At 69.2% G+C, this 53,464-nt stretch carries 63 protein-coding genes (2 of these 63 only partly in view); 34 read left to right on the top strand and 29 right to left on the bottom strand.

Annotated elements, in window-relative coordinates:
• Both ctaD and coxB read right to left on the bottom strand, forming a co-directional pair.
• Positions 1 to 493, bottom strand: the 5' portion of a protein-coding gene (gene ctaD, locus FHS98_RS07190) for a cytochrome c oxidase subunit I (protein WP_167102208.1). The gene continues 1,181 nt to the left of window position 1, outside the view; the window shows 493 of its 1,674 coding nt (coding positions 1-493); it begins with the start codon at positions 491 to 493; the stop codon falls past the left edge of the window.
• Between the two features lie 10 nt (positions 494 to 503).
• Positions 504 to 1,640: a cytochrome c oxidase subunit II gene (gene coxB, locus FHS98_RS07185; protein WP_167102205.1), complete on the bottom strand. Its 1,137-nt coding sequence runs from the start codon at positions 1,638 to 1,640 to the stop codon at positions 504 to 506.
• 216 nt (positions 1,641 to 1,856) lie between these two features.
• Between coxB and pyrE the strand changes: the two genes are divergently transcribed.
• The 6 genes from pyrE to FHS98_RS07155 are packed head-to-tail and all read left to right on the top strand — an operon-like array spanning position 1,857 to position 6,603.
• Positions 1,857 to 2,441 (top strand): orotate phosphoribosyltransferase, encoded by a 585-nt coding sequence (gene pyrE, locus FHS98_RS07180; protein WP_167102202.1) that lies wholly within the window; start codon positions 1,857 to 1,859, stop codon positions 2,439 to 2,441.
• Entirely contained in the window at positions 2,438 to 3,511 is a 1,074-nt protein-coding gene (locus FHS98_RS07175) for a serine hydrolase (protein WP_167102199.1), read from the top strand. Before pyrE ends, FHS98_RS07175 begins: the two co-directional genes overlap by 4 nt.
• Entirely contained in the window at positions 3,508 to 4,236 is a 729-nt protein-coding gene (locus FHS98_RS07170; RefSeq protein WP_167102196.1) for a pyridoxine 5'-phosphate synthase, read from the top strand. Before FHS98_RS07175 ends, FHS98_RS07170 begins: the two co-directional genes overlap by 4 nt.
• Positions 4,233 to 4,649, top strand: a complete 417-nt coding sequence (acpS, locus tag FHS98_RS07165) for a holo-ACP synthase (RefSeq protein ID WP_167102193.1) — start codon at positions 4,233 to 4,235, stop codon at positions 4,647 to 4,649. The genes FHS98_RS07170 and acpS overlap by 4 nt, the downstream gene beginning before the upstream one ends.
• Positions 4,646 to 5,536, top strand: a complete 891-nt coding sequence (gene lepB, locus FHS98_RS07160) for a signal peptidase I (RefSeq protein WP_167102190.1) — start codon at positions 4,646 to 4,648, stop codon at positions 5,534 to 5,536. The genes acpS and lepB overlap by 4 nt, the downstream gene beginning before the upstream one ends.
• On the top strand, positions 5,536 to 6,603 hold the full coding sequence (locus FHS98_RS07155; RefSeq protein WP_167102187.1) for an AI-2E family transporter: 1,068 nt from the start codon (positions 5,536 to 5,538) through the stop codon (positions 6,601 to 6,603). Before lepB ends, FHS98_RS07155 begins: the two co-directional genes overlap by 1 nt.
• 65 nt (positions 6,604 to 6,668) lie before the next feature.
• Here FHS98_RS07155 and FHS98_RS07150 read toward each other — a convergent pair whose 3' ends face one another.
• The 7 genes from FHS98_RS07150 to FHS98_RS07120 form a co-directional block, all read right to left on the bottom strand.
• Positions 6,669 to 7,241: an FKBP-type peptidyl-prolyl cis-trans isomerase gene (locus FHS98_RS07150; RefSeq protein ID WP_167102184.1), complete on the bottom strand. Its 573-nt coding sequence runs from the start codon at positions 7,239 to 7,241 to the stop codon at positions 6,669 to 6,671.
• Between the two features lie 112 nt (positions 7,242 to 7,353).
• A complete protein-coding gene (gene rpsU, locus FHS98_RS07145; protein WP_010126124.1) occupies positions 7,354 to 7,560 on the bottom strand; it encodes a 30S ribosomal protein S21 in 207 nt (68 codons plus the stop codon).
• A gap of 157 nt (positions 7,561 to 7,717) precedes the next feature.
• Positions 7,718 to 9,328, bottom strand: a complete 1,611-nt coding sequence (locus FHS98_RS07140; RefSeq protein ID WP_167102181.1) for a cisplatin damage response ATP-dependent DNA ligase — start codon at positions 9,326 to 9,328, stop codon at positions 7,718 to 7,720.
• Between the two features lie 100 nt (positions 9,329 to 9,428).
• Positions 9,429 to 9,611: a DUF1328 family protein gene (locus tag FHS98_RS07135; RefSeq protein ID WP_019834010.1), complete on the bottom strand. Its 183-nt coding sequence runs from the start codon at positions 9,609 to 9,611 to the stop codon at positions 9,429 to 9,431.
• 79 nt (positions 9,612 to 9,690) lie between these two features.
• Entirely contained in the window at positions 9,691 to 10,191 is a 501-nt protein-coding gene (locus tag FHS98_RS07130) for a Dps family protein (protein WP_167102179.1), read from the bottom strand.
• Between the two features lie 117 nt (positions 10,192 to 10,308).
• The gene (locus FHS98_RS07125; protein ID WP_167102178.1) at positions 10,309 to 10,875 is read right to left on the bottom strand and encodes a TMEM165/GDT1 family protein; all 567 of its coding nucleotides are present in this window, start codon (positions 10,873 to 10,875) and stop codon (positions 10,309 to 10,311) included.
• A gap of 26 nt (positions 10,876 to 10,901) precedes the next feature.
• Complete coding sequence (locus tag FHS98_RS07120) at positions 10,902 to 11,228, bottom strand: hypothetical protein (protein WP_167102177.1); 327 nt, start codon at positions 11,226 to 11,228, stop codon at positions 10,902 to 10,904.
• A 226-nt stretch (positions 11,229 to 11,454) separates the two neighbouring features.
• On the opposite strand from FHS98_RS07120, the gene rpmG reads away from it, so the two are divergent.
• Positions 11,455 to 11,622 carry a 50S ribosomal protein L33 gene (gene rpmG / locus FHS98_RS07115; protein WP_055978973.1) on the top strand — a complete coding sequence of 56 codons (168 nt, stop codon included), beginning with the start codon at positions 11,455 to 11,457 and terminating at the stop codon, positions 11,620 to 11,622.
• 93 nt (positions 11,623 to 11,715) lie between these two features.
• Here rpmG and FHS98_RS07110 read toward each other — a convergent pair whose 3' ends face one another.
• Positions 11,716 to 12,087, bottom strand: a complete 372-nt coding sequence (locus tag FHS98_RS07110; protein ID WP_167102175.1) for a response regulator — start codon at positions 12,085 to 12,087, stop codon at positions 11,716 to 11,718.
• A 39-nt stretch (positions 12,088 to 12,126) separates the two neighbouring features.
• On the opposite strand from FHS98_RS07110, the gene FHS98_RS07105 reads away from it, so the two are divergent.
• From FHS98_RS07105 to FHS98_RS07085, 5 genes are read left to right on the top strand one after another with little or no spacing between them, the layout of a single operon-like run.
• Positions 12,127 to 12,399 carry a DUF3572 family protein gene (locus FHS98_RS07105; protein ID WP_167102173.1) on the top strand — a complete coding sequence of 91 codons (273 nt, stop codon included), beginning with the start codon at positions 12,127 to 12,129 and terminating at the stop codon, positions 12,397 to 12,399.
• Complete coding sequence (locus tag FHS98_RS07100; protein WP_167102171.1) at positions 12,396 to 13,046, top strand: HAD family hydrolase; 651 nt, start codon at positions 12,396 to 12,398, stop codon at positions 13,044 to 13,046. The genes FHS98_RS07105 and FHS98_RS07100 overlap by 4 nt, the downstream gene beginning before the upstream one ends.
• Positions 13,047 to 13,053: 7 nt before the next feature.
• Positions 13,054 to 13,521, top strand: coding sequence for a RidA family protein (locus tag FHS98_RS07095; RefSeq protein WP_167102169.1), 468 nt, complete (start codon positions 13,054 to 13,056; stop codon positions 13,519 to 13,521).
• Positions 13,493 to 14,275, top strand: coding sequence for a glycerophosphodiester phosphodiesterase family protein (locus tag FHS98_RS07090; RefSeq protein ID WP_167102167.1), 783 nt, complete (start codon positions 13,493 to 13,495; stop codon positions 14,273 to 14,275). The genes FHS98_RS07095 and FHS98_RS07090 overlap by 29 nt, the downstream gene beginning before the upstream one ends.
• Positions 14,272 to 15,408, top strand: a complete 1,137-nt coding sequence (locus FHS98_RS07085) for a GNAT family N-acetyltransferase (protein ID WP_167102165.1) — start codon at positions 14,272 to 14,274, stop codon at positions 15,406 to 15,408. Before FHS98_RS07090 ends, FHS98_RS07085 begins: the two co-directional genes overlap by 4 nt.
• 9 nt (positions 15,409 to 15,417) lie before the next feature.
• On the opposite strand, the gene FHS98_RS07080 is transcribed toward FHS98_RS07085, so the two are convergent.
• Positions 15,418 to 15,714: a hypothetical protein gene (locus FHS98_RS07080; protein ID WP_167102163.1), complete on the bottom strand. Its 297-nt coding sequence runs from the start codon at positions 15,712 to 15,714 to the stop codon at positions 15,418 to 15,420.
• A gap of 69 nt (positions 15,715 to 15,783) precedes the next feature.
• A complete protein-coding gene (panC, locus tag FHS98_RS07075; protein ID WP_167102161.1) occupies positions 15,784 to 16,641 on the bottom strand; it encodes a pantoate--beta-alanine ligase in 858 nt (285 codons plus the stop codon).
• Positions 16,642 to 16,741: 100 nt separating this feature from the next.
• Here panC and FHS98_RS07070 point away from each other — a divergent pair, with 100 nt between their 5' ends.
• The 5 genes from FHS98_RS07070 to FHS98_RS07050 all read left to right on the top strand — a co-directional run bounded on the left by FHS98_RS07070 (position 16,742) and on the right by FHS98_RS07050 (position 21,340).
• The gene (locus FHS98_RS07070; RefSeq protein ID WP_167102159.1) at positions 16,742 to 17,548 is read left to right on the top strand and encodes a division plane positioning ATPase MipZ; all 807 of its coding nucleotides are present in this window, start codon (positions 16,742 to 16,744) and stop codon (positions 17,546 to 17,548) included.
• 16 nt (positions 17,549 to 17,564) lie between these two features.
• Positions 17,565 to 17,825 carry a J domain-containing protein gene (locus FHS98_RS07065; RefSeq protein ID WP_167102157.1) on the top strand — a complete coding sequence of 87 codons (261 nt, stop codon included), beginning with the start codon at positions 17,565 to 17,567 and terminating at the stop codon, positions 17,823 to 17,825.
• Between the two features lie 38 nt (positions 17,826 to 17,863).
• Entirely contained in the window at positions 17,864 to 19,246 is a 1,383-nt protein-coding gene (gene pgmG, locus FHS98_RS07060; protein ID WP_167102155.1) for a phosphoglucomutase/phosphomannomutase PgmG, read from the top strand.
• Positions 19,247 to 19,368: 122 nt separating this feature from the next.
• Positions 19,369 to 19,953, top strand: coding sequence for a TMEM175 family protein (locus tag FHS98_RS07055; protein WP_167102153.1), 585 nt, complete (start codon positions 19,369 to 19,371; stop codon positions 19,951 to 19,953).
• 19 nt (positions 19,954 to 19,972) lie between these two features.
• Complete coding sequence (locus tag FHS98_RS07050) at positions 19,973 to 21,340, top strand: hypothetical protein (RefSeq protein WP_167102151.1); 1,368 nt, start codon at positions 19,973 to 19,975, stop codon at positions 21,338 to 21,340.
• Here FHS98_RS07050 and FHS98_RS07045 read toward each other — a convergent pair.
• Complete coding sequence (locus FHS98_RS07045; protein WP_167102149.1) at positions 21,291 to 22,289, bottom strand: ligase-associated DNA damage response exonuclease; 999 nt, start codon at positions 22,287 to 22,289, stop codon at positions 21,291 to 21,293. The two genes, FHS98_RS07050 and FHS98_RS07045, sit on opposite strands and share 50 nt — an antisense overlap.
• A 152-nt stretch (positions 22,290 to 22,441) precedes the next feature.
• Entirely contained in the window at positions 22,442 to 22,621 is a 180-nt protein-coding gene (locus FHS98_RS07040; protein ID WP_167102146.1) for a hypothetical protein, read from the bottom strand.
• 93 nt (positions 22,622 to 22,714) lie between these two features.
• Here FHS98_RS07040 and FHS98_RS07035 point away from each other — a divergent pair, with 93 nt between their 5' ends.
• Both FHS98_RS07035 and FHS98_RS07030 read left to right on the top strand, forming a co-directional pair.
• The gene (locus FHS98_RS07035; protein WP_167102143.1) at positions 22,715 to 25,123 is read left to right on the top strand and encodes a ligase-associated DNA damage response DEXH box helicase; all 2,409 of its coding nucleotides are present in this window, start codon (positions 22,715 to 22,717) and stop codon (positions 25,121 to 25,123) included.
• Positions 25,124 to 25,229: 106 nt separating this feature from the next.
• On the top strand, positions 25,230 to 25,766 hold the full coding sequence (locus FHS98_RS07030; RefSeq protein ID WP_425057338.1) for a CHAP domain-containing protein: 537 nt from the start codon (positions 25,230 to 25,232) through the stop codon (positions 25,764 to 25,766).
• On the opposite strand, the gene FHS98_RS07025 is transcribed toward FHS98_RS07030, so the two are convergent.
• Entirely contained in the window at positions 25,763 to 26,287 is a 525-nt protein-coding gene (locus FHS98_RS07025) for a CcdC protein domain-containing protein (protein ID WP_167102140.1), read from the bottom strand. The genes FHS98_RS07030 and FHS98_RS07025 overlap by 4 nt on opposite strands.
• 101 nt (positions 26,288 to 26,388) lie before the next feature.
• Here FHS98_RS07025 and pdeM point away from each other — a divergent pair, with 101 nt between their 5' ends.
• Positions 26,389 to 27,063 (top strand): ligase-associated DNA damage response endonuclease PdeM, encoded by a 675-nt coding sequence (gene pdeM, locus FHS98_RS07020; protein WP_167102137.1) that lies wholly within the window; start codon positions 26,389 to 26,391, stop codon positions 27,061 to 27,063.
• A gap of 55 nt (positions 27,064 to 27,118) precedes the next feature.
• On the opposite strand, the gene msrA is transcribed toward pdeM, so the two are convergent.
• From msrA to pabB, 3 genes are all read right to left on the bottom strand, one after another.
• Complete coding sequence (gene msrA / locus FHS98_RS07015) at positions 27,119 to 27,787, bottom strand: peptide-methionine (S)-S-oxide reductase MsrA (RefSeq protein ID WP_167102134.1); 669 nt, start codon at positions 27,785 to 27,787, stop codon at positions 27,119 to 27,121.
• 63 nt (positions 27,788 to 27,850) lie between these two features.
• Entirely contained in the window at positions 27,851 to 29,053 is a 1,203-nt protein-coding gene (locus FHS98_RS07010; protein WP_167102130.1) for a pyridoxal phosphate-dependent aminotransferase, read from the bottom strand.
• A 60-nt stretch (positions 29,054 to 29,113) separates the two neighbouring features.
• Positions 29,114 to 30,883, bottom strand: a complete 1,770-nt coding sequence (gene pabB / locus FHS98_RS07005) for an aminodeoxychorismate synthase component I (RefSeq protein WP_208402099.1) — start codon at positions 30,881 to 30,883, stop codon at positions 29,114 to 29,116.
• A gap of 92 nt (positions 30,884 to 30,975) precedes the next feature.
• Between pabB and FHS98_RS07000 the strand changes: the two genes are divergently transcribed.
• Positions 30,976 to 31,650, top strand: a complete 675-nt coding sequence (locus tag FHS98_RS07000) for an MBL fold metallo-hydrolase (RefSeq protein ID WP_279588261.1) — start codon at positions 30,976 to 30,978, stop codon at positions 31,648 to 31,650.
• A 9-nt stretch (positions 31,651 to 31,659) separates the two neighbouring features.
• Here FHS98_RS07000 and FHS98_RS06995 read toward each other — a convergent pair whose 3' ends face one another.
• Positions 31,660 to 32,070 carry an MAPEG family protein gene (locus tag FHS98_RS06995; protein ID WP_167102126.1) on the bottom strand — a complete coding sequence of 137 codons (411 nt, stop codon included), beginning with the start codon at positions 32,068 to 32,070 and terminating at the stop codon, positions 31,660 to 31,662.
• Between the two features lie 197 nt (positions 32,071 to 32,267).
• On the opposite strand from FHS98_RS06995, the gene rpmF reads away from it, so the two are divergent.
• The 5 genes from rpmF to FHS98_RS06970 all read left to right on the top strand — a co-directional run bounded on the left by rpmF (position 32,268) and on the right by FHS98_RS06970 (position 35,302).
• On the top strand, positions 32,268 to 32,447 hold the full coding sequence (gene rpmF / locus FHS98_RS06990; RefSeq protein ID WP_167102123.1) for a 50S ribosomal protein L32: 180 nt from the start codon (positions 32,268 to 32,270) through the stop codon (positions 32,445 to 32,447).
• A 25-nt stretch (positions 32,448 to 32,472) separates the two neighbouring features.
• Positions 32,473 to 33,528, top strand: coding sequence for a phosphate acyltransferase PlsX (gene plsX / locus FHS98_RS06985; RefSeq protein WP_167102992.1), 1,056 nt, complete (start codon positions 32,473 to 32,475; stop codon positions 33,526 to 33,528).
• Complete coding sequence (locus tag FHS98_RS06980) at positions 33,525 to 34,535, top strand: beta-ketoacyl-ACP synthase III (RefSeq protein WP_167102120.1); 1,011 nt, start codon at positions 33,525 to 33,527, stop codon at positions 34,533 to 34,535. Before plsX ends, FHS98_RS06980 begins: the two co-directional genes overlap by 4 nt.
• 90 nt (positions 34,536 to 34,625) lie before the next feature.
• Positions 34,626 to 34,925 (top strand): integration host factor subunit alpha, encoded by a 300-nt coding sequence (locus tag FHS98_RS06975; protein WP_167102117.1) that lies wholly within the window; start codon positions 34,626 to 34,628, stop codon positions 34,923 to 34,925.
• Between the two features lie 8 nt (positions 34,926 to 34,933).
• The gene (locus tag FHS98_RS06970) at positions 34,934 to 35,302 is read left to right on the top strand and encodes a MerR family transcriptional regulator (protein ID WP_167102114.1); all 369 of its coding nucleotides are present in this window, start codon (positions 34,934 to 34,936) and stop codon (positions 35,300 to 35,302) included.
• Between the two features lie 6 nt (positions 35,303 to 35,308).
• On the opposite strand, the gene FHS98_RS06965 is transcribed toward FHS98_RS06970, so the two are convergent.
• Both FHS98_RS06965 and FHS98_RS06960 read right to left on the bottom strand, forming a co-directional pair.
• Positions 35,309 to 35,860: a SixA phosphatase family protein gene (locus tag FHS98_RS06965; protein WP_167102111.1), complete on the bottom strand. Its 552-nt coding sequence runs from the start codon at positions 35,858 to 35,860 to the stop codon at positions 35,309 to 35,311.
• The gene (locus FHS98_RS06960) at positions 35,857 to 38,598 is read right to left on the bottom strand and encodes an ATP-dependent DNA helicase (RefSeq protein WP_341786035.1); all 2,742 of its coding nucleotides are present in this window, start codon (positions 38,596 to 38,598) and stop codon (positions 35,857 to 35,859) included. Before FHS98_RS06960 ends, FHS98_RS06965 begins: the two co-directional genes overlap by 4 nt.
• 161 nt (positions 38,599 to 38,759) lie before the next feature.
• On the opposite strand from FHS98_RS06960, the gene FHS98_RS06955 reads away from it, so the two are divergent.
• Together FHS98_RS06955 and FHS98_RS06950 are read left to right on the top strand one after the other, a co-directional pair.
• A complete protein-coding gene (locus FHS98_RS06955) occupies positions 38,760 to 40,358 on the top strand; it encodes a lysine--tRNA ligase (RefSeq protein WP_167102108.1) in 1,599 nt (532 codons plus the stop codon).
• Positions 40,359 to 40,527: 169 nt separating this feature from the next.
• A complete protein-coding gene (locus FHS98_RS06950) occupies positions 40,528 to 41,199 on the top strand; it encodes a hypothetical protein (protein ID WP_167102105.1) in 672 nt (223 codons plus the stop codon).
• Here the strand turns inward: FHS98_RS06950 and FHS98_RS06945 are convergent.
• The 5 genes from FHS98_RS06945 to FHS98_RS06925 form a co-directional block, all read right to left on the bottom strand.
• The gene (locus tag FHS98_RS06945; RefSeq protein ID WP_167102102.1) at positions 41,196 to 41,936 is read right to left on the bottom strand and encodes an NYN domain-containing protein; all 741 of its coding nucleotides are present in this window, start codon (positions 41,934 to 41,936) and stop codon (positions 41,196 to 41,198) included. The genes FHS98_RS06950 and FHS98_RS06945 overlap by 4 nt on opposite strands.
• 5 nt (positions 41,937 to 41,941) lie before the next feature.
• Positions 41,942 to 43,741, bottom strand: a complete 1,800-nt coding sequence (locus FHS98_RS06940; protein ID WP_167102099.1) for a DUF885 domain-containing protein — start codon at positions 43,739 to 43,741, stop codon at positions 41,942 to 41,944.
• Between the two features lie 73 nt (positions 43,742 to 43,814).
• Positions 43,815 to 44,291: an RcnB family protein gene (locus FHS98_RS06935; RefSeq protein WP_167102096.1), complete on the bottom strand. Its 477-nt coding sequence runs from the start codon at positions 44,289 to 44,291 to the stop codon at positions 43,815 to 43,817.
• Positions 44,292 to 44,521: 230 nt separating this feature from the next.
• Positions 44,522 to 45,385, bottom strand: a complete 864-nt coding sequence (locus FHS98_RS18650; protein ID WP_208402095.1) for an RcnB family protein — start codon at positions 45,383 to 45,385, stop codon at positions 44,522 to 44,524.
• Positions 45,386 to 45,495: 110 nt separating this feature from the next.
• Positions 45,496 to 46,365: a LysR substrate-binding domain-containing protein gene (locus tag FHS98_RS06925; protein ID WP_167102094.1), complete on the bottom strand. Its 870-nt coding sequence runs from the start codon at positions 46,363 to 46,365 to the stop codon at positions 45,496 to 45,498.
• Positions 46,366 to 46,440: 75 nt separating this feature from the next.
• Here FHS98_RS06925 and FHS98_RS06920 point away from each other — a divergent pair, with 75 nt between their 5' ends.
• Complete coding sequence (locus FHS98_RS06920) at positions 46,441 to 47,508, top strand: YeiH family protein (protein WP_208402093.1); 1,068 nt, start codon at positions 46,441 to 46,443, stop codon at positions 47,506 to 47,508.
• Here FHS98_RS06920 and FHS98_RS06915 read toward each other — a convergent pair.
• From FHS98_RS06915 to FHS98_RS18965, 3 genes are all read right to left on the bottom strand, one after another.
• On the bottom strand, positions 47,505 to 48,047 hold the full coding sequence (locus FHS98_RS06915) for a 2Fe-2S iron-sulfur cluster-binding protein (RefSeq protein WP_167102091.1): 543 nt from the start codon (positions 48,045 to 48,047) through the stop codon (positions 47,505 to 47,507). The two genes, FHS98_RS06920 and FHS98_RS06915, sit on opposite strands and share 4 nt — an antisense overlap.
• Positions 48,044 to 48,802, bottom strand: coding sequence for an SPFH domain-containing protein (locus tag FHS98_RS06910; protein ID WP_167102980.1), 759 nt, complete (start codon positions 48,800 to 48,802; stop codon positions 48,044 to 48,046). Before FHS98_RS06910 ends, FHS98_RS06915 begins: the two co-directional genes overlap by 4 nt.
• Before the next feature lie 204 nt (positions 48,803 to 49,006).
• Complete coding sequence (locus FHS98_RS18965; protein WP_167102087.1) at positions 49,007 to 49,801, bottom strand: cold-shock protein; 795 nt, start codon at positions 49,799 to 49,801, stop codon at positions 49,007 to 49,009.
• A 242-nt stretch (positions 49,802 to 50,043) separates the two neighbouring features.
• Here FHS98_RS18965 and FHS98_RS06900 point away from each other — a divergent pair, with 242 nt between their 5' ends.
• The 5 genes from FHS98_RS06900 to lptB all read left to right on the top strand — a co-directional run.
• Positions 50,044 to 50,817, top strand: a complete 774-nt coding sequence (locus FHS98_RS06900) for a TerC family protein (protein WP_167102084.1) — start codon at positions 50,044 to 50,046, stop codon at positions 50,815 to 50,817.
• Between the two features lie 31 nt (positions 50,818 to 50,848).
• Positions 50,849 to 51,469 (top strand): ribonuclease D, encoded by a 621-nt coding sequence (locus tag FHS98_RS06895; protein ID WP_167102081.1) that lies wholly within the window; start codon positions 50,849 to 50,851, stop codon positions 51,467 to 51,469.
• A complete protein-coding gene (gene lptC, locus FHS98_RS06890) occupies positions 51,462 to 52,133 on the top strand; it encodes an LPS export ABC transporter periplasmic protein LptC (protein ID WP_167102078.1) in 672 nt (223 codons plus the stop codon). Before FHS98_RS06895 ends, lptC begins: the two co-directional genes overlap by 8 nt.
• Positions 52,130 to 52,759 (top strand): LptA/OstA family protein, encoded by a 630-nt coding sequence (locus tag FHS98_RS06885; RefSeq protein WP_167102075.1) that lies wholly within the window; start codon positions 52,130 to 52,132, stop codon positions 52,757 to 52,759. Before lptC ends, FHS98_RS06885 begins: the two co-directional genes overlap by 4 nt.
• A gap of 85 nt (positions 52,760 to 52,844) precedes the next feature.
• A protein-coding gene (lptB, locus tag FHS98_RS06880) for an LPS export ABC transporter ATP-binding protein (protein WP_167102071.1) crosses the window boundary here: on the top strand, positions 52,845 to 53,464 show its 5' portion. The gene runs 157 nt beyond the window's last position; 620 of the gene's 777 nt are visible here — the first part of the coding sequence; its start codon is at positions 52,845 to 52,847; the stop codon falls past the right edge of the window.

Here is a 53,464-nt window from a genome sequence, read left to right as displayed (position 1 = left end):
TGGCCGTGCCTCCGCTTACGAACAGCGAGCCCAGAAGCAGTGTGAAGGACGGCACGATCAGCCAGAAGCTGACATTGTTCATGCGCGGGAAGGCCATGTCCGGCGCGCCGATCATGATCGGCACGAACCAGTTGCCGAAGCCGCCGATCATCGCCGGCATCACCATGAAGAACACCATGATGAGGCCGTGCGCCGTCACCATCACGTTCCAGAAATGGAGCGCCGCGTCGTTGCCGGCGGGCTCGTGGAAGAAATGCGCCATGGCGGGCAGATACTGGATGCCCGGATGGGCCAGCTCGGCGCGCATCATGCCCGAGATCGCGCCGCCGATGATCCCCGCGGTGATCGCGAAGATCAGATAGAGCGTGCCGATATCCTTGTGGTTGGTCGACAGGAACCAGCGCGAGAAGAAGCCTGGCTTGTGATGGGCGTCATGATGCCCATGGCCTTCTTCGTGCTGGAAGAAATGGGCGTTGGCCGTCGTGTCGGTCATGATCCTCGCCTCAGTTCGTCGTGGCGACCGTCGTCGCGGGCTGGGCCGCGGCGGTCGCATTCTCGGTTGGGGTGGAGGGTGCGCCCGCCATCGGCGTCGGCGAGGCCGTCGCCGCCGGCGGGTTGCTGATCGGCGAGTTGGCCGTCGCATCCGGGCTCTTCGGCTGGCCCTTCAGCGTGCCGCCATTGGCCGCCACCCACTGGGCGAACTGCTGCTTGGTCACCACCTCGACCGCGATCGGCATATAGCCGTGCCGCGCGCCGCACAGTTCCGAGCACTGGCCGTAATAGAGGCCGGGGCGATCCACCTTGAACCAGGTTTCGTTGAGGCGGCCAGGCACCGCGTCCATCTTGATCCAGAAGGCCGGCACCGCGAAGGAGTGGATCACGTCGTCGGACGTGGTGATGACCTTCACCACGGCGCCCGCCGGCACCACCATGCGGGCGTCGACGCCAAGCTGGCGGGGTTCGCCGCGCTTCTTGTCCTCGTCGTCCTTGAGGATGTTGGAGACGACCTCGAAATCGCCGTTGTCGGGATATTGATAGGACCAGTACCACTGGTGCCCGATCACCTTCACCGTGATATCCGGCTTGGGCGTCGAATATTGCGCCGCGAGCAGCTTGATCGACGGCACCGCGATCACCAGCAGGATCAGCACCGGCATCACCGTCCAGATGATCTCGATCACGGTGTTGTGCGATGTCCGCGAAGGCACCGCGTTGGCGCGGCGATTGTAGCGCACCGCCACCCACAGCAGCAGGCCCAGCACCAGCAGGCAGATGACGCTGATGATCGGCATCAGCACGGTGTTGTGCATCCAGGCGGCGAACTTGCCGAGGTCGGTCACCTGGGTCTGGAGGGCGATCTGGTCGGTCGGCTGGCCGATGCCCGGCGTCGGGCCGTAGAATTCGGGGATCGGCGTCTTGCCGGGCTCCGCTGCCGGCTGAGTCGCCGTGGCGGCGGGAGCGGGTGCCGGTGCGTTGGCCGAAGAGAGGATCTGCGGCGCCTGTCCTGAGGCCGGCGCGGTCGCCGTTGCCGTGGGAGATGCTGTTGCCGCCGCTGGTGCCGGCGCTTGCGCCGATGCGGCGCCCGTCAGCGCCAAGACCCCCAGACCGACCGCGATGAGCTTTGACTTCACCCTCGTCATGTCACCCCTCTTCCCGCGATGGACTGCCGCGGACAGTAAGCCCTGCAACGACCATTCGAGACCGTTATAACAGCGGTTTTCCAACCCTCAAGCGCCGGTCCTGCCAAATAAATGCGAAACAAAGCGGGACTGCGAACCGCCACAGCACCATTGATGCGCAGGCTCCGCACGCCTATCAGGCCGCCATCCGGGGGCTGGTTGACGATAGAGGCGATTATGACGGACGACGAAGTGCTGGCGGAATTCCGCGCGGCCCATGCCCTGCTGGACGGGCATTTCATTCTGTCGTCGGGCCTTCGAAGCCCCACTTATCTCCAGTGCGCCCGCGTGCTGATGGACCCGAAGCGCGCCGCGCGCCTGTGCGCCGAGCTGGCCTCGCGGCTGACGCCCGCCGTCCATGCCGGCGTCTCGGCCGTCGTGTCGCCGGCGATGGGCGGCGTGATCGCGGGCTATGAGATGGCGCGCGCGATGGGCGTCGAGGCGATGTTCGTCGAACGCCCGACCGGCACCTTCGAGCTGCGCCGCGGCTTCGCGCTGGAGCCGGGCCAGAAGGTGCTGATGATGGAGGACGTCATCACCACCGGCCTCTCCTCGCGCGAGGCGATCAAGGCGATCGAGGCCGCCGGCGGCCGCGTGATCGCGGCGGCCTGCCTGGTCGATCGCTCGGGCGGCAAGGCCGACATCGGCGTGCCGCTGAGCGCGCTCGTCACCATGGAAGTGCCGACCTATTCCCCCGACTCGCTGCCGGCCGAACTGGCCGCCATCCCCGCGATCAAGCCCGGCAGCCGGGCCGCCGCGTGAAACCCGTCGCGAGCGTCCTGGCGCTCGCATTGCTGGCGGCGGCCCCCGCGCCGCGCCAACCGCTCGACCGGCTGATCGCGGAGGCCCATTTCAACGGCATCGCGATCGCCGGCGGTGCGGACAAGCCCGATACCGTGATCGCCACGGGGCTTGCCGCGAAGGGCATCCCCAACCGCGCCGATGCGATCTGGCGCTGGGCGTCGGTCACCAAGCAGATCACCGCCACCATCGCGATGCAGGAGGTCGAGGCCGGCCGACTCGATCTCGACCAGCCGGTGACGGCCACCTGGCCGGACTGGCCGCAGGTCTTCTCCGATCGCATCACGATCCGCGACCTGCTCCGCCACACCAGCGGGCTGGCCGATCCCAACCAGACCGGACCAACCCTGCCCGACGGGCTGCCGGCCTTTTATCGCCCGCCTGCCGGCCAGGGCGGCATGGCCTATGAAGCCACCCATTTCTGCGCCGAGCATCCCCGCGCCGAACCGGGCGTCTCCTATCGCTACAACAATTGCGACTTCATCGTGCTGGGCGCGCTGCTGGAGCGGACCACAGGGCGGAGTTTCGCCACGCTGGTGGAGGAGCGGATCGCCCGGCCGCTCGGCCTCGCCATCGGCCTGTTCGATCCCGAGCGCCCGCCGGTGCGCCACGTCCTCGGCCTCGCCGCACCGGGCAGGCCCGAAGATATCGGCAATCTCGGCAGCTATGGCGCGGCCGGTGCGCTCTATGGATCGCCGCTGGCGCTCTATGCCTTCGACCGGGCGCTGCTCGATCACAGGCTGCTCGGCGAGGCCGCGACCGCCGAGATGTGGAAGGGCGACCCCGGCCTCGGCGCCGCCGCCCTGGGGCAATGGCAATATGAAGCCCCGCTCGCCGGCTGCCCCGCCCCCGTCTCGGTGGTCGAGCGCCGGGGGCAGATCGGCGGCGTTCAGATTAGAAACTTTATCCTGCCCGAAACGAAGCGAGCCCTTGTCCTCTTCACGCGGCGGGGCGATTTCGATTTCGGCGAGGTTTGGCAGGCCAAGGGCTTCGCGTATGAAATGCTGTCGACGATAGGGTGCAGGGCATGACCGCAAGACTGAGGCTGGGCGTCAACATCGATCATGTCGCCACCATCCGCAACGCGCGGGGCGGCGGCCATCCCGATCCGCTGCGCGCCGCCCATATCGCGGCCGCCGCCGGCGCCGACGGCATCACCGCGCATCTGCGCGAGGATCGCCGCCACATCACCGACGACGATATCGCCCGCCTCCGCGCCGAGATCGCGCTGCCGCTCAACCTGGAGATGGCCGCGACCGGGGAGATGCTGGCGATCGCGCTCCGCCATCGCCCCCACGCCGCCTGCATCGTCCCCGAGCGGCGCGAGGAGCGCACCACCGAAGGCGGCCTCGACGCCGCCGGCCAGATCGAGACGCTCACCCCGATCGTGGCGAAGCTCCGCAACGCCGGCATCCGCGTCAGCCTGTTCATCGAGCCCACCCCCGCCCAGATCGAGGCGGCGGTGAGGCTCGGCGCGCCGGTGGTCGAGTTCCACACCGGCGCCTATGCCCATCTCGCCGAGGCCGATCGCGCGCCGGAACTCCGCCGCCTGACGGATGCCGTCGCGCTCGCCGCCAAGAACGGCATCGAGCCCCATGCCGGCCACGGCCTCACCACGGCGAATGTCGGCCCGGTCGCGGCGATCCCGCAGATCGCGGAGCTGAACATCGGCCATTACCTGATCGGCGAGGCGATCTTCATCGGCCTCGACGCCGCGATCCGCGAGATGCGCGCCGCCATGGACGTCGCGCGGTGATCGTCGGTATCGGCTCCGATCTCTGCAACATCGAGCGCATCCAGAACTCGCTGGATCGCTTTGGCGAGCGCTTCATCCAGCGCTGCTTCACGGAGCGCGAGCAGGCCAAGGCCGAGCGCCGCACCCTCACGCGCGCCGCCACCTACGCCAAGCGCTTCGCCGCCAAGGAGGCATTCAGCAAGGCGGTGGGAACCGGATTCAAGCAGGGCGTGTTCCTCCGCGACATCGGCGTGGTGAACCTGCCCTCGGGCGCGCCGACGCTGGCGCTGACCGGCGGCGCCAAGGCGAGGCTTGACGCGCTGATCCCGGCGGGCCACGCCGCGTCTGTGCATCTGACGATGACCGACGACCATCCCTGGGCGCAGGCCTTCGTCATCATCGAGGCGCTGCCGATCACATCCGGCGCGAAATGAGGATAGCTGAGTTGAGCGACACCGAGGCCGAAGCGCCCGCCACCACCGCCCCCGCCAAGCAGGACACCGACTGGGCCGCCGAAGGGCGCGGCATCCTGTGGCTGGTGCTGGGCGTGCTGGCCTTCTGGTGCTTCATCGCCAAGCCCTTCTACATCCCCAGCGAATCGATGATGCCGACGCTCATCAAGGGCGACCGGCTGGTGGTGACCAAATATCCCTATGGCTGGAGCTATGTGTCGCCCAGCTTCCATGTCCTGCCCTTCATCCACGGCCGCCTGTTCGGCCATATGCCCCAGCGCGGCGACGTCGTGATCCTCACGCCTCCGGGCGAGAGCAGCGATTACATCAAGCGCGTCATCGGCCTGCCCGGCGACACGATCGAGGTGCGCGAGGGCGTGGTGTGGCTGAACGGCAAGCCGATCCCGCGCGTCGGGCGTCCGGCCGCGATGATCCCGGTCGACGCCAACGTGCCGTGCGATCGCGGCCTCGAAGCCGCGCACCGCATCACCGGCAAGGACGGCAAGCTCTACTGCGCGTTGCCGATCTTCCGCGAGACGCTGCCGTCGGGCCGCAGCTACGACACGGTGGACATGGGCTATATCCCCGGTTCGGGCGACGATTACGGCCCCGTCACCGTCGGCCCCGGCCAGGTGTTCGTGATGGGCGACAATCGCGATGAATCGGCCGACAGCCGCTATCCGATCGAGGAAGGCGGGCTCGGTGGGCCGGTTCCGTGGGAGAATCTCGGCGGCCGCGCGGAGTTCATCACCTTCTCGCTCGACGGCACGTCCGAGATCTGGAACCCGCTGAGCTGGTTCACCGCGCTGCGCGGCGGACGGGCGGGGACCAACCTCCACCCGGCCATCGCCGCCCCGGCCCGGCATTGATGCCGCGCCGGGTGCCCTCGAACCCACCCCATGTCGAGGCGCCCGGCCCTGTCGAGATGCGTGACCCGCTGACGCGGGCCGAACTCAAGCGCGCGATCGTGTGGGTGTCGGTCGTGCTTGCGGTGGTGCTCACTTATGTGCTGGCGCAGCCGCTGCTGCTGATCGTCGGCGGCATGGTGTTCGCCGCCATGCTGGACGGCGGTGCCCGCCTCATCGGCCGGGTGCTCCCGATCAGCCGGGGGCTGCGCATCGCCATCGTCGCGCTGTTCGCGCTGCTCTTCCTGATCGGCGTGGTCTGGTATGCCGGCGTCGAGCTGGTCGGCCAGTTCGAGGCGCTGAAGGCCGTCGTCACCACCCAGCTCCAGCGTATCCAGGGCTGGGCGAGCCAGCTCGGCCTGATGCCCAGGGGCGGCCCGGCGGAGGATATCGGCCGCCAGCTCATGGGTTCGCTCGGCCAGCTCACCAGTGCCGTCGGCACCGCGCTCGGCGCCGTCTCCAGCCTCGCGATGATCGTCGTGCTCGGCCTGTTCATCGCCGCCGAGCCGCGCATCTACGAGCGCGGCCTCGCCTGGATGCTGCCGATCGACCAGCGCGAAGGCTTCTACGACGCCACCACCGACATGGCCCGCACGCTGCGCCGGCTGATGGCGGGCCGGCTGCTGGGCATGGCGGTGGAGGGCTTCTTCATCTGGATCGCGCTCACGCTGGTCGGCGTGCCGATGGCCGGCCTGCTCGGCCTCATCACCGGCATCCTCGCCTTCCTCCCCAATATCGGCGCGATCGTGTCGGGCGTGCTGACCATCCTCGTCGGTTTCTCGGCCGGCACCGACACCGGCCTGCTCGCCATCGGCGTCTATGCGATGGTGCAGATCTTCGACGGCTATGTGGTGGTGCCGATGGTGGCGCGCCGCTCGGTCGATCTGGCGCCGGCGCTGGTGCTGGGGATGCAGCTCCTGCTCGGCGCCTTGTTCGGCATCCTCGGACTGATGTTCGCCGATCCGATCGTGGCGATGACCAAGGTGGCGCTGGAGCGCCGCTCCGGCCTCGATCCCGAGCAGGAACGCTAGATACGAAAACGGCGCCGCTGCCGGATGGCAGGGCGCCGTTTCGAGTGGCTCGGATCAGAGACCGATCAGGGCTGGCCGCCCGGACCGCTCATGCCCGCCTGACCATAGCCCGGCTGCTGCGGCGCGATCTCGCGCAGCGACACATCGAACTGGAGCACGCTGTTCGGCGGGATCACCCCGTCCCCCGCGCCCTGCTCGCCATAAGCGAGCTGCGGCGGAATCCAGAAGCGATAGCGCGCGCCGCGGTTCATGAGCTGGAGACCCTCGCTGAAGCCGGGGATCGAGCCCGCGACCGGCATCACCGCCGGCTGGCCGTGCTGCGCCGTCGAATCGAAGGTCTGGCCGTTGAGCAGCTTGCCGTCATAATCGATCAGGACGATGTCCTGCGGCCCGGCCTTCGCGCCCTGGCCTTCCGCCAGAACCTGATATTCGAGGCCCGACGGCGTGGTGACGACGCCATGCTTCTTGGCGTTGGCGGCGAGGAAGGCGGTGGGCGATTCGCCCATCGCGACCTGCCGGTAGGTGCCGGCCCAGGCCACGCCCGCGCCGATCACGACGGCGACGCCTACGCCCAGCCACAGCTTGGTCAGCGTTCCCTTGGCGACGGGACGCAGGGGAACGGCGGTGACTTTGGACATAGGCGACCTCGCTCGGATAAGGACAGGCGTTAGGCCGGGCTTCTGCCCGGTGATGCGCGCCGCGTCCAGAGACAGAAGCAGCGGGGCGGGTCAACCGCCCCGGCGCATTGTCTCACCGAACGCCGTCACGCTCCGCGCGCTTGCGCTCGAGCTTGCGGGCGCGGCGGATGGCGGCGGCGCGCTCACGCGCACGCTTCTCCGAGGGCTTCTCATAGTGACGGCGCAGCTTCATCTCGCGATACACGCCCTCGCGCTGGAGCTTCTTCTTGAGGGCCCGGAGCGCCTGGTCGACATTGTTGTCGCGAACGATGATCTGCATAAACCCGTCTATCTCCAGCAGCGCCGCGTGGGGACCGGGGCCTCCTGCCCCGCAGAACCACGACAGCGCGTCGAAAAAGGCCCGTCGTGGCTGACCCACGCCGGGAAAGGGCGCGCCCTAGCAGCGAATATGATTCGGGGCAAGGTTTCGCGGGGCGTCAGGCGATCATCCGTCGCAAGGCCGCAATCAGATCGGCCTCGGCGGCCGGCTTGTCGGCGCGAATGCGGCGGATGCGGGGAAAGCGCATGGCGAGGCCGGACTTGTGCCGTTTCGATTCATGGATCGAGTCGAAGGCGACTTCCAGCACCAGCGTCTTGTCCACCTCGCGCACGGGGCCGAATCGCTGGACGGTGTGGTTGCGCACGAAACGGTCGAGCGCCTTCAGCTCCTCGTCGGTGAAGCCCGAATAGGCCTTGCCCACCGGCAGCAACTCGCCGCCCTCCTCGGGCGGGGCGGTCCAGCACCCAAAGCTGTAGTCCGAATAGAAGCTCGATCGCTTCCCATGGCCGCGCTGGGCGTACATCATCACGCAGTCCGCCACGAGCGGATCGCGCTTCCATTTGTACCAGAGCCCCGCGCGCCGCCCGGCGACATAGGGGCTGTCGCGGCGCTTGAGCATCACGCCTTCTATCGCGGCGTCGCGCGCGCCGAGGCGGATGTCCGCGAGCGCCTCGAAATCCGCCGCCGCGATCAGCGCGGAGAGATCAAAGCGGGCGGGCGGCAGGCGCTCGACGAACGATTCCAGCCGCTCCCGGCGTTCCGTCCACGAGAGCGCGCGCAGGTCTTCCGCGCCGTCGAAAAGGATGTCGTAGAGGCGGACGAAGGCCGGATAATCCGCCTGCATCTTCGCGCTGACCTGCTTGCGGCCCAGTCGCTGCTGGAGCGCGTTGAAGCTCGCCGCGCCGCCGCCATGCCCGGCCCCGCCCTGCGCCTCGCCGCGCACGAGCAACTCGCCGTCAAGCACGCCCGTCCCCGGAAAGGCGGCCGCCACATCGGGAAAGGTCGCGGTGATGTCGTCGCCCGCGCGGCTATAGAGTCGCACGGCCCCGCCGATGCCGACGATCTGGACGCGGATACCGTCCCACTTCCATTCGGCCGCATAATCGGCGAGGTCGACCGCCCCGCCTTCCAGCGGATGCGCCAGCATGAAGGGCCGGAAGACGGGCAGATTCTCGGGCACGGGCCGCTCGCCGCGCCCCTCGGCCCAGTCGAACAGCGGCGCATAGGGTGGCGCGAGGCCGTGCCACAGCTCCTCCACCTGATCGACGTCGAGCCCGAAGGCCTGCGCCAGCGCCGTCTTGGCGAGCCGCGCCGAGATGCCGACCCTGAGCGCGCCGGTGGCGAGCTTGATGAGCGCATAGCGGCCGGACGAATCGAGATGGTCGAGCATCGCCGCCAGCTCGTCCGGCGCACGGGCGCGGGGCGCCGCCTCCAGCCGCCCGATGACGGCGGAGACGGTGAGCGATCCGTCGTCCAGCTCGGGCTCGAATCCCTCGGGTTTGGGCCAGATCAGCGCCACCGTCTCGGCGAGATCGCCGACGAAATCGCGGCTCATCGCGAACAGCGCGGCGTCGACACGCCGCTCCACCATCGCGCGGATCGCGGCGGGCTTCACCGCCTTGAGGTCGATCGCGCCGGTCAATGCCGCCATCGTCCAGCCACGATCCGGGTCGGGCGTGGCACGGAGATAGTCGGCGATCAGCTTGAGCTTGGCGTTGCGCGAGCGCGTATAGACGAGGCCGTCCAGCAGCTTGGCGAAGGCACGCATTCAGAAAGGATGCGCCGCGCGGGCGCGCAAGGGAAGCCGATGCAAGACGGGCGCGCCCCCGAAAAGGACGCGCCCGCACCGCGACACCACTCTCTCCCCGTTACAATCGATTGGCGATGCCCCGACCGGCCAGAAGACCCGCCACGAGGAGCAGCACGAACACCGCGATCGCGATGAAGAACAGAATCTTGGCGATACCGATAAAGGCGCCACCGATGCCGCCAAATCCAAGGACCGCCAGCACGATGCCCGCGATCAGGAACAGAAGGGCCGCTCTCAGCATGGTTTCAGTCCTCTCGATCATTCTTGAGGACCGAACGTATGAGGGCACGGCGTCGTTCCGCCGCGCCCCCAGCATTGCATCAGGCCTTGCGGCTGGCCTCGAACAGGAACCAGGCGCGCTCCTCGGCCAGATCGGTCCAATCGTCGAGGATGCCGGAGGTGGCGTTGTCCTTCGCCTCGTCGACGATATCCTTCGCCTCGCGCAGCGTCTCGACCAGCGCGAGATTGTCCTCGCGCAGCTCGGCCAGCATGTCGGCGGCGGAGACGAAATCCTTGTCGTTGTCCTTGATGCGCTGGCGGCGCGAGACGTCGCCGATCGAGCGCAGCGTGGTGTTGCCCGTCTTGCGGACGCGCTCGGCGATCTGGTCGGTGGTGCCGAGGATCTGCGTCGCCTGATCGTCGAGCATCAGATGATAGTCGCGGAAGTGCGGGCCGGAGACGTGCCAGTGGAAATTCTTGGTCTTGAGATACAGCGCGAAGCTGTCCGCCAGGATCGCGTTCAGCGCGTCGGCGACGGTCGCGGCCTTGTTGCTCTTGATGTCGGTCGGCGTGTCGAGGGGGGCGGGGGCGTGGTCAGCCATGAGGCAACTCCTGTTCAGAGGGGCAGTTGGTTCGCGTCAACAACGAGCTAATCGCCCGAGGGTTCGCGCGAAAGAGGGTTCGACGTGGAATTATCGCGATTGCCCTGATCGATGGAATCAGGACAAGCCGAGCGCGCCGATCACCAGAACGGTGCCCGCCAGCGCCAGCGCGATTCCCGCGCCGATGCGGATCGCCTTGAGCGGCACGAGCTTCGGCCAGCGCTCGCCCAGCACCACGGCGGGCGCGTTGGCCAGCGTGACGCCCGCCGCGGCCCCCGCCGCCGCCAGCGCCGGGTGCCCGCTCCCCGCCGCGATCGTCGCGGTCAGGAATTGCGTCTTGTCGCCAAAGGCGAGGATGAAGAAGGCCCCGGCCGAGGAAGCGAAGGCGCCCAGCGTCCAGCGATCGACCGACGGTGCCGGCTTGACCCGCAACACCGCCCCCGATGCCGCGAGCAGCAAGGCGAGGCCGGTCATGAGCTGGACGGCGCGATGCGGGATGAGGGCCGCGATCTCCATGCCGACCGCGCCGGCGATCCCCATGTTGACGATGGCCGCGACCGCGATCCCCGCCAGCACGGCGGCGGGCGCGCGGAAGCGGGAGCCGAGCAGCATCGCGAGCAACTGGGTGCGATCCCCCAGCTCTGCCAGCAGCGCGACGATGAAAGCGGGTACCAGGGCGTCCATTCAGCGCCGGTCTGCCATGAAAAACGTCATCCGGCGAGGCGCACCATCACCGAGGCGAGCCAATTGTCGCCGCCGCTCTCGTCCACCGCCTCGCAGCCGATCGAATCGCGCAGGCGCTCGATCCATGGGCCGATCGCCGCGCCCCGCCCGCCGGAGCCCAGCGCCACCGCCAGCCCCTCGGCCAGACGCTGCGTGGGGATCATGCCATATTCGCCCGCAAGCGAGGCGATGATGCCCGCATCCGACGCCACCCCGATCGATCCGCGCGCGGCGAGCCCGGCCTCCAGCCTGTCCAGCCGGCCGCACAGATCGGCCCGCACCAGCTTCAACCCCTCGCCCGTTCCAGCGGCCACGGCATCCTCCGTTCTCGTTGGAAGCCATGATATCAGCGGAGGATTGCAGGCCGGTTAAAGCCTTCGGGAGGATGGCCGGAATCGCGCCCGGACTTGACAGCGCGGCCTCTCTGCCGCAGGAGCGCGCCCGATGGGAGCGGCTTCAGCGCCGCTTTTTGCATTTTCGGCGATTCGGCAAACCCGGCCTCCGGTGGCGGCGAAGCGCGCATTGAGTTCAGAGGGCATCATGGCCAAGCCGACCACCGTCAAGATCAAGCTCGTCTCGTCCGCCGACACCGGCTTCTTCTACGTCACGAAGAAGAACCCGCGCACCAAGACCGAGAAGCTCTCCTTCTCGAAGTATGATCCGGTCGTGCGCAAGCATGTCGAGTTCAAGGAAGCCAAGATCAAGTGATCCGGCGGCGGGGCTGACGCTCCGCCTTCGCGCATCGCTTTCCTCAAAGGGCGCCGTGCCCGTCGCGGCGCCTTTTGGCGTGCCCGCCCGATATCAGGCGGGCGGCGCCAGCCGCTCGACCGCCTCGATGAAGCGCATCAGCGAGATCGGCTTGGAGACATAGGCGGCGGCGCCAGCCGCGCGCGCCTTCTCCTCGTCGGCGGGGGACGCATAGGCCGTCACCGCCAGGATCGGGATCGAGGACAGCGCCTCATCCTCGCGCAGCGCCGCGATCAGCTCCAGCCCGCTCACATGCGGAAGCTGGATATCCATCACGATCAGGTCCGGCATCACCGCGCGCGCGGTGTCGAGCGCCTCGCCGCCATCGCGGACGGGCGTCGGCTCATAGCCATGGACCTCCAGCAGGTCGCAGAACAGTTTGAGATTGAGTTCGTTGTCCTCGACAACGAGCACCTTGCCCGGCAAAGCCCGCTTTCCTTCCGAAGAGACATGCGGAGATAAGCGATGCGCGCCCGCGATACAAACCATCCCGATGCGGCCACGCTCGCGCTCTCCGCACTGGCCTGGGTGCTGAGCGATTCGCAGCGGGCCGAGCGGCTGCTGGCACTGACCGGCCTCGACGCCGGAGAGCTGCGCAAGCGCGCCATGGACCCCGCGCTGCAAGCCGCCGTGCTGGGCTTCCTCGGCTCCCACGAGCCCGATCTCACCGCCTGCGCCGATGCGCTCGACATCGCCCCGCACGCCCTCGTCACCGCCCAGCGGGAGCTGGAGGCATGAGGCGCCCCCTGCTCATCACCGACTGCGACGAAGTGCTGCTCCACATGGTCAGCCACTTCCGCGACTGGCTGGCCGACGCGCACGGCATCGACTTCGCGATCGAGCATGAGGACTGGGGCCAGGCGCTGGTCCGCCGCGATACCCGCGAGATCGTGCCGACCGATCAGGTCTGGCCGTTCGTCGACGGCTTCTTCGACACCGAGATGGCGCGACAAGGCCCCGTCCCCGGCGCGATCGAGGCGCTCGAGCGAATCGGCGCCCACGCCGACATCGTCGTCCTCACCAACCTGCCCGATCATCGCCGCCAGCCGCGCATCGACCAGCTCGCCAGCCACGGCATCCGCCACGAGGTCTATTGCAATCAGGGCGGCAAGGGCCGTGCGCTCGCCGCCATTCTGGAGGCGCACCGGCCGGACGTCGCCGTGTTCGTCGACGATCTTTCCACCCAGCACGCCTCGGTGGCCGAACATGCCCCGCATGTCTGGCGGCTGCACATGGTGGCGGAGCCGCTGGTGGCGCGACACCGCCCGCCCGCCGCGGCGGCCCATGCCCGCATCGACGGCTGGGCCGAGGCGGCAGACTGGATTCTCGATCGTTTCGCCCAAGGCCCGGCTCCGGCCTTGACCCAACCCACGCACGAGGCATAGCGGACATATGGATATCGAAGCGCGCTTGGGGCAGCTCGGCCTCACCCTTCCGCAGGCCGCCGCCCCGGTGGCAGCCTATGTCCCCGCCGTCGAGGCTGGCGGGCTCCTCCACATCTCGGGCCAGTTGCCCTTCGACGAGGCCGGCCAGCTCATGCGCGGCCGCCTCGACGGCGCCGACGACGTCGCGCGCGGTCAGGAAGCCGCCAAGCGCTGCGCGCTGATGCTGGTCGCCCAGATCAAGGCGGCACTCGGCGGCTCGCTCGACCGGGTGGAGCGCATCGTCAAGCTCGGCGCCTTCATCGCCTCCGGCCCCGAATTCACCGATCAGCCCAAGGTCGCCAACGGCGCCTCCGAGCTGATGGTCGCGCTGTTCGGCGAGGCGGGCAAGCACGTCCGCTCGGCGGTCGGCGTGCCGGTGCTGCCGCTCGGCGCGGCGGTGGAAGTGGATGCGATCGTCGCCCTTCGCGGCGCTTGATCGACGGTGGGCGGCGGCCCCCGAGGCGGGGCGTGTCGCCTTCCTGCGATCGCATGACATCGCCCACCGCGGCCTGTGGGGCGCTGGCGTGGCCGAGAATAGCCTCGCTGCCGCCCGCGCCGCGATCGAGGGCGGTTTCGGCATCGAATGCGACGTCCGCCTGTCGCGCGACGGCACCGTCTTCGTCTTCCACGACGCCGACACCGAGCGGCTGACCGGCGAGCCCGGCCCGCTCGGGCAGCGCGACGCGCGCGCCATCGCCGCGCTCCGCCTCGGGGACGGCGACGAACCGGTGCCGACGCTGGCGCAGCTCCTCGCGCTGATCGCCGGGCGCGTGCCGCTCATCATCGAGATCAAGACCGACCGGATGACGGATACCGCCCCGCTCTGCCTTGCGGTGCGGCGCGTGCTGGAGGGCTATCGCGGGCCGGTGGCGGTGATGGGGTTCAACCCCGAGGTTTCGCGCTGGTTCGGACGCCACGCGCCGCGCATCGTCCATGGCCTCGTCATGACCGAGCATCGCGAGAGCCCTTTCCGGGCCTTTCGCGATGCCGTCGCGAGACGTCTTGCGGTAGCGCGGGCGAAACCCGATTTCCTTGGCTATGATGTCCGCTTCCTGCCCTCCGCCCTGCCCGTCGCGCTCCATGCCGGGGGAATGCCGGTGTTGAGCTGGACCGTGCGGACGCCGGACGAACGGGCGATCGTCGCCGCTCATGCCGACCGGCCGATCTTCGAGGGGCCGCGCACCGCATGAGCGAGCCCGTCACGGCGCGCATCGCCAACGGCATCGGCGCGATCGCGGCGGAGGACTGGGACGCCTGCGCCGGCGCGGACAATCCTTTCCTGAGTCATGCCTTCCTCTCCGCGCTCGAGGATTCGGGCAGCGCGGTCGCGCGCGCCGGGTGGCAGCCGGTGCCGCTCGTGATCGACGGCGCGGACGGGCGCCCCGCCGGCATCGTCCCCGCTTATGCCAAGAGCCACAGCCAGGGCGAATATGTGTTCGATCATGCCTGGGCCGAGGCATGGCAGCGGGCGGGCGGCGAATATTACCCCAAGCTCCAGATCGCCGTGCCGTTCACGCCGGTGCCGGGGCCACGGCTGCTGCTGCGCGATCCGTCGGCCGCGCCCGCACTGATCGCCGCCATCGAGGCGATGGTGGCGCAGCACGAACTCTCCTCGGCGCACGCGACCTTCCTGACACCCGAGCAATTGCCGCTGTTCGAGGCCGCCGGCTGGCTGATCCGTCAGGGCACCCAGTTCCACTGGCACAATCAAGGCTATGCGAGCTTCGCCGACTTCCTCGGCGCGCTGGCGTCGAGGAAGCGCAAGGCGATCGTCAAGGAGCGCGCCGCCGCGCGGGAGGGGCTCGACATCCGCGCGCTCACCGGCGCCGCGCTGGGCGAGGCCGAGTGGGATGCCTTCTGGACCTTCTATCAGGATACCGGCAGCCGGAAGTGGGGCCGCCCCTATCTCACCCGCCGCTTCTTCTCGATGCTGGGCGAGCGGATGGCCGACAAGGTGCTGCTCCTGCTCGCCTATCGCGACGGGCAGCCGATCGCGGGCGCGCTCAACCTGATCGGCGGCGACACGCTCTACGGCCGCTATTGGGGCTGCACCGAGGAGGTGCCCTTCCTCCATTTCGAGCTGTGCTATTATCAGGCGATCGAGGCCGCCATCGCCATGGGCCTCCAAAGGGTCGAGGCCGGCGCGCAGGGCGAACACAAGCTCGCGCGCGGCTATCGCCCGGTGCCGACATGGTCGGCGCATTTCATCCCGCACCCCGGTTTCCGCCGGGCGGTGGCGGACTTCCTGACGCAGGAGCGCCGCGCGATGGAAGAGGAGATCGAGCTGCTCGATCAGATGGCGCCGTTCAGGAAGGACGGCTGAGGCGGGCTCCTACGCGGCGCGGCGCTGGTTGAGCGCGAGCCAGGCGCGGGCCTGACGCTGGGCCTCGGCGATCTCGCGGGCGGTCATCTCGTCGGCGATCTCGGCGCGGCATTCCTGCGCCTCGACCGAGCCCGACAGGGCCGCGAGGTTGAACCACTTGTGCGCCTGGATCAGGTCGACATCATAGCCGCCGGTGCCCGACGAACAGGCGATGCCGAGGTCATAGAGCGCGGCGGCGTCGCCCATCGCCGCGATGGCAAGGCGGTTGTCTGTCAGTAAGGCGGCGGACTTGTAGCTGTTTCCCATCTGCTGATTCCCCCGTTCATGCGGCAGGGTTTGGCAGCAGCTCCCGAAAGAAATGGTTAACGGCGGGGATTAGACGCTGGTCGTAGGCTCGACGGGGAGATTGTCGATCAGCCGGGCCGGCCCCATCCGCGCCGCCGCCAGCAGCCGGGCGGGCGCTTCGCCGAGCGCTTCGATCGGCTGGAGCGTGGCCGCGTCGCGCAGCGTGACATAGTCGATGTCGGTGAAGCCCGCTTCGGCGAGCCGCGCGGTCGCCGCCGCCAGCGCGGCCTCGGCCGGCTCGCCGCGCCCGATCGCCGCCGCGGCCTCGCCCAGCGCGCGGGGCAGCGTGCGCGCCGCCACCAGCTCCTCCTCCGACAGATAGGCATTGCGCGAGGAGAGGGCCAGACCCTGATCGTCGCGCTCGATCGGCACGCCGTGGATCTCGACCGGCAGATCGAGGTCGGTCGCCATGCGGCGGATCACCGCGAGCTGCTGCCAGTCCTTCTCGCCGAACAGGGCGATGTCGGGCTGGACCTGGTTGAGCAGCTTCAGCACCACGGTGGAGACGCCGTCGAAATGGCCGGGACGCGCTGCGCCCTCCAGCACCTCGGACACGCCCGACACCGACACGGTGGTGGCGAAGCCCTCCGGGTACATCGTCTCCACCGCCGGCGCCCACAGGATCGCGCAGCCATGCTTCTCCAGCATCTGCGCGTCGGTGCGCTCGCGGCGGGGATAGGCGGCCAGATCCTCGTTCGGGCCGAACTGCCTGGGGTTCACGAAGATCGAGGCGATCACGGCATCGGCGCGGCGCAGCCCTTCCTCGATCAGCGCCATGTGCCCGGCGTGCAGCGCACCCATCGTCGGCACCAGCGCGATTCGCTTGCCGGACCCGCGATATTCGGCGACCGCCTGACGCAGCGCCTCCAGTTCACGGATGATTTGCACGACGACAGGGCCTCCGATATGGCATTGGGCGTGCTCTCTGCGGCGGCGTCGGGGCCAAATCAAGAGCCGCCTGGGGTGGATTGGGGAAGTTTCGAACAGCATGGCTTCGCGCGCGCATCTCATCGTGTTCGCCAATGAAAAGGGCGGCACCGGAAAGTCGACCACCGCGATGCATGTCGCCGTCGCTCTCGCCACGCAGGGCCGGCGGGTGGCGGCGATCGATCTCGACACCCGGCAGAAGACCCTCGCCCGCTATCTGGAGAACCGCACCGCCACCGCGCGGCGCGAGGAGATCGATCTCCCCTGCCCGCGCTTCGCCGTGTTCGATCCCGAGAAAGACCCCGCGATCGAGCGCCAGATCGATGGTCTGGCCGAAGACGCGGAGTTCGTGATCGTCGACACGCCGGGCCGCGACGACCCTTATGCGATGAAGGCCGCCGCGCGTGCCGATACGCTGGTCACGCCGATCAACGACAGCTTCATCGACCTCGATCTGATCGGTCAGGTCGATCCCGAAACCTATCGGATCAAGCGGCCGAGCTTCTATGCCGAGATGGTGTGGGATGCCCGAAAGGCCCGCGCCAAGATCGATGGGGGTACGGTCGACTGGGTGGTACTCCGCAATCGCCTCCAGCATCTGGAGGCGAAGAACATGCGCCGCGTCGGCGCGGCGGTGGACGAGCTGTCCAAGCGCGTCGGCTTCCGGGTGATCCCCGGCCTGGGCGAACGCGTCATCTATCGCGAGCTGTTCCCGCAGGGGCTGACTCTGCTCGACCTGAACGCGATCCGCGACGTGGGGCTCAGCCACGTCGCCGCCCGGCAGGAGCTGCGCGAGATGGTGTCGGGCCTGCAACTGCCGTTGGCCGAGGACATGACCAGCCGCGCGGCCGTCACCGTCGGCGCCTGAGCGCCGGCACCCGCGCATGAAGTTCCTCATCGCCTGCGCCGTCATCTACGCCATCTGGTGGATGGGCGGCCGCCGCAAATCCTCTACGCTCTCGCTCCGCGAGGCGCGCGAGCTGCTCGGCGTATCGGCCGGCGCCGGCGAGGAGGAGATCCGCGCCGCCCATCGCCGGCTGATCGGGCGCGTTCACCCCGATACCGGGGGGTCTGCCGCGCTGGCGGGGCGGGTCAACGCAGCGCGGGATTTGCTTGTCACGGAATTGAACCGAAAACGCGTTTGAGCGTCTGGACGCCAGATTTTCAGTATAGGAGTTGCCGAATGACCCATCGTTTCGATCCGACGTCGCTTCGGGAATATGACATCCGCGGCATCGTGGGAAAGACGCTGGGGCCGGCCGACGCCACCGCGATCGGCCGTGGCTTCGCCACGCGCGTGCGCCGCGCGGGCGGCACCCGCGTCGCCGTCGGCTATGACGGCCGCACCCACTCGCCGCTGCTCGAAGCGGCGCTGATCGAGGGGCTGACCAGGGGCGGCGTCGACGTCGTCCGCATCGGCATGGGGCCGACCCCGATGCTCTATTTCGCGGAAGCGACGCTGGAGGTCGACGGCGGCATCCAGATCACCGGCAGCCACAATCCGGCCGATTACAACGGCTTCAAGATGGTGCTCCAGCACAAGCCCTTCTTCGGCGCCGACATCCAGGATCTCGGCCGCCTCGCCGCCGAGGGCGACTGGGAAGAGGGCGAAGGCGCCATCTCCACCTATGAGATCATGGAGGATTATGTCGCGCGCCTGATGGTCGGCTATGGCGGCGGCGCGTTCAGGATCGGCTGGGACGCTGGCAACGGCGCCGCCGGCCCGGTGATCGATCGCCTCGTCAAGCTGCTGCCCGGCGAGCATCATACGCTCTTCACCGAGGTCGACGGCAATTTCCCCAACCATCACCCCGATCCCACCGAGGAGAAGAACCTCGCCGATCTCCAGAAGCTGGTGAAGGACAAGGGCCTGGACTTCGGCATCGCCTTCGACGGCGACGGCGACCGCATCGGCGCGGTGGACGGACAGGGCCGCGTGGTGTGGGGCGACCAACTCCTCGCCATCCTCGCCGAGCCGGTGCTGCGCGAGCTGCCCGGCGCCACCATCATCGCCGACGTGAAGGCCAGCCAGGCGCTCTATGACCGCGTGGCGGAACTGGGCGGCACGCCGCTGATGTGGAAGACCGGCCACAGCCTCATCAAGACCAAGATGAAGGAGACCGACTCCCCGCTCGCCGGCGAGATGTCGGGCCATATCTTCTTCGCCCACGATTATTACGGCTTCGACGACGCGCAATATGCCGCGATCCGCCTGATCCGCGCCGTGCGCGTGCTGGGCGGCTCGCTGACCGCGCTCAAGGATGCGATGCCGGTGATGGTCAACACGCCGGAGATGCGCTTCCAGTCTTCCGAGGACCGCAAGTTCAAGGTGGTCGAGGAAGTGCTGGACCGGCTCGCGGCGCAGGGCGCCGACGTCAACCGCACCGACGGCGCGCGCGTCAACACGGCGGACGGCTGGTGGCTGCTCCGCGCGTCCAACACGCAGGACGTGCTGGTCGCCCGCGCCGAGGCGAAGGACGAGGCGGGCCTGGAGCGTCTGATGGGCCAGATCAACGACCAGCTCGCCCGGAGCGGCGTCGAGCCGGTGCTCGCCGGCCACCACTGATCGACGGATTCTCCCCCTCCCGCCGCTCGACGGGAGGGGGAGACGCTTCGTTCACCGCCGATCAAGCTGGCGGCACGTCTTGCTCCCCGGATAAGCATTCATCTCCAGCAAGGGGATATGCGATGCGGGTTGAGCGACTGGCGGCTTTCACGGACGGCGTGGTGGCGATCATCATCACCATCATGGTGCTCGAGCTGAGGGTGCCGCATAGCGGCGAGTTGCACGCCCTCCTCGCCGCCGCGCCGATCCTCGGCGCCTATGTGCTGAGCTACGTCAATGTCGGGCTCTTCTGGAACAACCACCACCACCTGATCCAGACCGCCGAGAATGTCGACGGCCGCGGATTGTGGGCCAATCTCTTCCTGCTGTTCTGGATGTCGCTGATCCCCTTCGTGATCCGCTGGATCGACGAGGCGGGCTTCGTGGCGGCCCCGGTGGCGGCCTATGGCGTGGTGCTCGGCATGGCGGCGGTGGGCTATCACTGGCTCCAGAACGCGATCATCGAAGCCAATGGCGGAGCCTCCTCCACCCTCGCCGAAGCGCTGGGCCGCGACCGCAAGGGAATGTGGTCGATCATTGGCTACGTCTTAGCAGTGATCGCCGCTTTCTTCGAACCGCTGATCGCGATCGGCCTCTACATCGCTCTCGCCGCGGTGTGGCTGATTCCCGACAGGCGGATTGAGCGTCGGTTGACGGAGACACGCTGAACGGAGAGGCCACGGGCCGATGCGTAGTGAGAATATCGTTCCCCCTCCCCGCTCCATCCTGGGATCGGGCCGGCGTCTTCTGCTGATCGCCCTGTTCGTCGGCCTCGCCGTCCGCGTCGGGTGGGCGATGCTGCGGCGGACGCCCTGGGCGACTGGCGAGGCCCCCAATGTCGCGATGGCGCTGGCGCAGGGCCATGGCTTCTCGGACGCCTTCATGGCGGGGCAGGGGCCGACCGCGCATCTGCTGCCCCTCGCCCCCGCCATCGCGGGCGCGGTCTACTGGCTGTTCGGCATCCGCACGGTCGCGGCCGAGGCGGTGCTGTGCGCCTGGTCGATCGGGATCAGCTTCGCCAGCTACGCGCTGCTTTACGCCGTCTTCAAGCGGCTGGGGACGCCCCGCTGGGCGCGGCTGGGGGCGCTCGTCTTCCTGCTGGTGGCGCCGATCTACACCACCAACGAGGCCTTCGAATGGCGCGTGTGGGAAGGCGGGCTCGGCCTGCTGCTCGGCAATCTGACGCTCTATCTGGTGGTGCGGGCGGACACCGGGCAGCCGGTGCGCCGCTTCGGCCTGTGGCTGGCGGTGCTGCCGGCCTTGACCTTCTTCGTGAACCCGGTGATCGGGCTCGCCGCCTATGCCGGCTGGGCGCTCTATCTGTGGCGCAACCGGCGCAGCATCTCCGGCATCGCCCGCGCCACCGCCGGAACGCTGCTGGCGCTGGCGCTGCTGATCGGGCCGTGGACGGCGCGCAACTGGCTGGTGATGGGCCACCCCATCCCGCTGCGCGACGATCTCGGCATGGAGCTGGCCGTCGCCAACTATCCTGAAGCCGTCCACGGCGATGATCGCAACACGGTGTTCTACGACCGGCTGACCGCGATCCAGCCCTATATCCACCCCATCGCCCAGCGCGCGATGATCGAGGCCGGCGGCGAGGTCGCCTATTCGCAGAAGCTCGGCCGCGAGACCAAGGCGTGGATCGCCGCCAACCCGTCCGACTTCCTGCTGCTCTGCCGCCGCCATCTCGGCCAGATGACGCTGCCGGGAACGTGGATGTTCATGACGTCGCACGGCGTCTGGCTGCCGGTGGTGCGCTCCTGGCTGGCGCGGACGGTCAACATATTGGGCTTCCTCGGCCTCGCCTTCGCGCTGGCGCGGCGCTCGCCCCGCTATCTCTATGTGCTGCCCTTCGTGATCGGGCCGGCGCTCCTCTATATCCCGTTCCAGCCGGTGATCCGCTATTGCTGGCTGATCTATCCGGCGCTGACCTGCCTCGCCGGCGATTTCGTCGCACGGGTGTGGCTGCATGTGGGGCGGAGGCGACGTCAGCAGGCCATGCTCAATCGTCTTCATCCTCATAGCCGGACAGAGCCAGCGCCCGCGCCCTGATCTGGTGCATCTCGCACCAGCGGACGAGCGCCTCCTCGCGGCCGTGGGTGACCCATAGTTCCTGTGGGGCGAGTTCGCGGATGGTGGCGGTCAGCTCGTCCCAGTCGGCATGGTCGGAGACGACCAGCGGCAGCTCGACATTGCGCTGCCGCGCCCGCTGGCGGACCCGCATCCAGCCGGACGCCATCGCCGTGATCGGATCGGGCAGCCGCCGCGACCAGCGATCGTTGAGCGCGCCGGGCGGCGCCAGCACGACCCGCCCCTTCAACGCCGCCGCCGGCAACCCGGTGACCGGCGCCAGTTCGCCGAGATCCACGCCCAGCTCGACATAGAGCGCGCACAGCCGCTCCAGCGCGCCGTGGAGATGGATGACATCATGATGGCCGCGCCGGCGCAGCTCCGCGATCAGCCGCTGGGCCTTGCCGAGCGCATAGGCGCCGACCAGCACGCAGCGTTCCGGGTTGGCGTGGAGCGCCTCCAGCAGCCGGTCCACCTCCGCGCCGGTATCGGGATGGCGGAAGACGGGGAGCCCGAAGGTCGCCTCGGTGATGAAGATATCGCAGGGCACCGGCTCGAACGGCGCGCAGGTCGGGTCGGGCCGGCGCTTGTAATCGCCGCTGACGACGATGCGCTCGGAGCCCCGCTCCAGCACGATCTGCGCGGAGCCCAGCACATGCCCCGCCGGCACGAACCTGACTGACACCTCCCCCAGCCGCACCCCCTCGCCATAGCGGATCGGCTGGCCATTCTGCGGGCCGTAGCGCGTCGCCATGATCGCCAGCGTCTCGGGCGTGGCGAGCACCGCGCCATGGCCGCCGCGGGCATGGTCGGCATGGCCGTGCGTCACGAGCGCGCGGGGCTTGGCCTGAGAGGGATCGATCCACGCGTCGGCGGCGGGGACATAGATGCCCTCGGGGCAGGGCTCGATCCAGGAACCGAGGCGCGGCATGGGGTCTATATGGATGGCGAGCGCGGCGGTTCCATCCGGCCGCCCGTCATCCTGACGAACGTCAGGATCCAGAGCGTCTCGCGGAAAGCCTGGGGCTCTGGATCCCGGATCAAGTCCGGGATGACGAAGGGAGGAGCCCCGGAGCCCTCCCCCTAGCGCAGCTTGGCGATCTTGAGACCGTCCTGCTTGGCGCGCGCCTGGATCGACTCCTCGCTGCGGGTGAGCGCCTTGCCGATCGCCTTCAAGGCCATGCCCTTGGCGGCGAGGCGGTGCAGCTTCTGGATCTCATCCGAAGTCCAGGGCTGTTTGTGTCGAACGAAGCCCTCGGCCATCGCGCATCTCCTTGTCGGCCTAGCTGTAGACCGCCGCCGCGATGCTGGCGAGGGCTGGCGGAACGGGCCTCGAACGCCGATGTTCTGAAACGAATGTCCGAGCTTCCCCCGATTCTCGACCGATGGTTCGCAGGCCGCGGCTGGACGCCGCGCCGCCACCAGCTCGCCATGCTCGACGCCGCCCGCGCGGGGCAGAGCGCGCTGCTCGTCGCCCCCACCGGCGCGGGCAAGACGCTGGCGGGCTTCCTCCCTTCGCTCGTCGAGCTGATCGAGCAGCCGGCCGATACGCTCCACACCCTCTATGTCTCGCCGCTGAAAGCGCTGGCGGTGGACGTGCAGCGCAACCTGCTCGGCCCGATCGAGGAGATGGGTCTCCCCATCCGCGTCGAGACGCGCACCGGCGACACCCCCTCCGACCGCAAGGCCCGTCAGCGCGTCAAGCCGCCGCAGATGCTGCTGACGACGCCGGAATCGCTGAGCCTCCTCCTCTCCTATCCCGACGCCGCGCAGATGTTCGCGGGCCTGAAGACGCTGGTGATCGACGAGGTCCACGCCTTCGCCCCCACCAAGCGGGGCGATCTGCTGGCGCTGTCGATGGCCCGCCTCGCCCGCCTCGCGCCCGAGATGCGCCGCGTCGCGCTCTCCGCGACGGTGGCGGAGCCGGACCTCTATCGCGGCTGGCTGTCGGGCACGGGCGATCTCGATGCGGTGAGGCTGGTCGAGGGCGATCCCGGCGCAGATCCCGACATCGCGATCCTCCTCCCCCATGGCACCGTGCCGTGGGCGGGCCACTCCGGCCGCTATGCCGCCGAGCAGGTGATGGCCGAGATCGCCGCGCACCGCACGACGATCATCTTCTGCAACACCCGCAGCCTCGCCGAACTGATCTTCCAGGATCTCTGGGCGGTGAACGAGGCGCACCTGCCCATCGGCATCCATCATGGCAGCCTCGACATCGCCGCGCGCCGCAAGGTGGAGCAGGCGATGGCCGACGGGCGCCTGCGCGCGCTGGTCGCCACCGCCAGCCTCGATCTGGGGGTGGACTGGGGCGATGTCGATCTCGTCATCCAGATGGGCGCGCCCAAGGGATCGTCGCGCCTGCTCCAGCGCATCGGCCGGGCGAACCACCGGCTCGATGTGTCCTCGAAGGCGCTGATCGTGCCGGGCAACCGCTTCGAATATCTCGAGGCCCGCGCGGCCGTCGACGCCGTGGAGGCCGGCGAGCGCGATCCCGACATCTTCCGCGAAGGCGCGCTGGACGTGCTCGCCCAGCACATCATGGCCATGGCCTCGGCCGAACCCTTCGCCCGCGACGCGCTGCTGGACGAGGTACGCGAGGCCGCGCCTTATGCCACCCTCCCCGCCGAGGCCTTCGACCGCGTGCTCGGCTTCGTCGCGACCGGCGGCTACGCGCTGCGCGCCTATGACCGGTACAGGCGGCTGACCGAGGGTGTCGACGGCCTCTGGCGCGTCACCCATCCCCGCTTCGTGACGCAGTTCCGCATGAACGCCGGCATCATCGTCGAGGCGCCGATGCTGACCGTGCGCTTCAGGAACGGCCGCTCGCTCGGCAAGATCGAGGAGGGCTTCGCCGCCACCCTCTCGCCGAAGGACACCTTCTTCTTCTCCGGCCTCAGCCTGGAGGTGGAGGGGGTGAAGGGCGAAGACCTGATCGTCCGCGCCACCGCCCGCCCCGCGCGCATCCCCACCTATGGCGGCGCGCGGATGCCGATCTCGACCAACCTCGCCGATCGCGTCCGCCATTTCCTCCACGAGCCGGAACAATGGCCGCGCTTCCCCGACGATGTGCGCGACTGGCTGGAGATGCAGCAGCGCCGCTCGCAACTCCCCGCGCCCGAGAGACTGCTGATCGAGACCTTCCCGCGCGAGGGGCGGCACTACATGGTGGTCTACAGCTTCGAGGGCTGGAACGCGCACCAGTCGCTCGGGATGCTGGTCACGCGGCGGATGGAGACGGCGGGGCTGCAACCGATCGGCTTCGTCGCCTCGGATTATGCGATCGCCACTTACTCGCTGAAGCCCGTCACCGATCCGAGGCCGCTCTTCTCGCCCGATATCCTCGAGCATGAGTTCGTCGACTGGGTGCAGGAATCGGCGCTGCTGAAGCGCGCCTTCCGCGAGGTGGCGGTGATCGGCGGGCTCGTCGAGCGCCAGCATCCCGGCACGCGCAAGACGGGGCGGCAGGTGAGCTTCTCGACCGACCTCATCTACGACGTGCTGCGCCGCTACGAACCCTCGCACCTGCTGCTGGAGGCGGCATGGGCCGATGCGAAGGCGCGGATGACCGATGTCGGCCGCCTCGGCCGCCTGCTCGACACCGCCGCCGGGCGGATCGAGCATGTCGCGCTGGATCGCGTGTCGCCGCTGGCCGTGCCGGTGCTCGTGCTGATCGGGCGCGAGCGGGTCGCGCAGGGGACGGTCGACGACGCGCTGCTGATCGAGGCGGAGGCGCTCGTCGCCGAAGCTATGAACGAGCGTTAACCCTTGAGCCCCGGAACTCGGCTATCCAGCGAGTCGTTCGGCGAAACGATCCGGGCAGGGTGTTGATATCGTGAAGGGGTTTCTATTCGCGGGGTGTCTGGCGGTGATGGCTTTGGCCACGCCCGTCGCCGCGCAGGATGACGACAGCGACGGCCGCATCGGCAACGGCCTCGAATGCGTGCCCTTCGCGCGCCAGATGTCGGGCATCCAGATCTTCGGCGATGCCTGGACCTGGTGGAATCAGGCCGCCAATCGCTATGAGGAAGGCAGCCAGCCGCGCGTCGGCGCCGTGCTGGTATTCCGTCCGCACGGGCCGATGCGCCTCGGCCATGTCGCCGTGGTCAGCCGCATCGTCAGCAACCGCATCCTGATGATTACCCATGCCAACTGGTCCCGGATCGGCGGCGTGCGCGGGCAGATCGAGCGCGACGTGACGCTGGTCGACGTCTCGGCCGGCAACGACTGGAGCCAGGTGCGCGTCTGGTGGCGCGATCATCATGGCCTCGGCACCACCGCCTATCCGGTCTACGGCTTCATCTATGGCCGCTCGGCCACCTCGGGCGTGCAGATCGCGCACCCGAGCAAGGAGCTGTCCGGCCCCTCGCCCGACATCGTCGGCGCGGTGATCGACTCGCTCGGCTAAGCCAGCCGCGCGGCGGCGAGCAGACGCCTCGCCCGGAGCGCCATCTCCACCCGCGTCGCCGCGATCAGCCCGAAGGCGAAGGCCATCAGGATGTCGGTCGCCAGCATCGCGGCGTGATGATCCACCTGAGGGCCGGCGCTTCCGCCCATCTCCTGCCGCGCGACGCTGCGCACGAGGACGAGGCCGATCAGCAGGAAGAAGGCGGCCGGAGATGCCTGCTGGCTCAGCTCATGCGTCTCGGGATCGACGGTGATCCGCATCATCCGCCCGCGATACCAGCCGATCGCCGCTCCGCCGCCAAGCGCCAGCGCCGACCAGAGCCAGCCGCTCGGCCCCGGCGGGCTTTCGAAGAAGACCAGCGCCATGATCGCGGCATAGACCGCCGGCAATATCCACAGCATCTCGACCCGAAGCTTGCGCGCGCGCCGCATCGAGCGCCAGCGCAGCGCCATCACCACCGCGATGATCGCGAAGGGAATCGCATAGCTCAGCCACGGCCCCGCCGCCTGATGCCCCTGCATGATCCGGTCTCTCCCCCTGTCCCCCGCCGGCTGTATTGCATGGGCAAACCACCCGCCGCAAGCCGGCTTGCCTCCACACGGGGGGCTGTTATGGGCGAGGCATGGTTCGCTTTTCGTTCGCCGGGGCCGAACTGGCCGCGCTGGCGCCGGGCGCGCTCGCCTGGCCGGCCCGGCGCGCGCTGCTGGTGGCCGATCTGCATCTCGAGAAGGCAAGCTTCTACGCGCTCGGCGGGCAGATGCTGCCGCCCTATGATTCGCACGCCACGCTGGGCGAGCTGGCCGCGCTGGTCGACGCGACGGGGGCGGAGGAGGTCTGGTGCCTCGGCGACAGCTTCCATGACACGGAGGGCTGCGAGCGGCTGGCGCCCGAGACGCGCGACACGCTCCGCCGGCTGACCTCCGCGACGCGCTGGACGTGGATCGCGGGCAACCACGATCTCCACGCCGCCCGCCTCGCCGATCATTGCGGCGGGCGCGTGGTGGGCGAGGTGGAGGTGGACGGCCTGCTGCTCCGCCACGAGGCCGATCCGGCCGAGCCGCGCCCCGAGCTGTCGGGCCATTTCCACCCCAAGCTGCGGATGACGATCCGCGGCAAGCATGTCGCCCGCCGCTGTTTCGTGGCAAGCGCGACCAAGCTGATCCTGCCCGCCTTCGGGGCGCTGACCGGCGGGATGGACGCGGGCGATCCGGCGATCCGCGCCGCCCTCGCCCACCGGCCGGCGGACGCGCTGGTGCCCGTCGCCGGCCGGCTGCTGCGCTTCCCGATCACGGCTTAGCCAGTGCGACTCCCGTCGTGCCGGGTCGTGCCCGGCATGACGAAAGAGGGACGGCTCAGGCCTTCCAGCTCATCGGGAAGATGCGCTTCAGCGCCTCGACCTTCGGCCGGTCGTTGATGACGATGTACGGATAGCCCGGATTCCGGGCCATGAAGTCCTGATGATAGGATTCGGCCGGGAAGAAGCCGGGCGCCTTCTCGATCGTCGTCACGATCGAGCGGCCATAGACATGCGCGGCGGAAAGCTGCGCGATATAGGCGCGCGCCACCTTCTCCTGCGCGGACGACTGCGGGAACAGGGCCGAACGATATTGCGGGCCTGAATCCGGCCCCTGCCGGTTGAGCTGGGTCGGATCGGTGATGACCGAGAAATAGATGCGCAGCAGATCGGCATAATTGACCTGCGCCGGATCGAACACGACCTTCACCGATTCCGCATGGCCGGTGGTGCCGGTCTCGACATCCTCATATTGGGCGGTCGAGGCGCGGCCGCCGGTATAGCCCGAGGTGGTGTCGACCACGCCCTTCACATGGGCGAACACGCCCTGCACGCCCCAGAAACAGCCGCCGGCGAAGATTGCGGTCTCGCGATGACCGGAGACGGGTTCGGTGAGTGCCGGAGCCGGCGCCTTCACCACCGCTTCGGCGGCAATGCCCGGCTGGACGGCGAGGAAGAAGGCCGCGCCGGCAACCAGCGCAACGGCCAGGGGAAGAGAACGGGGCATCGGGGGCGCCTTATCAGGGGAACATGCCCCCTGATCCGTTCGGCGCCCCCGATCGGTTACAGATCAGCGCAGCGCGTGGACCGCCTCGGCAATGCGGTTGCACGCCTCGGTCAGCAGCGCGTCGGAGGTCGCGTAGCTGACGCGGAACGCCGGCTCGAGGCCGAAGGCGCCGCCATGCACCGCCGCCACCCGGCCCTCGTCGAGCAGATAGCCGACCAGCTTCTCGTCGGTGTCGATGAGGAGGCCGCCCGGCGTCGTCCTGCCGATCAGGCCCGAGACGTCGGGATAGACGTAGAAGGCGCCTTCGGGCGTCGGGCAATGGATGCCGGGGATGGCATTGAGGCCCGCCACCACCAGATCGCGGCGGCGCTGGAAGGCGGCGGCGCGCTCCTTGAGGAAGTCCTGCGGGCCGTTGAGCGCCGCGGTCGCCGCCGCCTGCGCGATCGAGCAGGGGTTGGAGGTCGACTGCGACTGGAGCTTCGCCATCGCCTTGATGAGCCACCGCGGGCCGCCGGCGAAGCCGATGCGCCAGCCGGTCATCGCATAGGCCTTGGACGTGCCGTTCACCGTCAGCGTGCGCTCGTAGAGCGACGGGCAGACCTGCGCGATCGTGGCGAACTCGAAATCGTCATAGACGATATGCTCGTACATATCGTCGGCCATCACGAAGACCTGCGGGTGGCGCTCCAGCACCTCGCCCAGCGCCTTCAGCTCGGCGGCCGAGTAAGCAGCGCCGGTCGGGTTGGACGGCGAGTTCAGGATCACCCAGCGCGTCTTCGGCGTGATCGCCGCTTCGAGCTGCTCGGGGCGGATCTTGTAGGCCTGGTCCGCGCCCGCCTTGATGATGACCGGCGTGCCGCCCGCGAACTGCACGATATCCGGGTAGCTCACCCAGTAAGGCGCCGGGATGATGACCTCGTCGCCCGCATCGACGGTCGCGACCAGCGCGTTGAACAGCGTGTGCTTGCCGCCAACGTTCACGCTGATCTGGCTGGTCTCGTAGGAGAGGCCGTTGTCGCGCCTGAACTTGGCGGCGATCGCTTCCTTCAGCTCGGCGGTGCCGTCGACATTGGTGTATTTGGTCTTGCCCTGACGGATCGCCTCGATCGCGGCGTCCTTCACGAAGTCGGGCGTGTCGAAGTCGGGCTCGCCGGCGCCGAGGCCGATCACGTCGATGCCCTGGCGCTTCAGGTCCAGCACGCGGCTGGTCATGGCAAGGGTGGCGGACGGCTGGATACGGCCGAGCGCTTCCGACGTGGTTCGCATGGGACAAGGCTTTCCGGTGGGAGGAAAAGGACGGGCGGGCCTATAGCCGGATGTCGCGCATCAGGGCAACCGCGCTCGAATCAATCCTCGAAGCGCATTTCCAAGCAAGAATCCGTCCCGAAGATCGGCCTCGACGATATCCGATTCGACCGCCTGCCCCTCGGCGAGCAGCCGTTCGCGCAGGATGCCGGGGAGCAGCCCGCGCGCCAGAGGAGGCGTGCGCAGCCGGCCATCCTCGCCGCGCACGAAAAGATTGGTGAAGCTGCCCTCGGTGAGCAGCCCGTCGGGCCGGACGAACAGCACCTCGAAATGCCCGGCCCGCGCCGCATCGTGGAAGGCGCGGTCGCTGGTCTTGTGGGCGAGGCGGAAGTCCGACGGGTCGACCGACAGCGGCACGACCGGCGCCACCACCGGCTCGATCGGCGGAGCGGGCAGCGGGCGCACCTCCACCGCGGCGCGGCCCGTGCGCGAGACGCGGAGCCGGACCCGAGCCGGATCGCGCAGCCGGAAGGTCGCCGCCTGAAGCTCGTTGCGAACGTCGTGCCGGTTGAAGACGAAGCCCAGCGCCTGCGTCGAGCGCTTCAGGCGCAGCAAGTGACGCTCCAGCTCCATCACCCCTTCAAGGGGATCGAACAGCATCGTCTCGAGGAGATCGAAGGGCGGACAGGCCGCACCGATGAAGCCGCCCTTGGCAAGGCATTCGCGCCACTCCGCCCCGACATCCGAATCGGCGACGATGCCCGAGCCGAGCCCGATCGCGGCCCGCCCCGCCTCGCCGATGGTCAGCGTGCGGATGGCAACGTTGAAGGCGGCGTCCCCGCCCGCGTCGATCCGCCCGATCGCGCCGGTATAGGCGCCACGCGGCCCCTGCTCGACCTCGGCGGCGATCTCCATGGCGCGCAGCTTGGGCGCGCCGGTGATGGAGCCGCAGGGAAAGGCCGCCTCCAGCACGCCGACCGCATCGCCGCCTTCGGCCAGTTCGGCGGTGACGGTGGAGGTCATCTGGTGGATGGTCGGATAGGTCTCGACCGTGAACAGCGCCGGCACCGCGACGCTGCCCGGCACCGCGATCCGCGACAGGTCGTTGCGGATCAGATCGACGATCATGAGATTCTCGGCCCGCTGCTTGGCGTCGCTGGCGAGGGTGCGGATCGCCTCGGCGTCGGCGAGAGGATCCGCGCCCCGCGTCGCCGTGCCCTTCATCGGGCGCGCCTCGATGCGCCGGCCGTCGAGACGGAAGAACATCTCGGGCGAGAAGGAGAGCAGGGTCCGCCGTCCGTCATGGACGATGCCGCCCCACCCCGCCGCGGCCCGGCCCCGGATGCGGGCATAGAGCGCCAGCGGATCGCCCGCCGTCGCCACATCCGCCTGAAAGGTGAGGTTGGCCTGATAGATGTCGCCCGCCGCGATATAGGCCTCCACGCGGGCAAAGGCCTCGGCATAGGCGGCGAAGGCGATGCGCGGCGCCGGCGCCCCCGCCCACGCGCCCGCCGGATCGGGAAACAGCGACGGCACGTCGGCGGCGGGAATCGTCTCGTAGCGCTCGAACAGGCCGAACCAGAGCAGCGGCCCCTCGCCCACCGCGCCGGTCGATGCCTCGCCCGGAGCGCCCGCGTCATAGGCGATCCACCCCGCCGCATGGAGCCCCCGCGCCTGCGCCGCGCGCAGCGCCGCGAACGCCTCGGCCAGCCCCTCGCGGGTGGAGGCGGTCACCACCTCTGCCGGATCGCGATAGAGCCGCGCCGGGCCGGTCCCCGCCCCGGTCGCGTCGTCGAGCAGCACGAAGGGGCGCGAACGGTCGAGGCGCGGAAGGGACGGAGCGACGGTCATCCCAGCCTCCCTGCCCGCGACGGGGCGATCGGGGCAAGCCTCTCCGAACCATGCGCTTGCATCGCCGGCGGCGCGTGCCCATCAGGCGGGGCATGACCGACACGCCCGCCAAGCCCGTCCCGCCGCTGCGCGCGGCGGTGGTTCCCGTCACCGCCTTCCAGCAGAACTGCACCTTGCTCTGGTGTACCAAGACGATGCGCGGCGCGTTCGTCGATCCCGGCGGCGATCTGGATCGATTGGAAGCGGCGGCCGCCCGGCACGGCGTGACGGTGGAGAAGCTGCTGCTCACCCATGGCCATGTCGATCATTGCGGGCAGGCGGGCGTGCTGGCCGCGAAGCTCGGCGTGCCGATCGAAGGCCCTCACGAGGCGGATCGCTTCTGGATCGCGCGCCTCGACGACGATGGCCGCCAGTGGCAGATTCCGAGCCGGAGCTTCGAGCCGGACCGCTGGCTGGTCGACGGCGACACCGTGACGGTGGGCGAACTCACCCTGCACGTCCGCCACACGCCGGGGCACACCCCCGGCCATGTCGTGTTCCTCCACCCCGAATCGCGATTCGCTCTCGTCGGAGATGTCCTCTTCCGCGGGTCGATCGGGCGGACCGACTTCCCGATGGGCGATCATGCCACGTTGATCGACTCGATCACCACTCGACTTTGGCCGATGGGCGACGACGTCGCCTTCGTGCCGGGCCACGGCCCGACCTCCACCTTCGGGGTGGAGCGCCGGACCAACCCGTTCGTGGCCGATTCGCAGTTCGGCTGACGCCCCGCCTCAGAGATAATGGACGGCCGCCGGCGCATGGGAGGCCATCCAGATCGCCCACAGGCCGAGGCCGAGCAGGATCGCCCAGGTGACGCAGGCGCCCACCCCACGCGCGGGATTGGGCATGGAGCGCCTGTCCATCCCGAAGGCGTGGACGATTCGGCCCAGCACATAGACGATGCCGATTCCCCACAGCCACGGCTTCGGCCCGCCGGCGATCTCGATCAGCGCCATCAGGATCAGGACGAAGGGTGTATATTCGACGAAATTCGCCTGCGCCCGCATCCGGCAGACGAGCAGCGGATTGTCGCCGTCGCCCACCAGCACCTTGCCCGAGCGCCGCACCTGGATCACGCGGAAGGCCAGCCAGAGGTTCAGGAGCGCCAGCGCGCCCGCGAAGGTCAACGAAACGGAGGGCATTGGCGGACGGGCTCCCGAGGCTCAAGAAAGGGTCTTCCTCGCTCGCATGGCAAGCGCCTGCTTGCAACAGCGCGGAAATTCGGTATAGGGCGGCCACTCGCGTCGAGGCTGGCCGCTGAATGGTCCGCGGCCGTGAAGGCTGTGGCGATTTGGATGGTATGCGGCCCCGCATCCATTGAACGAACGAAGGTGCCGAGATGGCCGTCCCCAAGCGAAAGACCTCGCCCTCGCGGCGCAACATGCGTCGCAGCCACGATGCGCTGACCGTGCAGGCGTTCCAGGAATGCCCGAACTGCGGCGAACTGAAGCGCCCGCATAACCTGTGCAACGCGTGCGGCCATTATAACGGCCGCGAGATCGTCTCGGCCGAGGCCTGATCTTACGCACGCAAAAGGCGGATTGATCGTGGACGCGCCGCGGATCGCCATCGATGCGATGGGAGGAGATGGCGGGGCGGCCACGATGCTGGCAGGCGCCGCTCTGGCCCTGTCGCGGGCTCCCGATCTGAAATTCCTGATCGTCGGCGACGAAGCCGTCGTCGGGCCGGAGCTTGCACGCCATCGCGGCCTCGCGGCCGCGTGTGAGGTTCGGCACGCGCCTGATATGATTTCGGGTGACGACAAGCCGAGTCAGGCGATCCGCCGCGCCAAGACCACGTCGATGGGCCTCGCCATCGCCGCCGTGAAGGACGGCGATGCGGGGGCTGCCGTGTCTTCGGGCAACACCGGCGCGCTGATGGCGATGTCCAAGCTCGCGCTGCGCACCATGCCGGGCATCGACCGGCCGGCGCTGTCCGCCCTGATGCCCAGCCTCGGCGAGACCGACACGGTGATGCTCGACCTCGGCGCCAACACCGAGTGCGACGCCAACAATCTCGTCCAGTTCGCGCTGATGGGCGCCGCCTATTCGCGCACCGCGCTGGACATCGCGCGCCCCAAGGTGGCGCTGCTCAACATCGGCACCGAAGAGCTGAAGGGCACCGAGGAGCTGAAGCGCGCCGCGCAGATGCTGCGCGACGCCTCGGCCTCGCTGCCGCTCGAATTCATCGGCTTCATCGAGGGCAACCGGATCAGCCGCGGCGATGTCGACGTGGTCGTGTCGGACGGCTTCTCGGGCAATATCGCGCTCAAGACGGCCGAGGGCACGGTGCGCTTCGTCACCGATCTGCTCCGCCGCTCGTTCAGCAGCTCGTTCCGTTCGAAGATGGGCTTCCTGCTGTCGAAGCCGGCGCTGCACCTGCTGCGCGTCCATCTCGATCCGAACAACCATAATGGCGCGATCTTCCTCGGCCTCAACGGCATCGTCGTGAAGAGCCATGGCGGCGCCGACGACAAGGGCGTCGCCAACGCCATCGCGGTCGCCGCCAAGGTGCTGCGCGAGGATCTGGCCCGCCGCATCGCCCATGATCTCGCCGATTATCGGGCAACCTCCCCTTCCGAATCGATCGCGGTGAAATGACCGATCAGCTTCCGATCTCCGCCCCCGTCCTGCGCGCCGTGATCGCGGGGACCGGCTCCGCCCTCCCCCGCCGCCGCGTCACCAACGCCGAGCTGGCCGAGACGGTGGACACCTCCGACGAGTGGATCGTCGAGCGCACCGGCATCCGCGCCCGCCACATCGCCGCCGAGGACGAGACGACATCCTCTCTCGCCACCGACGCCGCGCGCAAGGCGCTCGAGGCCGCCGGCATGGATGCGAGCGAGATCGGCCTGATCGTCCTCGCCACCGCGACCCCGGACCAGACCTTCCCGGCGTCCGCCACCAAGGTGCAGGCCGCGCTCGGCATCAACGACTGCGTGGCGTTCGACGTGCAGGCGGTGTGCTCGGGCTTCCTCTACGCGCTGTCGGTCGCCGAGAGCATGATGCGCGGCGGGGCGGCCAAGGCCGCGCTGGTGATCGGCGCCGAGACGTTCAGCCGCATCCTCGACTGGCAGGATCGCGCCACCTGCGTGCTGTTCGGCGATGGCGCCGGCGCCGTGGTGCTGCGCGCAGAGACGAGCGCCGCCGATCCCGCCGACAAGGCCGCGCGCGGCCTGCTCTCGTCGCGCCTCCACGCGGACGGGCGCCATAACGAGCTGCTGTTCGTCGACGGCGGCCCGTCGACCACCGGCACGGTCGGCAAGGTCCGCATGAAGGGCCGCGAGGTGTTTCGCCATGCCGTGGTCAACCTCGCCTCGGTGCTCGGCGAAGTGCTGGCCGAAGCCGGCCTCACGCCCGCCGACATCGACTGGCTGGTTCCCCACCAGGCGAACGCCCGCATCCTCGACGCCACCGCGCGCAAGCTCGACCTGCCGGCCGAGCGCGTCATCGTAACCGTCGACGAACATGCCAACACGTCGGCCGCCTCGGTGCCGCTGGCGCTCGACGTCGCGGTGCGCGACGGCCGCATCAAGCGCGGCGACCTGCTCGTCCTCGAGGCGATGGGCGGCGGCTTCACCTGGGGCGCGGCGGTCGTCCGCTACTGATACCGGCCGATCGCAAGCCCCCATTGGCGGCCGCCCTCGGTGCCGCTAATATTGCGGGTCTGCAATACGAGTCCTGACGGGGGGGAATTCATGGCCGATATCGAGACCTTGACGCGTGCGGACCTCAGCGATGTGGTCCATCGCGAGATCGGCCTGTCGCGCGCGGATTCGGCCTCCATGGTCGAACAGGTGCTGTCGCTGATGTGCGGCGCGATGGCGAACAGCGAGAACGTCAAGATCTCCGGCTTCGGCACCTTCGTGCTGCGCGACAAGGGCGAGCGCATCGGCCGCAACCCCAAGACCGGCGTCGAGGTGCCGATCGCGCCTCGCCGGGTTCTCACCTTCCGCGCCAGCAACATGCTGCGCGATCGCATCGCAGAGGCAAGTTGAACGAGAGCATGGATAAATCCGACGCCGCCTTCCGCACCATCGGCGAGGTTTCGGAAGAACTGGGCGTGGCGCAGCATGTGCTGCGCTATTGGGAAACGCGCTTTCCGCAGTTGAAACCGATCCAGCGCGCCGGCAATCGCCGCTATTACCGGCCCGCCGACGTGACGCTGGCCCGCCGCATCCACACGCTGCTCAACCGCGACGGCTATACGGTGAAGGGTGTGCAGAAGCTGCTCGCCGCCAGGGGAGCGCCCGATGCGGAGCCGGTGGCGGTGGTCGCGGCCCCACGGCCCGCGCCGATCATGACGCCATCGGTGCCGCTCGACGAATTGCGCGCGATCCGCTCGCAGCTCGCCGATCTGCTCGCGGCGGGCTGAGGCCGCTCAGAGGCGCCGGTCCGGCCCCAGCGCGGGATCGAGATCGCGCGGGCGGATGAAGCGGACGAGATGCCCGTCGCCGGCGTGGATATCCTGCCAATGGTCGGCGTCGAAATGGATCTCGGCGACGCTGGCGGTGGGATATTTCTCCCCGATCGAATCGCGCGTGCCGCCGTCCGTCGGCCCTTCCGATCCGGCGAGCAGCAGCACCAGCTCCTCCAGCCCCGGATTGTGGCCGACCAGCATCAGCGCCTCGACCCCGTCGGGCGTCTCCTGCACCATCTCCAGCAGCGTCGCGGCGGTGGCGAGATAGGCGCGCCGGTCCCAGCTCGGCGCCATGCGGCGGCCATAGCCGTCGAACATCGCGTCCAGCGTCTCGGCGACGCGCACCGCGGGAGACGCGACCACCGAATCGAAGCGCAGCCCGAGCTGGCGCATATGCCGCCCCATGGTCGCAGCGGCGCGGCGGCCCTTGTCGTTGAGGGCACGGTCGAAATCGCGGATCGCAGGCTGATCCCAGCCCGATTTGGCGTGGCGGAAGGTAATCAGCCGCTTCATGCCACCTCCCCGCTGCCGACCTCCGCTGGGTGATGCCCGATCGGGCCGGCCGTGGGAAGGCCGCTTGCGACGGCCGCCACCGCTTCGTCGAGAGTCACCCGCCGGACGCGGACGCCCGCCGGAAACGCATCGAGCAGCCGCGACGGCGTGGCGGAGGAGAGCAGCACGAAGCGCCCGCGATCGTCGCCCCGGCGGATCAGCCGCCCGAACGCCTGCGCGAGCCGCGCGCGCACCACTTCGTCGTCATAGGCCGAGCCGCCGCCCGCCGCCCGCCGCGCCGCGTGAAGCACGTTAGGGCGCGGCCACGGCACCTGCTCCATCACCACGAGGCGGAGCGAATGGCCGGGCACGTCGATGCCGTCACGCAGCGCATCGGTGCCGAGCAGCGAGGCGCGCGGATCGTCGCGGAAGATATCGACCAGCGTGCCGGTGTCGATCGGATCGACATGCTGGGCGTAGAGCGGCAGGCCTTCGCGGGCGAGATGGTCGGCGATGCGGGCATAGACCGCCTTCAGCCGCGCGATCGCGGTGAACAGGCCGAGCGTGCCGCCCCGCGACGCCTCGATCAGCCGGGCATAGGCGTGGGCGAGCTGGGGCATGTCGCCGCGCTTGAGATCGGTGACGACCAGCACTTCGGCCGCCTTGGCATAGTCGAACGGGCTGGCGGCGGCGAAATGCTCCACCGCCGTATCGAGATGACGGGTGCCGGCGCGCGCTTCGGCCCGTGCCCAGCCGGCCTCGGGCGAGTTGGCCGCGCCCGTCAGCGTCGCGGACGTCACCAGCACGCCATGCGCGGGCGCGAGCACGGTGGACGCGAGCGGCCGGCCGGGATCGAGCCAGTGCCGGTGCAGCCCGATGTCGAACTCGCGGCCCTCGATGCGGTCCACCGCCAGCCAGTCGACGAAATCGGGATCGACCTCGCCGCCAAGCCGCCCGAGCAGCGCCAGCCAGCCCGCGATCATCCGCGCCCGCGTGCCGAGCCCGGCCGCCGCCCCTTCGATGCGCGCGCGGGCCGGGCCGTCGAGCCAGTCGGGCGCTTCCTCCAGCACCGCGAGCAGGCGGCCGCTCAGCGCCACCATCGGGCGCATCAATTGTTCGAGCGCGGTGGAGGCCTCGCCCGCCGCCTCGATCGTGGCGCCGTCGAGTGCGACCGCCTCGGTCTCGATGCCATATCCCGCATCCGCCGCCGTGGCGCGGGCGAGCACGGCCCCGCGCACCGCCGCGAGCAGCTTCTCGACCGGCCCCATCGGCAGACCTTCGCCGATCCGGCCGAGCCAGCCGTCCGCGACCAGCGCCTGCGCGCCCTGCACCACCGCATCGAGCGCCAGCGCGCCCGCCTCGTCATAGGAGACGACGTCCGCCAGCCGCGCCGACAGGCCCCGCCGCCGCCCGCGCGAGGCACGTTCGGGGCCGACGATCCATCGGCGCAGCTCGATCGCCTCCTGCCCCGTCAGCGCGGAGGAGAAGGTCGAGTCGGCGGCGTCGAACAGGTGATGCCCTTCGTCGAACACGATCCGGCCGAGCGCCCGTCCCTCTTCGCGCCGCCGCTCGGCGAGCAGCATGACCAGCGCATGGTTGGCGATGACGATGTCCGCTTCCTCGGCGCGGCGCACCGAATGTTCGATGAAGCAGCGGCGATAATGCGGGCAGCCGGCATAGACGCACTCGCCGCGCCGGTCGGTGAGCGCGGTGGCGCCGGCGCGGCGGAACAGCGTCGGCAGCCAGCCGGGAAGGTCGCCGCCCACCATGTCGCCGTCGCGCGTATAGGCCGCCCAGCGCGCCACGAGCTGCGCCAGCACCGCCGCGCGGCCCTGGAAGCCGCCGAACAGCGCGTCCTCCAGATTGAGCAGGCAGAGATAATTCTCGCGCCCCTTGCGCACCGCCACCTTCTGCCGCCGCACCGCCGGATCGGGGAAGAGCCGCTCGGTCTCGCGGTCGAGCTGGCGTTGCAGGGCGCGCGTGTAGGTCGAGATCCACACCGTCCCCTCGGCCCGCTCCGCCCACAGGCCGGCGGGGGCGAGATAGCCGAGCGTCTTGCCGATGCCCGTGCCGGCCTCGGCCAGCATCACGCGGGGGCGCCCCTCCGCCATGCGCGGCGCGAAGGCATGGGCGACGGCGGCGGCATAAGCCCGCTGGCCGGGGCGAGCCTCGGCGCCCTGCCCGGTGAGCGTGGCCAGCCGCTCCACCGCATCCCCCTCGCCGATGCTGACGGTGCGGGGTGCCGGGCGCGGCGCCACCTCCTCCCATTCGGGGAGCTTGGCGAAGAGGCCGCGCTCGGTCCGCTCGGGCTCGGTCATGCGCTGGATCAGCGCCTGCGCCCAGGGCCAGCGCAGGCGGCCGAGCGCGTGCGCCACGTCCCACGCGCCATGCCGCTCGGGCCAGTCGCCCTCCGCCACCATGAGGAGCCTGTCGGCGCAGGCGAGCAAGGTGGCCGTGGCGGAAGCATCGTCGGCGGGCGGCTCCAGCCCCAATGCGCGGGCCATGCCGGCGGGCGTCGGCACCGCGAAGCGCGCCGGATGGAGGAAGGCGAACAGCTCCAGCAGATCGAGCCCGTTGATCTCGGCATAGCCGAGGCGCTGGCCCACCAGCGGCGTGTTGAGCATCACCAGCGGCCGCTCGGCGGCGAGCGCGATCGCCTCCCCCCGCGACACCGCGCGCGTCGGGCCGTCCCGTTCGGCAACCCAGATGCCGCCATGGGTGGCGTGGAGAGCGAGGGGCGGCAGCAGGAAGGGAGTCACCCGCTTTGTATAAGGCGGAGCGAACGGAAGGGAAACGACCTCCGTCTCTTCTTCTCCGCCACCCTGCCGAAAGCCGGAATCTCCCGGAGGGACCACGGCGCCCGCCCCGACGAGATCCCAGCTTTCGCTGGGATGACGATGCCCTTAAAGGAGCGGGCATCATGACCGACACTCCAGCCACCGCCCCCGATCACCGCACCGCCGCCCTCGCCAGCAAGGCCTGGCCCTATGAGGAAGCGCGCAAGCTGATGAAACGGTGGCCGGAGGGGAAACCCGCCGATGCGGCGATGCTGTTCCAGACAGGCTACGGCCCCTCGGGCCTGCCGCATATCGGCACCTTCACCGAGGTGGCGCGCACGTCGATGGTGCGCAATGCCTATGAGGAGATGACCGGCGGCAGGACGCGCCTCGTCGCCTTCTCCGACGACATGGACGGGATGCGCAAGGTGCCGGGCAATCTGCCCGAGCAGGAGATGCTCCACGCCCATCTCGACCTGCCCTTGAGCCGCGTGCCCGATCCGTTCGGCACGCATGAGAGCTTCGCCGCCCACAACAATGCGCGCCTGCGCAGCTTCCTCGACCAGTTCGGCTTCGATTACGAGTTCATCCCCGCCTCCGAGGCCTATGCCGACGGCCGCTTCGACGAGACGCTGAAGTCCATCCTGCGCCATTACGACAAGATCATGGGCGTGATGCTGCCGACGCTCGGCGAGGAGCGCCGCAAGACCTATTCGCCGATCTTCCCGATCCACCCCGAGACCGGCAAGGTGCTCCAGGTGCCGATCGAGGTGGTCGATGCGGACGCCGGCCTCGTCGCCTACATCGATCTCGTCTCGGGCGAACGCCGCGAGCAGTCGGTGCTGGGCGGGCTCGCCAAGGCGCAGTGGAAGGTCGACTGGGCGCTGCGCTGGGTCGCCTTCGGGGTCGATTACGAGATGGCGGGCAAGGATCTGATCGATTCGGTCATCCAGTCCGGCAAGATCGCCCGCGTGCTCGGCGCGACGCCGCCCGACGGCTTCAACTACGAGATGTTCCTCGACGAGCATGGCGCCAAGATTTCGAAGACCAAGGGCAACGGCCTGACGATCGAGGAATGGCTGACCTACGCCCCGATCGAGAGCCTCGCCTTCTACATCTATCGCGAGCCCAGGAAGGCCCGCGCGCTGAGCTTCAGCGTGATCCCGCGCGCGGTGGATGAGTATTACCAGTTCCTCGCTACCTATCCGACCCAGCCGATCGAGCAGCAGCTCGGCAACCCCGTCCATCATGTCCATCTGGGCCAGGTGCCGGCGGTCGACATGCCGCTCAGCTTCGGCCTGCTGCTCAACCTCGTCAGCGTGGCGATGACCGAGGACAAGGCGCTGCTGTGGCGCTACGTCCAGCGCTACGCCCCGCAGGTGAGCCCCGAGACGCACCCGGAGCTGGACAAGCTGCTCGGCTATGCCGTCGCCTATTTCCGCGATTTCGTGGCCGCCACGCTCCAGCGCCGCGCGCCGACGGAGATGGAGAAGGCCGCGCTCGCCGATCTCGACGCGCGCTTCGCCGCCCTCCCCGCCGATGCGGACGCCGAGGCGATCCAGTTCGAGGTCTATGAGTGCGGCAAGGCGCACCCGTTCGAATCGCTGCGCGACTGGTTCAGGACGCTCTACGAGACGCTGCTCGGCTCCAGCCAGGGGCCGCGCATGGGCAGCTTCGCGGCGCTCTACGGCCTTGCCGAGACGCGCCAGCTCATCGCCGACGCGCTCGCCCGGACAGGCTGAGCGAAGAACCGATCGGGCCGTGATGCGTTCATCCTCACGGCCCGCCCTTTCGGATCGATGCCCGCGCGATCCGGGTTCGCGCGGCGCGGCCATGCGGAGCTTCCCTGCCTTCCGCCATCTCGCCGCAGTCAGTCGACATTCACGTCCGGCCCCGGAATAAGGAGCCGTCATGCATCCAGTTCTGCGCGGCGCCGCCGCGATCGCCATCGTCACCACCATCGCCGGCTCGGCCCAGGCCGAGAGCCCGCGCGATACCCTCATCCGCGCCGCCTTCGGCACGCACGACAAGGCGCAGGCGCTGGCGCTCGTCAACGAGGCGATCGCCGAGACGCGCACGGTCTCCGACCATGAGGCGCAACTCCAGCACGCGCTGGGCATCGGCTATCGCGGCCAGCTCACCCGCTCGCCGTCGGACGCCAAGGCCGCCCACAGCGCGCTGGAGGCCATCGCCGCCGCCGATCCACGCGATGCCGAGACGCAGGTCGCGCTTGCCGGCTGGCATCTGACGGCGGTCGGCGATCTGGGCGATTTCCTCGCCCGCGCGCTGCTCGGCGCGAGCCGGGCAAAGGGGCTGGCGGCACTCGACAAGGCGGTGGAGATGGGCAGCAACCGCGCCTTCTTCCCGGCCTATGCGGCGCTGATCCGCATCAAGCTCGACACGTCGGACACCGCCACCGCGCTGCGCCTCGCCGAACGCGCCGCCGCGACGCCCGCGCCGACCCCGCTCGACCGCATCATGCAGCGCGCCGCCGCCCGGCTGATCCCGTCGCTTCAGGCCGGCAAGGGCGACGCCGCCGCGCGGATCGCCAAGCAGCTCCTGCCGTTCGGCTCGATCAGCTAGGCTTTCGGTTTCGGGCGGATGTGGATCGCGCGTCCGCTGGTCCGGCGTACCTCAAACGCCCCGGTCTTCTCCACCAGCGTCACCAGCTTGGCCTGACCGAAGGTGCGCGGGTCGAAATCGGGAGCGAGCGTCGAGAGTCGCTGCCCGACACCGCCGAGCGTCACCCAGCCATCATCATCTTCGAGCTGCGCCACCGCGCGGCGCAGCAGCGGCACCGCCGCGCTCGCCGGGCGTGCCACCGAGGCGGGGCGCGCATCGGGCCGTTCGGGCTCGTCGGCGGCGGGGGCTTCGGGCAACAGGTTCTCGGTGTAGATGAAGCGGCGGCACGCCTGCCGGAACGCCTCCGGCGTCTTCTGCTCGCCGAAGCCATAGACATCGACGCCCTGCTCGCGGATGCGCGCCGCGAGGCGGGTGAAGTCGCTGTCCGACGAGACGAGGCAGAAGCCGTCGAACCGCCCCGAATGGAGCAGGTCCATCGCATCGATCACCAGCGCGATGTCAGAGGCGTTCTTGCCCTGCGTGTAGGCGAAGTTCTGGTGCGGCAGGATGGCGTGGGCGGCGAGGATGTCCGCCCACGACTTCAGGCGGGGACTGGAGAAGTCCCCATAGATCCGCCGCACGCTCGCCTCGCCGATCTTGGCGATCTCCTCGAACAGGCCGGGCGCGATCCGCGCGCTGGCATTGTCCGCATCGATCAGGACGGCAAGGCGGGGCGCGCGGACGGGTTCGGATGCCATGACGCTCACTTCCCCTTCTGCGCGGCGATCCAGTCGTCAATCTTCTTTTCCAGCACCGTCATCGGCAGAGCCCCCGTGTCGAGTACCTGCGCATGGAACGCGCGGGGATCGAACCTGGCCCCGAGCGCCGCCTTGGCCTTGGCCTTTTCCTTGAGGATGGTGAGCTGGCCGACCTTGTAGGCCAGCGCCTGCCCCGGAATGGCGATGTAGCGCTCGACCTCAGCGGTGACGTCCGCCTTCCCCATGGCGGAGTTGGTGGTCATGTAGGTGATCGCCTGATCGCGGGTCCAGCCCATCGCGTGGATGCCGCTGTCCACCACCAGACGCATCGCGCGCAGCATCTCGTCATTGAGGCCGCCGAAGCGCTGGTACGGATCGGTCTCCATCCCCAGCTCCGGCCAGAGCGATTCCGAATAGAGCGCCCAGCCCTCGACGAACGCCGTGTTGCCGCCGAAACGCATGAAGTTGGGGAGCTTGGTATTCTCCTGCGCCAGGCTGATCTGGAAATGATGGCCGGGGATCGCCTCGTGCAGGAACAGCGTCTCCTCGCCCCAGGTGAAGCGGGTCGGGAGGTCGTATCCGTTGTAATAGAACACGCCCGGACGCGTGCCGTCCGCCGAGCCCTGCATATATTCGCCGGCCGCGGAGGACTTCTCCTTGTAGGCCGGCTCGGCGCGGATCTCGAACGGCGTCTTGGGGACGAGCGAGAACTGCTCGGGGATGCGCTGCTCGATCCGCGCCTGAATCTGGCGGTAGCGCGCCTGGAGCCAGTCGCGCGAGGGCGGCGCGAACTTGGGGTCGGTGGTCATGTAGTGGAAGAAGGCGTGGAGATCGCCCTTGAAGCCGACCTTGGCCTTCACGGCCTCCAGCTGCCTGGTGATCCGCGCCACCTCGTTCAGGCCCAACTGGTGGACCTCCTCCGCGGTCATCGGCAGCGTCGTGTTCTGCTCGATCAGGTAATTATAATAGGCCTTGCCGCCGGGCAGCGCCCCCAGACCCACCGTATCGCGCGCGTGCGGCAGATATTCGGTCTTGAGGAAAGCCAGCAGCTTCGCGTTGGCGGGCAGGATGCCGTCGCGGATGGCCGTCGTGTAGGCATCGCGCAGGCGCGCCTGATCGGCGGCCGGAATCGTGTCCGGGAAGCTCTTCACCGGGCCGTAATAGGGCGTGCCCTCGACGCCGCCCGCGGCCTGAAGCGTCAGCTCGTCGATCATGTTGTTCACGACCAGCTTGGGCTCGACGATGCCGGCGGCGATGCCCTGGCGGAAGCGGGCGATGATCTCGTCGACCAGATGCGGATATTGGGCGTGGCGCTTCAGCGCGTCCTCATAATCCTTCACCGTCTTGAACGGCGCCGCGCCCTGCCCGGAGGAGAGGTCCGCATAATCGAGGTGCAGGCCATAGAAATGGTTGATCGGCATCACCTCCGCGACCTTGAGCAGATCGGGGCGATAGCTTTCGAGATCGATCTCGGTGTTCCGCTTGAACGTGTCGTAGGCGATCCGGTCGGTCGGATCGAGCGAGGCGCGCGGGATGGCCGAGAGCTGCTTCAGCGCATCCTCGTCGGCGGTCTTCTCGCCGGCATAATGGGCGTCGGAATAGAGATCGCCGATCTGGTCGGCATAGCGCAGGTCGCCGCGATAGAGCGCCTGGAGCGGATTGCGCTTGAGCAGCCCCTCGTCGGTGTCGGCGAACAGCCTGTGGAGACGCGTCGCGGCGTCGGGCGTGGCGGGCGCGGCATAAGCGGACGCGGGCAGCAGCGCGGCGGCGAGCAGGAAGGTGCGAAGGGAACGGGCAACGGTCATCGGGAAAGCCTCCGCGATTCAGATGGATCGCGGAGGCTTATCGACCGGCCGTCACACCGGCAAGCAAGGCGTCTTAGAAGAAGAACCCGCCATAGACGTTCAGGACGCGGCCCGAGCGGGTGTCGACCAGCACCACGTCGTTGCCGTAGCGGACCCAGCGCTGATAGCCGACGACCGGGGGCAGGCGGTAACGGACCGGATCGATCCAGTAGCGGCGATTGTAGAAGCCCGGCTCGAAGCGATAGCCGACCGCGACCGGACGATAGCGCCAGCCGGCGCGCGGGCCGACATAGGCCGGGCCGCGGAAAGCTTCGGGATGCGAGCGGCGATAGTCGCGCCAGTCGCCACGGGCCTCGCGGCGGTCATTGCGCAGATCGCGGCGCGCATCGCGGACGTCATGACGGTCGCCACGGGCATAAGCGCGGTTCAGATCGCGCTGATCCTGACGAATCTCGCGCTGGTCGTGGCGAACCTCGCCATAGGACTGGGCCATGGCCGCCGCCGGCAGCAGCGTCGCCATGAGCGCGGAAGCGAGAATGAGCTTACGCATGTTGAACATCCCTCTCTGTTTCGGGCCTGGTTGGAAATCACACCCTGCCGATAGCTTTGATTTGCCACGATCGATATGAACGCCGCCGGAATGATGCTTTTATCCGGGATTCATCTTCGATATTCGTGATTTCGTCTTCATGTCGGCCGGGCCGATCGCCGGGCGCCGATAACGAAAGACCCGGCGCGAGGGTTCCCCCGCGCCGGGCCGTTCCCGCGATCCCGCCTCGCCTACCAGAAGAAGTCCGGTATCTCGTCGACCACATAGCCGGTGGAGACATCGACCAGCAGCGCGTCGTTGTAATAGCGGACCCAGCGATAGGGGCCGTAAGCCGGCGGCAGGCGATATTCCCACGGATCGGCGATCCAGTAGGCCGAGCTGAAGAACAACGGCGCCAGCCGCACGCCGATGCCGTAGCGGCGATAGCCCCAGCCATAGCCCGACGGCGGACGATAGCGGCCGACATGGAAGCGATCGCGGTTCGCGTCGCGCCAGCCGCGCCAGTCATAGCGGTTGTCGTTGCGCCATCCGCTGTTCCAGCCCCCGCCCGGACGACCATGGTTCCAGTCGTTGCCGGAGCGGACATGCACCCCGCCATAGCCGGGCCGGCCATGATCCCAGTCGCCCCCCGGACGCCCCGGAACGGCATTGCCCGGACGGCCATGGTTCCAATCGCCGCCGCCGGGGCGGCCGTCATGATGGTCGCCGCGGTCCCAGCCGCCGGGGCGGCCGGGGGCGTTATTGCCCGCCCAATGCCCCTCGCGCGGGCGGACCTGGCCGGCATTGGCCGGCACGTTGGGGCGCGGCTGCGCGCCGCCGCCCTGCCAGCCGCCCGGACGGCCGTGATCGCCATGGTCGGCCCAGTTCTGCCCGCCACCGGGCTGCCCCTGCGGACGCGGCTGCGCCTGCGGAGCCGGGCCGGGTCGTCCCTGCCCTTGCCCCCGGCCCTGCCAGCCGCCGCCACCACCATGATGGTCGCCGCCACCCTGACGCTGGCCGCCGCCCTGATGCTGGCCGCCATGATTCCAATCCTGCGCCACCGCCGGCGCCGCCGCGGCCGAAGCCAGCAACATTGCGGAGATCAACAGTCGCATCCCACTCCACCTTCCATTCGTGCGGGCGCAGCGTGCGCCACCATGTCGCCGCAATGCGCCCGGCCGGATGACACGGCGCTGAACCCCTTAGTCAGCAATCGGAAAGCATCTCACAAGGCCGCAACGAACGCCTCGGCGGCACGGCTCCGATGCCGTTCTCGATGCGCCAGCATGGTGAAGGCGCGCTCCGGCAACGGGAAGTCGAGCCGCGCGACATGCCCCGCCGCCAGCCGCGCCGCCGCCGCGAGATCGGAGACGGCGGCGACGAGCCCGCCCGCCTCCACCGCCGCCAGCACCGCCCCGTTGGAGGGCAGCTCCAGCCGCACGTCGAGATCGGGCAACGCCACGCCCACCGATGCGATCGCCTGCGCGAAATGGTCGCGCGTGCCCGATCCGGGTTCGCGCAGCACCCAGGCAGCCTGGCGCAACGAGACGCGATCGATCCGCGCGCCGAGCAAAGGATGCCCCGGCGCGACATAGAGGCCGAGCCGATCGCCGCCCACCTCGGCGGCGCGCAGGTGCGGATCGTCCACCCGCCCCTCGACGAAGGCGAGGTCCGCCTCGCCCGCCAGCACGGATGCCGCCGCCTGCGTGCTGTTGCCCACCGTCATCGACAGCTTCACGCCGGGCTGCGCGGCTGCGAAGCGCGCCATGCGTGCCGGCAACCAATAGCCCGCCACCGTCTGGCTCGCGGCGAGGCGCAGTTCGCCCCGCCTGAGCCCGGCGAGATCGTCGAGCATCCGCTGCGCCGCCGCCGCGCGCGCCAGCACCGCCTTCGCCTCGGGCAGGAACACCCGCCCCGCCTCCGACAGCGCCAGCCCCCGCCCGACCCGGTCGAACAGCCGCGTGGCGTGCCGATCCTCCAGCGCCGCGACCGCCGCGCTGACCGCCGGCTGGGTGAGATGCAGCGCCTCCGCCGCACGCGTCATGCTGAGCCGTTCGGCGACGCCGACGAAGATACGAAGCTGCTCCAGAGTCATTCAATAACTATAATCTATGGATTATACATTATCAATCGATTGGATTTGTCTAACCGTCGGGCGCACTCCAGCGCCATGGCTACCGCACCTCTCCACACCGCTCCGTCGACGATCATGCAGCGCGGCTCGGGCCTTCTTCCGGGCATCGTCCTGTGTGCAGCCGTCACCTTTGCCGCCCTCACCGCGCAGCGGATCGAGGTGGCGCTGACCGGTCGCGCCTGGCTGGAGGCGCTGGTGCTGGCAATCTTGATCGGCACCGCGGTGCGCACCGCCTGGTCGCCCGCCGAGCGCTGGCAGGCGGGCATCCATTTTTCCGCCAAGACGCTGCTCGAGCTGGCGGTGGCGATGCTGGGCGCGACGATCAGCCTCGGCGCGATCGTCGGCGCGGGCGCGCCGCTGGTGGCGGGGATCGTCGCCGCGGTCGCCATCTCCATCACGGCGAGCTTCACGCTCGGGCGGCTGTTCGGCCTGCCGCGCAAGCTCGCCATGCTCATCGCCTGCGGCAACGCGATCTGCGGCAATTCCGCCATCGCCGCCGTCGCCCCGGTGATCGATGCCGAGAGCGACGACGTCGCCGCCTCGATCGCCTTCACCGCCGTGCTTGGCGTGGCCGTGGTGCTGCTGCTCCCGCTCATCGCCCATGTGCTGGGCCTCGGCCAGCACGGCGGCGGCGCGCTGGCGGGGCTGACCGTCTATGCCGTGCCGCAGGTGCTGGCCGCCGCCGCTCCGCTGGGCGTCGCCGCCGTGCAGCTCGGCACGCTGGTGAAGCTGGTGCGCGTGCTGATGCTCGGGCCGGTGGTGATGACGCTCTCGCTTATCATGGGCCGCCGCCACGGCGCGGAGCGCGCGCCGGTGGCCAGCCATTCCATCGCCTCCATCACCCGCTTCCTGCCGTGGTTCATCCTTGCCTTCCTCGCGCTTGCCGCCGCGCGGTCCCTGGGGCTGCTGCCGGAGGTGGCGGTGGCGGGCGCGGGCCAGCTCGCAGGGCTGCTCACCATCGTGTCCATGGCGGCGCTCGGCCTCGGCGTGGATCTGCGCAGCGTCGCCGCCGCCGGGCCGCGGGTGACGGCGGTGGTCACGCTGTCGCTGGTGATCCTCGGCGCGGTGGCGCTGGTGGTGATCCGCCTCGCGGGGATCGCCTAACGCCGGGGCGGGGCGAGCGCGGGAACGGCCCGCGCCGCGTCCGCCGGATCGATGCCGGGCGGGGGAGCCGCGAGAATGGCTTCCTCGCCCCGCGCCATCGCCGCCGCCCGCCGAATCGCCGCAACGAGGCGCGGCTGAACCCCACAGCGGCAGAGATGGGTGATCGCCGCGACGATCTCGGCATCCGCGACACTGGGCCGGGCCTCGATCAGCGCAGCGGCCGTCATGATGATGCCGGGCGTGCAGAAGCCGCATTGCACCGCCCCTTCCGCCGTCATCGCCTGCTGCACGGGATGGCCGCGATCGCGCGACAGCGCCTCGATCGTGGTGACGAACGTCCCCTCCGCCTCGGCGATGCTGACCCGGCAGGAGCGCGCCGCCTTGCCGTCGACATGCACCGTGCAGGCCCCGCATTCGCCCGTGCCGCAGCCATATTTGGTGCCGGTGAGGTTGGAGACGTCCCGCAGCGCGAACAGCAGCGGCGTCTCCGGTGCGAGACGATAGCGCACCGGCTGGCCGTTGACGGTGAGTGCGGTCACTCCTTCCTGCCCGCCAGCGTGCGCGCCGCCTCGATCAGCTCGACCGGCAACATCGCGATCACCGTGCTGTTATGCTCGGCACCGATTTCGGAGAGGGTCTGGAGGCGGCGCAGTTCGAGCGCCCCCGAACTGGTGCCGATGGTCGACGCGGCATCGGCCAGCTTCTGCGCGGCCTCCTGCTCGCCCTCGGCCTTGATGATGCGCGCGCGCTTCTCGCGCACCGCCTCGGCCTCGCGGCCGATGGCGCGCTGCATCGCCTCGGGGATGTCGAGATCCTTCAGCTCCACGGCATCGACCGCCACGCCCCATTGCTCGACCGCGCGGGTCAGCATTCCCATCAACCGCTGGTTGATGACGGCGCGATCCTTGAGGAGCTGATCGAGATCGGACTGGCCGATGGCGTCGCGAAGGCCCGTCTCGGCGGCCTGGAGCACGGCGCGCTGCCACGCCTCCACCACCGTCACCACGCGCACGGGGTTGATCGCGCGGAACCACAGCACCGCGTTGACGCGCACCGCCACGCCGTCGCGGGTGACCGTCTCCTGCGTGTCGAGCGCGATGGTGACGGTGCGGGTGTCGATCCGCACGGCGCGGTCGACGAAGGGGATCAGCCAGTACCAGCCCGGCCCCTTGGGCTCGGTGACGCGCCCCAGCCGGAAGACCACGGCACGTTCATATTCCTGGTTGATCCCGAAGGTTTTCAGCGCCGCCGTCAGCAGGATAATCAGCGGAATCGCGAGCAGGCCCAGCATCATCGACACGTCACGCCCCCTTGTCGCGGCGCAGTCAGCCGCGCGGAGGCACGCTAGAGCAAATCGCGCGCCGGGTGAATGGGAAGCCCCCTCCACCCCGGCGGCATCCGTGCGCGGCCACCCGGAAGGCCGCGCCCGGCCAAGCAAAAGGCCCGGCCCACGCTCGTTGACGTGGGCCGGGCCTCCGGCATCCCCCTCCCGGGAAACTTACTCGTGAACGGGCGTCAGGTTCACGGCGGCGTACTTGCCGCGACGATCGACCTCGAGTTCGAACTCGAGACGATCACCCTCGTTCAGCGAGGTCATGCCCGCGCGCTCGACCGCCGAGATGTGCACGAACGCATCCGGCTGGCCGTCATCGCGCTGGATGAAGCCGAAACCCTTCATCGGGTTGAAGAACTTCACGGTGCCGGAAGCCTTCTCGCCGGTGAGCTGACGGGCCGGGGCGCGCGGCGCCTCGGTGACCGGGAGCGCTTCGCCCTCGATCTTGAGGTCCGACGCCGAGACGCGGCCGCCGCGATCGACGAGCGTGAACGCCAGCGTCTGGCCTTCCGCGAGGCCGGTCAGGCCCGCCTGCTCGACGGCCGAGATATGCACGAAGACGTCTTCGCCGCCATCGTCACGGACGATGAAGCCGAAGCCCTTCTGGCCGTTGAAGAACTTCACGGTGCCCTTGGCTTCGCCGATCACCTGGGCGGGCATTCCGCCGCCGCCGCCACGGCCGCCGCCGAAGCCGCCACCGCCGCCGAAGCCGCCGCCGCTACGACCACCGCCGAAGCCGCCGCCACCGCCGCCGAAGCGACCACCGCCGCCACCGCTGCCGAAACGGTCACCACCGCCACCGAAGCGATCGCCGCCACCGCCGAAACGGTCGCCGCCGCCGCCGAAGCGATCACCGCCACCGAAGCCGCCGCCGCCGTAGCCACCGCCAAAATCGTCGCCGCCGAAGCCGTCGCGCTTGTCCTTGCCGCGCTGCCCGCGCCGCCCACGATCGAAACTCATGCTGGAATAATCTTTCCCGGGTCGCCCATCATATCTTGAAGATGACACACCGGGCGCAGCGTGCAAACTCCGGGCGCGAAACAAAGTGCGCGCTTAGACCCGTCATACCGCAAAACCATTAGCCTCGCGAGCCATTTTGTCGCGAGCGACTGGCGCAACACCGCATCCGCGTGACAAAGTTGCAACTAACCTCGTCGAAATGCTTGCTGAGGCCGGAACGACAAGGCACGGTCGCGGCCGTCATGCCCGATCTCCTGTCGCTCATCGCCAATCCCGGCACCTGGATCGCTCTCGCCACTCTCGTGGTGATGGAAGTGGTGTTGGGAATCGACAATCTCGTCTTCGTCTCGATCCTGTCGAATCGCCTGCCGCCGGCGCAGCAGACGAAGGCGCGCCGGATCGGCATCGGGCTCGCACTGGGCCTGCGCCTCGCGCTGCTGTCGGCGATCGCCTGGCTGGTGGGGCTGACCGCGCCGATCCTCGATCTCGGCCTCACCGGGCCGCTGGTGGACGGGCATCCCGCCTTCGAGACGGCCTTCTCGGCGCGCGACCTGATCCTGATCGCCGGCGGCCTGTTCCTGATCTGGAAGGCCACCAAGGAAATCCATCACACGATGGAGGAAGGCGGCGAAAAGCCCGAATCGGTCCATGCCGGCCATATCGGATTTGGCTCGGCGATCGCGCAGATCGTGGCGCTGGACATCGTCTTCTCGATCGATTCGATCCTCACCGCGGTGGGCATGACCAGCGAGCTTCCGGTGATGGTGGCGGCGGTCGTCATCGCGGTGGGGTTAATGCTGGTCGCCGCCGATCCGCTGGCGCGCTTCATCGGCCGCAACCCGACGGTGGTGATGCTGGCGCTGGGCTTCCTGCTGATGATCGGCGCGATGCTGATCGCGGACGGCTTCGGCATCCATGTGCCGAGGGGCTATGTCTATGCCGCGATGGGCTTCTCGGCCGGCGTGGAGGCCCTCAACATGGCCGCGCGCCGCCGACGCGGAGGCGCGGGCCATTGAGCAACGCCGCGCGAAGCCCTATGCGCGGGGAATGACCGTTTATTTCCACGAGGAAGACCTTCCCGCCGGCGTGTTCGCCCCCGGTGCCGCCGTTGCCGTCGACACCGAGACGATGGGCCTCATCACGCCCCGCGACCGGCTGTGCGTCGTCCAGATCTCGGATGGCCGCGGCGACGAGCATCTCGTCCGTTTCGGGCCGAACAGCGACTATGCCGCGCCCAATCTGCGCGCCGTGCTGGCGGACCCGGATCGGCTGAAGCTCTATCACTTCGCCCGCTTCGATCTCGCCGCGATCCGCCATTATCTGGGCGTGGTGGCGGCGCCGGTCTATTGCACCAAGATCGCCTCGCGCCTGATCCGCACCTATACCGACCGCCACGGCCTCAAGGAGCTGGTGCGCGAGCTGCTCGGCGTCGACGTCTCCAAGCAGCAGCAATCGTCGGACTGGGGCGCGCCCGAGCTTTCGGATGCGCAGAAGGATTATGCGGCCTCCGACGTGCGCTATCTCCACGCGATGAAGGAGAAGCTCGACGAGCGCCTGATTCGCGAAGGCCGCATGGCGCTGGCGCAGTCCTGCTTCGACTTCCTGCCCGCCCGCGCCGAGCTGGATCTCGCCGGCTGGCCGGAGGTGGACATCTTCGCCCATGCCTGAGAGCGTCGCCGGGCCTCTTTCCGATGCGGCCCGCGCCGAGCGACGCCGCCGGCGGGCCTGGGCGAATCCGGGATCGAGCCATGACCGGGTCATCGCCATCGGGCGCGTGGTGCTGCCCGCCGCGGTGGGCGTGCTCACCATCGCGCTGGCGACCGCACCGCTCACCTCCGGGCGCGATATCTCCTTCGTGCTCTCCAAGGATCGCGTCGCCGTCGCCAAGGAGCGGATGCGCGTGACGCAGGCGCTCTATCGCGGCGAGGATTCGAACGGCCAGCCCTTCTCGCTGACCGCGAAGTCGGCCGTGCAGCAGACGTCGGCCGATCCGATCGTCCGGCTCGACCAGATCTTCGCCAAGATTCAGCTTCAGGGCGGGCCGGCCGAACTGGTCGCGCCCAAGGGCCGCTACAATCTCGACAACCAGCGCGTCGCGCTGGACGGCCCCGTCAACTTCCACAGCAACGACGGCTATACGCTCCAGACCCACGACGTCATCCTCGACATGCAGAGCCGCCAGCTCGCCAGCCGCGCGCCGGTGACGGGCACCATGCCGCTCGGCAATTACAGCGCCGACCGGATGCATGCCGATCTCGACAATCATGTGGTCATCCTCGACGGGCACGCCCGCTTGCATATCGTGCAGCGAAACGGCACATCGCGGCGATGAAACTCGCCACGCCTTCCATGCTTGCCGCCCTCGTGCTGGTCGCGGGGGGCGCCGGCCTTGCCCATGCCCAGCAGGCGAAGCATGACAGCAACGCCCCGATCGACTGGGATGCGGACCGCATGGAGGTCCACGACAAGGATCATCGCGCGATCCTGATCGGCAACGTCAAGGCGGTGCAGCAGGACATGACGCTCACCGCCGACCGCGCGACCGCCAACTATACCGGCAGCGTCGCCAACAGCGGCGGCACGGGCGCGGGCGGCGGCAACCCGCAGGTCCACCGGCTGGACGCCAACGGCCATGTCGTCGTCACCCGCCCCAACGAGGTCGCGCACGGCGAATATGGCATCTACGATCTCGACAAGCGGCTGGTCACGCTGATCGGCAATGTCACGCTCGATCGCACCGGCCCCAATGCCGGCACGGTTCGCGGCGGGCGGCTGGTCATCAACCTCAACACCAATCAGGCCAACATGGATGGCAGCGCGGTCGGCGGCAACGGCACGGCCGGCACCGGCGGCCGGGTGTCGGGTCGCTTCACCGTGCCCCAGCACGACAATGACAAGAATTCGTCCGGTACGCCGGCCGCCAAGCCCGCCACCGCGCCGAAGCCGGCACAATCCTGACGCGGCGGCGTCCTCCGGGGCTTGATCGCCCGGCGGGACGCCTGCCAGATGTCCGGGGCCGCACTCGCCCAAGAGATCATAGACGATGAACGACAACGCCCCCTCCCACCGCGACAGCGCCTTCCCCGCGCCGCCGCAGACGCGCGCGCTGTCGATCGTCTCGATCGCCAAGGCCTATGACGGGCGGCCCGTCCTTCAGGATGTCAGCCTCGAAGTGGCGCGTGGCGAGGTGGTCGGCCTGCTCGGCCCGAACGGTGCCGGCAAGACGACCTGCTTCTATTCGGTGATGGGCCTGGTGAAGCCCGACGCCGGGCGCATCCTGCTCGACGGCGAGGACATCACCGCGCTCCCGATGTATCGCCGCGCGATCCTCGGCCTCGGCTATCTGCCGCAGGAGACGTCGATCTTCCGCGGGCTGACCGTGGCGCAGAACATCTCCTCGGTGCTGGAAATGAGCGAGCCCGATCCCGAGCAGCGCGAGAAACGGCTCGCGACGCTGCTGGAGGAATTCCACATCGGCCACCTCCGCGACGCGCGCGCCACCGCCCTGTCCGGCGGCGAGCGTCGCCGCTGCGAGATCGCGCGCGCGCTGGCCGGCGAACCCTCGATCATGCTCCTCGACGAGCCTTTCGCCGGCATCGATCCCATCTCGATCAGCGACATCCGCGATCTGGTGAAGGATCTGAAGCGCCGCGACATCGGCGT

Source organism: Sphingomonas oligoaromativorans, from assembly GCF_011762195.1.
In the GTDB taxonomy this organism is placed as follows: domain Bacteria; phylum Pseudomonadota; class Alphaproteobacteria; order Sphingomonadales; family Sphingomonadaceae; genus Solisphingomonas; species Solisphingomonas oligoaromativorans.
The sequence above is the reverse complement of the archived record's forward strand: the minus strand, read 5'-3'. Positions and strand labels throughout refer to the sequence as shown.

Coding starts and splice junctions, on each gene's coding strand:
- FHS98_RS07000 (WP_279588261.1), top strand. CDS start 30,976: ATGACCGACACGCCCGCCAAGCCCGTCCCGCCGCTGCGCGCGGCGGTG.
- FHS98_RS18965 (WP_167102087.1), bottom strand. CDS start 49,801: ATGAGTTTCGATCGTGGGCGGCGCGGGCAGCGCGGCAAGGACAAGCGC.
- FHS98_RS06950 (WP_167102105.1), top strand. CDS start 40,528: ATGCATCCAGTTCTGCGCGGCGCCGCCGCGATCGCCATCGTCACCACC.
- FHS98_RS06940 (WP_167102099.1), bottom strand. CDS start 43,741: ATGACCGTTGCCCGTTCCCTTCGCACCTTCCTGCTCGCCGCCGCGCTG.
- FHS98_RS07050 (WP_167102151.1), top strand. CDS start 19,973: ATGCGTAGTGAGAATATCGTTCCCCCTCCCCGCTCCATCCTGGGATCG.
- FHS98_RS07070 (WP_167102159.1), top strand. CDS start 16,742: ATGGCTTCGCGCGCGCATCTCATCGTGTTCGCCAATGAAAAGGGCGGC.
- FHS98_RS06965 (WP_167102111.1), bottom strand. CDS start 35,860: ATGAAGCGGCTGATTACCTTCCGCCACGCCAAATCGGGCTGGGATCAG.
- FHS98_RS07100 (WP_167102171.1), top strand. CDS start 12,396: ATGAGGCGCCCCCTGCTCATCACCGACTGCGACGAAGTGCTGCTCCAC.
- rpmG (WP_055978973.1), top strand. CDS start 11,455: ATGGCCAAGCCGACCACCGTCAAGATCAAGCTCGTCTCGTCCGCCGAC.
- FHS98_RS06970 (WP_167102114.1), top strand. CDS start 34,934: ATGGATAAATCCGACGCCGCCTTCCGCACCATCGGCGAGGTTTCGGAA.
- FHS98_RS06945 (WP_167102102.1), bottom strand. CDS start 41,936: ATGGCATCCGAACCCGTCCGCGCGCCCCGCCTTGCCGTCCTGATCGAT.
- FHS98_RS07095 (WP_167102169.1), top strand. CDS start 13,054: ATGGATATCGAAGCGCGCTTGGGGCAGCTCGGCCTCACCCTTCCGCAG.
- pabB (WP_208402099.1), bottom strand. CDS start 30,883: ATGACCGTCGCTCCGTCCCTTCCGCGCCTCGACCGTTCGCGCCCCTTC.
- FHS98_RS06925 (WP_167102094.1), bottom strand. CDS start 46,365: ATGACTCTGGAGCAGCTTCGTATCTTCGTCGGCGTCGCCGAACGGCTC.
- FHS98_RS06900 (WP_167102084.1), top strand. CDS start 50,044: ATGCCCGATCTCCTGTCGCTCATCGCCAATCCCGGCACCTGGATCGCT.
- FHS98_RS06910 (WP_167102980.1), bottom strand. CDS start 48,802: ATGATGCTGGGCCTGCTCGCGATTCCGCTGATTATCCTGCTGACGGCG.
- FHS98_RS07150 (WP_167102184.1), bottom strand. CDS start 7,241: ATGTCCAAAGTCACCGCCGTTCCCCTGCGTCCCGTCGCCAAGGGAACG.
- rpmF (WP_167102123.1), top strand. CDS start 32,268: ATGGCCGTCCCCAAGCGAAAGACCTCGCCCTCGCGGCGCAACATGCGT.
- FHS98_RS07045 (WP_167102149.1), bottom strand. CDS start 22,289: ATGCCGCGCCTCGGTTCCTGGATCGAGCCCTGCCCCGAGGGCATCTAT.
- FHS98_RS06975 (WP_167102117.1), top strand. CDS start 34,626: ATGGCCGATATCGAGACCTTGACGCGTGCGGACCTCAGCGATGTGGTC.
- FHS98_RS07085 (WP_167102165.1), top strand. CDS start 14,272: ATGAGCGAGCCCGTCACGGCGCGCATCGCCAACGGCATCGGCGCGATC.
- FHS98_RS07105 (WP_167102173.1), top strand. CDS start 12,127: ATGCGCGCCCGCGATACAAACCATCCCGATGCGGCCACGCTCGCGCTC.
- lptC (WP_167102078.1), top strand. CDS start 51,462: ATGCCTGAGAGCGTCGCCGGGCCTCTTTCCGATGCGGCCCGCGCCGAG.
- pgmG (WP_167102155.1), top strand. CDS start 17,864: ATGACCCATCGTTTCGATCCGACGTCGCTTCGGGAATATGACATCCGC.
- FHS98_RS07090 (WP_167102167.1), top strand. CDS start 13,493: ATGCGATCGTCGCCCTTCGCGGCGCTTGATCGACGGTGGGCGGCGGCC.
- msrA (WP_167102134.1), bottom strand. CDS start 27,787: ATGCCCCGTTCTCTTCCCCTGGCCGTTGCGCTGGTTGCCGGCGCGGCC.
- pyrE (WP_167102202.1), top strand. CDS start 1,857: ATGACGGACGACGAAGTGCTGGCGGAATTCCGCGCGGCCCATGCCCTG.
- FHS98_RS06955 (WP_167102108.1), top strand. CDS start 38,760: ATGACCGACACTCCAGCCACCGCCCCCGATCACCGCACCGCCGCCCTC.
- FHS98_RS06935 (WP_167102096.1), bottom strand. CDS start 44,291: ATGCGTAAGCTCATTCTCGCTTCCGCGCTCATGGCGACGCTGCTGCCG.
- FHS98_RS07025 (WP_167102140.1), bottom strand. CDS start 26,287: ATGCAGGGGCATCAGGCGGCGGGGCCGTGGCTGAGCTATGCGATTCCC.
- FHS98_RS06885 (WP_167102075.1), top strand. CDS start 52,130: ATGAAACTCGCCACGCCTTCCATGCTTGCCGCCCTCGTGCTGGTCGCG.
- rpsU (WP_010126124.1), bottom strand. CDS start 7,560: ATGCAGATCATCGTTCGCGACAACAATGTCGACCAGGCGCTCCGGGCC.
- FHS98_RS07055 (WP_167102153.1), top strand. CDS start 19,369: ATGCGGGTTGAGCGACTGGCGGCTTTCACGGACGGCGTGGTGGCGATC.
- FHS98_RS07040 (WP_167102146.1), bottom strand. CDS start 22,621: ATGGCCGAGGGCTTCGTTCGACACAAACAGCCCTGGACTTCGGATGAG.
- FHS98_RS07130 (WP_167102179.1), bottom strand. CDS start 10,191: ATGGCTGACCACGCCCCCGCCCCCCTCGACACGCCGACCGACATCAAG.
- FHS98_RS18650 (WP_208402095.1), bottom strand. CDS start 45,385: ATGCGACTGTTGATCTCCGCAATGTTGCTGGCTTCGGCCGCGGCGGCG.
- FHS98_RS07035 (WP_167102143.1), top strand. CDS start 22,715: ATGTCCGAGCTTCCCCCGATTCTCGACCGATGGTTCGCAGGCCGCGGC.
- FHS98_RS07170 (WP_167102196.1), top strand. CDS start 3,508: ATGACCGCAAGACTGAGGCTGGGCGTCAACATCGATCATGTCGCCACC.
- FHS98_RS06920 (WP_208402093.1), top strand. CDS start 46,441: ATGGCTACCGCACCTCTCCACACCGCTCCGTCGACGATCATGCAGCGC.
- FHS98_RS07135 (WP_019834010.1), bottom strand. CDS start 9,611: ATGCTGAGAGCGGCCCTTCTGTTCCTGATCGCGGGCATCGTGCTGGCG.
- FHS98_RS07030 (WP_425057338.1), top strand. CDS start 25,230: ATGGCTTTGGCCACGCCCGTCGCCGCGCAGGATGACGACAGCGACGGC.
- FHS98_RS07010 (WP_167102130.1), bottom strand. CDS start 29,053: ATGCGAACCACGTCGGAAGCGCTCGGCCGTATCCAGCCGTCCGCCACC.
- FHS98_RS07140 (WP_167102181.1), bottom strand. CDS start 9,328: ATGCGTGCCTTCGCCAAGCTGCTGGACGGCCTCGTCTATACGCGCTCG.
- FHS98_RS07155 (WP_167102187.1), top strand. CDS start 5,536: ATGCCGCGCCGGGTGCCCTCGAACCCACCCCATGTCGAGGCGCCCGGC.
- FHS98_RS06895 (WP_167102081.1), top strand. CDS start 50,849: ATGACCGTTTATTTCCACGAGGAAGACCTTCCCGCCGGCGTGTTCGCC.
- FHS98_RS07125 (WP_167102178.1), bottom strand. CDS start 10,875: ATGGACGCCCTGGTACCCGCTTTCATCGTCGCGCTGCTGGCAGAGCTG.
- FHS98_RS06995 (WP_167102126.1), bottom strand. CDS start 32,070: ATGCCCTCCGTTTCGTTGACCTTCGCGGGCGCGCTGGCGCTCCTGAAC.
- lepB (WP_167102190.1), top strand. CDS start 4,646: ATGAGGATAGCTGAGTTGAGCGACACCGAGGCCGAAGCGCCCGCCACC.
- pdeM (WP_167102137.1), top strand. CDS start 26,389: ATGGTTCGCTTTTCGTTCGCCGGGGCCGAACTGGCCGCGCTGGCGCCG.
- coxB (WP_167102205.1), bottom strand. CDS start 1,640: ATGACGAGGGTGAAGTCAAAGCTCATCGCGGTCGGTCTGGGGGTCTTG.
- FHS98_RS07080 (WP_167102163.1), bottom strand. CDS start 15,714: ATGGGAAACAGCTACAAGTCCGCCGCCTTACTGACAGACAACCGCCTT.
- FHS98_RS06980 (WP_167102120.1), top strand. CDS start 33,525: ATGACCGATCAGCTTCCGATCTCCGCCCCCGTCCTGCGCGCCGTGATC.
- FHS98_RS07065 (WP_167102157.1), top strand. CDS start 17,565: ATGAAGTTCCTCATCGCCTGCGCCGTCATCTACGCCATCTGGTGGATG.